The organism is Actinotignum timonense, from assembly GCF_900155575.1.
GTDB classification, from domain to species: Bacteria; Actinomycetota; Actinomycetes; order Actinomycetales; family Actinomycetaceae; genus Actinotignum; species Actinotignum timonense.
In genome coordinates this window covers 1,533,798-1,591,468 of sequence record NZ_LT706966.1, presented here as the reverse complement: position 1 = coordinate 1,591,468, position 57,671 = coordinate 1,533,798, and the positions used below count along the sequence as shown (strand labels likewise).

Below are 57,671 nucleotides of genomic sequence, written 5' to 3'. Positions count from 1 at the left end.
TCCCGAAGATGAAGAGGAGCTGCGGGCTCCGGCCACCATCGTTTCCCTGCCCTCGCGCGAGGGGCAGCTGCCCGGCCAGCGGGCGTTGCTGGAACCCGAGGAGCTGGCACCGGCCCCGGTGCTTCGCCCGGCTTCCGGTTCGGATGCGGGTGCTGGTTCTGACGCGGGTGCTGGGGCGGTCTCCGGTGCGGGCGCGGAACCGAGCGGTACGGATGCGGCTAGTGGTACAGCAATAGAGAGTCCGGCTCCCGCGCCGGCACCCACGGCGGCCTCCACACCGGCGCCCGATAAAACGGCCCCGGCTAGCGCACCGGAGAAAGCCACTCCGGCAGCTACCGAGGCGCGGCGCGGGCGCAAGCGCACGGATCGGCCCACTATGCCGTCCTGGGATGAGATCGTCTTCGGTAAAAAGGACTAGTTCAGGCGCGCTACGTGAGCTCCAGGAGCAGGGGAATCAGCATTTCCGTGGGGGTAAGCGAACCGTGGACCCCACGCATAAAGGTGGCGCCCGGCTGCATCTGCCCGGTGTGAACCACGCTGAGGGGGCCGCGCTGGAAAGCGAGCACATCGCCCATAGCTTCGCGTGCCTGCGCGGTGACCGGCCCGAACATACCGGTGGCGATGGCTTCCTTTTTTGTGTAGATCCAGGAGCGCTCCCCCAGGTAGTCCCGCCAGCGTGCCGCGACCGCTTCCGGTTCCCGGGTGTAGAGATGCACCGCGCGTTCTTCCCCGGAATACAGGTCCACGCCTTCGCTCAGTGCCGGCGTGGTGGCTACATCGATGCGCTCGCTCGGATCGACCATGCCGTGATCAGCGGTGAGGACCAGCAGGGTATCCGGGGGAAGCAGCCGGGTGAGCAGGCGGATTCCGGCGTCCAGATCTTCGAGCGCCATGGTCCATTCTTCGCTGGTGGCTCCCCAGCGGTGCCCGCGGTGATCAACTTCCCCCCAGTACAGGTAGGCGAAACGCCCGCCCTCCCGCAGGAAGCGCGCGGCTAGGTGCACCCGGTCATCAAGGGCCGGGCCCCCGATCGCGGTAAAGCCGCGCCAGGCGGCCCGGGTTAGCCCCGAACCGATATGGTCCGGATCCTGGATGGCCCCTAGCTGCTTGGCTATGCCGGGCCGGGCGGCTTCCAGGCGCTGCGCCCAGGTGGGGAACGGCTGCCATTCTTCCGGATTGAGCCCGCTATCCTCCCAGCTAATTAGGGAGAAATTGCGGCCGGTGCGCGGGGAGCGCAGGGAGTAGGACAGCATCGCGGTGCGCCCGGGGAGTTCCCCGGTACCCAGCGTGGTGAGGGCGGCCGCGGTGGTGGATGGCGCGGTGGAGGTGAGCGGTTCGCGCGCGGTGAGAGCGCGCAGAGTGGGCGCGTGGCCAATGCGCGCCGCCAGATTTTCCGCCCCTAACCCATCCACGAGGACGAGGCAGACCCGGCTGGCACGCGGCAAGTCCAGCACGCCAGCCCGCTCCGTTTCCGCCGCCGCGGATTCCATTTCGGGCAGCACCCCGCAGGCGGCTAAACATTCACCCAGGACGGCGCGCAGCGAGCGCGCGGCGGGCAGCACAGGAAGCTCAGTCATGCCTCTCAGTCTACTTTCCGCCTCGACACTCCTGCGCCGCCGCCCCGCGCGCGGCCAAAAAGCGGGATAATTGAGCAATGCCCAAGAATACGAGTCCCGCGGAACATATCGTCGATATTAACGTGTCGGAGGAGATGCGCACCTCCTTCCTCGAGTACTCCTACTCGGTGATTTACGCGCGTGCCCTCCCCGATGCTCGCGACGGTCTCAAGCCGGTGCAGCGCCGTATTCTCTTCCAGATGGGGCAGATGGGCCTGCGCCCCGACCGCGCTCACGTGAAGTCTTCGCGCGTGGTGGGTGATGTGATGGGGCGCCTCCACCCGCACGGTGATACCGCTATTTATGACGCGATGGTGCGCCTCGCCCAGCCTTTTACCATGCGCTTGCCGCTGGTGGACGGGCACGGTAATTTCGGTTCGCTCGACGACGGGCCAGCTGCCTCGCGCTATACCGAGGCACGCCTGGCGGCCCCGGCCATGGCGATGATTTCTTCGCTGGACGAGGACGTCGTCGATATGGTCCCCAATTACGACAACACCCTCCAGCAACCCGAGGTGCTCCCGGCCGCCATCCCGAATCTGCTGGTCAATGGTTCCTCCGGCATCGCGGTGGGAATGGCGACGAATATTCCGCCGCATAATCTTATTGAGGTTATTAACGGGGCGAAGCACCTGCTGCGCCACCCGGATGCGAGCCTCGAAGATATTATGCGTTTTATCCCCGGCCCGGACCTGCCCGAAGGCGGCAAAATTATTGGTTTGGAGGGCATCCGGGAGGCGTACGAAACCGGGCGCGGTATTTTCCGTACCAGGGCGACGGCGCGCATCGAAAAAATCAGCGCCCGTAAGCGCGGCATTGTTATTACAGAATTGCCCTATCTTGTGGGTCCGGAAAAGATCATTGACAAGCTCAAGGATGCCGTTAACGCCAAGAAAATTCAGGGGGTCTCCGGGGTCCAAAACCTGACCGACCGGCACCATGGCATGCGGCTCGTCGTCGAAGTAAAAAATGGGTTCCACCCCGAGGCGGTGCTCGCCCAGCTCTACCAGCACACTCCGCTCGAGGATTCTTTCGGGATTAATAATGTGGCTTTGGTTGATGGTCAGCCGCAAACCCTGGGGCTGCTGGAACTGCTGCGGGTGTGGATTAAGCATCGCATCACGGTGACGCGCCGGCGCAGTGAGCACCGTTTACGGGCAGCGCAATATGATTTGCACCTGGTGGAAGGCTTACTCATCGCCGTCCTCAATATTGATGAGGTAATCGCGGTTATTCGTTCTTCGGAGGATACCGCGGCGGCCCGCGAGCGGCTCATCGCTGTTTTTGATCTGTCCGAGGCACAGGCCGATTATATTTTGGAGCTGCGGCTGCGCCGCCTCACCAAGTACTCCCAGATTGAGCTGGAAGGGCGCCGCGAAGAGCTCGAGCGCACCATCGCGGAACTGGAAGAAATCCTCGGTTCGCCCGAGCGGCTGCGGGAGGTTGTGGCTTCCGAGATGACGGAGGTGGCCCAGCAGTTCGGGACCCCGCGGCGCACCGTGCTGTTGGAATCGGATGGGGCGGCCAGCGCGGCGGCACCGGCTGCTCTCCCCCTGGAAGTTTCCGATGATCCGACCTGGGTGCTGCTCTCGGGAACGGGGCTGGTGGCGCGCACCGCGGGCGGCGATGCTCCCGAGCGCAGCGGCCCGCGCCCGTCCCTTTTACACAACTNGCGGGCATATCGGGGTGGTGACCAGCCACGGGCGCATGATCGACCTGGATGTGCTCACCGTCCCGGCGCTTCCCGATACCGCGGGGGCTCCCTCGCTGGCCGGGGGCACCCCGATAGTGGATCTGATTTCTCTGGATTCCGGGGAGCGCGTGATCGGGCTGGCCCCGCTTACCGCCGCTGAGGGCGATCCGGTTCTCACCCTGGCCACCGCGCACGGGCGGATTAAACGGGTGAACGGCGCGTACCCGAATAAGGAAAGCTGGGAGGTTATAACCCTGGCCGAGGGCGATAGCGTGGTGGGCTGCGCCCTTGCCGGCGATACCGATCAGGTGGTGCTCATGACGAGCGATGCGCAATTATTGCGCTTTGAGGCATCACTGGTGCGCCCGCAGGGCCGGGCAGGGCAGGGTATTGCCGGGATTCGCTGCGCGGAAGGCGCCCAGGTGATTGCCCTCGGGGTGGTGCCCGGTGATGATCTTGCAGGTTCCCTGGTGGCCACGATTGCCTCGAATGCGCAGGCGCTCCCGGGTACCGAACCTGGCAGCGCGAAGGTGACGCCGCTGGATCGTTTCCCGGCGAAGGGCCGGGGTACGGGCGGGGTGCGCGCTCAGCGTTTCCTGCGCGGGGAAAATATGTTGGCGGTGGCCGCTATCGGCCCGGAGCCGCTGCGCGCCATCACGGCCTCCGGCCAGCCCGTTGAGCTGCCCGAGGTTGAAGAAAAGCGGGATGCTTCGGGCAGCGCCCTGACGGTCCCGGTGGCGGCTATCGGAAGCTAGCCGCGCGCCGGAAGATCCGGAAGCGGGTGGTGCACCACCCGGGTGCGTTCAGTAACCTCGAAACCGAAGCTTTCATACAGGCTCAGGCGCGCCGCGCTTTCGGGAGTCAGGCGGCTGCCGTCCGGCTCGTAGTGGACGGTGAGATCCAGCGTGGTGGCATCCATGCCGCTATGCGCCTGGGCGGCAATACTGGCGGCCAGCAGGCGGGCATTGACCCCGTCCGGACTTTCGGCCCGCACCGCGAGCTCATCAACATAACCCTCCCGGAATCCCAGGCCGGGCCAGTCCTGTTCATAGGCGGCGGTCATAATGCACCCGAGTACCCGGGGCCGATCCCCGCGGGTATCCACCGCCAGGAAACTCCATTCCCGGCGCATAAAAGCACATTCGATGCGCCACTGCTCCCGGGTGTAAATCGGGTAATTCAATTTATCTGCGTAAAAGGAATTGTGGGCGAGAAGCGCGGCGTCGTCCCGATCCGGGGTGAGGGGAACCAGCTCCACACCGCTATTATCCGTATGCGCGGAAGCGGGCAGGGGCAGCGGCCCGCGCGTGAGCGGGCGGCGCATTTGCAGGTAGGAGAGCCGGTCGGTGAAACCGGCGGCCGCCAGGGCCCGGCCCCGTTCCGGATCCCAACTTTCCACATTCGCCACGGCCACCGGGTGGAGGGTGCCGGCCGCCAGGGCCGGGGCGCGGCGTAATTGTTCGTCAAGCACCTCGCGGGCGGCCTGTTCACACACTTCCGGGCTGAGCTCGGGGTGCACGCTGGCCGAGAGCGTGACCGTGGGATGCGCGGTGCGCGCATCGTAAAGGCGCACAATACCGAAGGCGAGGAGGCGCTGGCCCGGTGCTGCGTCGTCGTACCACCCGAAAACGCTATGCGGAACCGAGGGCTCAAACATGAGGTCGATTTCTTCGCGCGAGGTGCGGAAACTGGAGTTCACGGCGCTTTGGTGGGTGTCCAGCAGCGTGAAAATCGCGCGGGCATCCGCCGCCGTGAGATCGCTCCACCGTATCGCGCCGTTACCCATGAGCCCTCCTTTACGGGTATGACTCTCAAGTGTAGCGAAGCGCGGGCCGGGTAACTTAGGCATCGATCTTGTCGTAGGAAATATGCTCGGCGCCTTCGACAATAAATTCGCGGCGCGGAGCCACCTCGTTACCCATGAGCACCTCAAAAACGGACTCGGCTTCCCGCAGCGCGGCTTCGTCCTCGATCCGGATGCGCCGCAGGGTGCGGTGGGCCGGATCCATGGTGGTTTCCGCGAGCTGGTGCGCGTCCATCTCCCCCAGGCCCTTGTAGCGCTGGATGGGTTCCTTATAGGTTTTCCCGGCGCGTTCGAGCTTCTTGAGTTCCCGATGCAATTCCTCTTCGGAATAGGTATAAATATACGATCCCTTTTTCCCGCCGCGGCCGGCCACTTCGATGCGGTGCAGCGGCGGCACCGCGGCGAAAACCCGCCCGGCTTCCACGAGGGGACGCATATAGCGGAAGAACAGGGTGAGCAGGAGGGTGCGGATATGGGCGCCGTCCACGTCCGCGTCCGTCATCATAATAATTTTCCCGTAGCGCGCTGCCGCGAGGTCAAACGTGCGCCCGGAGCCGGCCCCCACCACCTGAATAATGGAAGAAACTTCCTGGTTGCGCAGAATATCCGCGGGCGAGGCGCGCTGCACATTAAGAATCTTGCCGCGGATGGGTAGCAGCGCCTGGAATTCCGAAGAACGCGCCAGTTTCGCGGTGCCCAGCGCCGAATCCCCCTCGACGATAAAAAGTTCGGTGTGCTCAATATCATCGCTGCGGCAATCGGCGAGCTTGGCGGGCAGGGTCGAATTTTCGAGCGCGTTTTTGCGCCGCGAGATTTCCTTATGGACACGCGCAGCCACCCGAGCCCGCATTTCCGCCACGATTTTTTCGAGGAGCCGCGAGGTTTCGGTTTTTTGGTCGCGTTTCGTGGACGCCAGGATACTGTGGAGTTGTGCGGCGACGACGCGCGCCACGATGGGGCGCACTGCCGCCGTCCCCAGGATCTCCTTCGTTTGCCCCTCGAATTGGGGTTCGGCTAGCCGGACCGTGACAACCGCGGTCATCCCGGCCAAAATATCGTCTTTTTCGATTTTGGCATCTTTGGCGGTGAGCTTGAGGCGCCGCGAATTGGTGTCGATCAGGGCGCGCAGGGTTTTCACCACGCCCTGTTCGAAGCCGCTCTGATGCGCCCCTCCCCCGGGGGTGCGAATAATATTAACGAAGGATTCCGTGGTGGTGTCATATCCGGTCCCCCAGCGTAGGGCCACATCCACTTCGCAGGTGCGTTCAACTTCCTGGGCGCGCAAATGCCCGCTTTCCGGGTCGAGCACCTGCACGTTTTCGGTGAACGTTTCGCTACCCGTGAGGTGCATGGTGGCGGTGAGTGCCGGATCGGTAGCCAGGTAGTCCGCAAAATCGACAACGCCGCCCTCGTAGTGGAACACTTCCTCATGGGGACCGTTCTCCCCCGGAGTGCCCGCCAAGCCGCGCTCATCACGAATGGTGATGGTCAGGCCGGGCACCAGGAACGCGGATTGGCGTACCCGTTCGGTAAGCAGGTCATAGGAGAATTCTGCTTCGGCCAGGAAAATCTGGGGGTCAGCCCAGTAACGCACGGATGTTCCGGTGTTTTTCTTCGCGACTTTTCCGACTATGTCAAGTTCGCTGCCGTGGGTGAAAGCTTCGAAAGGTGCTTCCGGGGAGGGCTGGGCACCATCCTGGAAACGCCCGGGTTCCCCGCGCTTGAATTGCATCTGGTAAATCTTGCCGCCGCGCCGAACTTTCACGTCCATACGGGCGGAAAGGGCATTGACCACCGAAGCACCCACTCCGTGGAGGCCGCCGGAAGCGGAATAGGATCCCCCGCCGAATTTCCCGCCGGCGTGCAGGCGGGTGTACACAACTTCCACGCCGGAAAGTCCCACCCCGGGGACGGTATCCACGGGGACGCCGCGGCCGTCGTCGGTTACCTCAACCGAACCGTCAGCGTAGAGGGTGACGGTGATATGGGTGGCGAATCCTTCCAGGGCTTCGTCAATGCCGTTGTCGATGATTTCCCAGAGGCAGTGCATGAGTCCGCGTGAATCCGTGGAGCCGATGTACATGCCGGGGCGTTTGCGCACGGCTTCCAGGCCTTCGAGGACTTGGAGGTGACGAGCTGAGTATTCTTCGGAAGTTGACACACCGGTAGTTTACGCGAACGGCTGTTCGCGAGCCTGCGCGGCGCGCGTGAATGTATGTGAAAGTGCGTGAAAGTGCGTGAGAGTGTGTGAATCCCACGGTTCACACCAATCCCAGCGGGGCACATTAACTCAAAAGCGGCCCGGGTGGGCCGCTGGTGGTGAGATCGAAGCGAAGCTAGGCGATATTTTCGCGTTCGTCTTGAATCTCAAGGGCATCTTCACGCAGCTTATCGAGGTGCTGGGAAGCATGATGGCCGCAGAAGAAAAGTTCTCCATAAGGCAGGCGTACCCGAACGTAAGCCTGGGCTCCGCAGGCATCGCAACGATCCTGCGCGGTCAAGGGAGCTAATTCAGTCAATGTAGTACTCACATACCTATCAAAGCATAAAAGGGCGCGCTTATTCCTGAGGAGAAGATCACCCCGGGCCTGTGCTCTCGGTAAGCTGAACACATGGGTGTTTCTCAGGCGCACGGTATTTCTTCTGGCTACGCTGCCCTCGATCTGGAAACCACCGGTTTAGATGCTCGCACTGACCGGATTGTGGAGATCGGGGTGGTGCTTCTGGATGAGCAGGGCAACCCGGAGCGCGAATGGGACAGCCTGGTGAACCCGCTGCGGCCCATGGGAGCTACGGAGATTCACGGAGTACACGGTGCGGAAGTGGCACAGGCGCCGTCGTTCTCACAACTGCTCCCCCACGTGGAACGGTTGCTGCACGGGCGTATCCTCGTGGCGCATAATGCCCGCTTTGACCTGGGTTTTCTCAACGAGGCTTTTCGCCGGGCCGGAAGCCCGCTACGTATCCCGCTCAGCGCCGCCGTGTGCACGATGGACCTCTCGCGCATTTACGTTCCGGAGGGGCGCCATTCCCTCATGGCCGTGGCGCGCCGAGCCGGCATTGAGATAGAAGAACACCACCACGCCATCACGGATGCGCGCATGTGCGGGCGGCTCCTGGCGGAATATCTGCGCCGGGAGGCGCGCGGGGAGCGCTACGCCACCAGCGCGCACAGCCGAGACGGGCGGGAAATAACAGCAGCGGCGTGGGACGATGCTCGCCGCCACGCCGCTGAGATTATTTGGCCCACCCCGCTATTCGAGGTGGAGTTTCCCGGTGTGCGCCGCGCGCGCCGGGAACCTACCACGCCTGGTTTTACTCCAGGTAGTCACGCAGCACCTGCGAACGGCTCGGGTGGCGCAGCTTAGACATGGTCTTGGATTCGATCTGGCGAATGCGTTCGCGGGTGACCCCGTAGACCTTGCCGATTTCGTCCAGGGTTTTCGGCTGGCCGTCGGTGAGGCCAAAGCGCATGGAAACCACCCCGGCTTCGCGTTCGGACAGGGTATCGAGAACGCGATGGAGCTGCTCTTGGAGCAGAGTGAAGCCGACGGCGTCCGCCGGAACCACCGCTTCGGAATCCTCAATGAGGTCACCGAATTCGGAATCGCCATCTTCACCGAGCGGGGTGTGCAGGGAAATGGGTTCCCGGCCGTACTTTTGAACTTCGACGACCTTTTCTTCGGTCATATCCAGTTCTTTCGCCAGTTCCTCGGTGGTTGGTTCCCGCCCGAGTTCCTGGAGCATCTGGCGCTGGACCCGCGCGAGCTTGTTGATGACTTCGACCATATGCACCGGGATGCGGATGGTACGAGCCTGGTCCGCCATCGCGCGGGTAATGGCCTGGCGAATCCACCAGGTGGCGTAGGTGGAGAACTTGTAGCCCTTGGCGTAGTCAAACTTTTCGACGGCGCGCACCAGCCCCAAATTCCCTTCCTGAATGAGATCAAGGAAGAGCATGCCGCGGCCCGTGTAGCGCTTAGCCAAAGAAACTACCAGGCGAAGATTCGCTTCGAGCAGGTGGTTCTTGGCGTGCTTGCCATCGCGGGAAATAATCCGCAATTCACGGATATAGGCGTGGTCTTTCTCCTTATCGAGATTACCCTGGTCCAGCAGGTGCTGAGCGTAGAGCCCGGCCTCGATTCGCTTGGCGAGTTCCACTTCTTCCGCGGCGTTGAGCAGGGGCACTTTACCGATCTGCTTGAGGTAGTCCTTGACCGGATCCGCGGTAGCACCGGCAACGTGAACACGCACCGCCGGTTCATCCGAATCATCGGAATCCTTGACGGTGAAACCGCCCCGGGAATTACGCCCAGTTGTTTCCGTTTTGGCGGCGCTATCCGTTTCCTTATCGGCTTCGTCCTCTTCTTCCTCGGGCTCCTCTTCGGAGTCCTCAGAATCGTCTTCGTCGTCCTCGAGATCGTCATCTAGATCCTCGGCATCAACATCCTCAGCATCGACGTCGAAATCTTCATCCTCGAGATCCTCATGTTCTTCAGGTTCTTCCGGTTCTTCCTGCTTAGCGGTAGCACGCTTCGAGGTGGCCTTCTTCGAGGTAGAAGCCGCCTTGGATTCAGCTGCCTTGGACGTGGTCTTCTTCGCGGCAGTCTTGCGGGTAGCCGGCTTTTTAGCGGCCGGCTTCTCCTCCTTGGATTCCGCGGTGGATGCGGAAGCCTCCGTGGCAGCCGCAGCAGTTTCCTGAGCTTCGGCTTCAGCGGCTGCCTTCTTAGTGGAGGTCTTCTTCGCCGCGGTGGACTTCGCGGTGGTGGACTTCGTAGCAGTTGACTTAGTAGCGGCTGACTTCGCGGTGGTGGCCTTCTTCGCGGAAGAAGCCGAAGAAGCCGCCTTGGATTCGGCCGCTTTAGATTCAGCTGCCTTGGATTCGCTTGCCTTGGAGGTGGTCTTCTTGGTGGCAGTCTTCTTGGTAGTGGTGGCCTTGGCTGCACTGGCCTTCTTAGCGGCCGGCTTCTTCGCAGCCGTTGTGCTTTCGGAAGCAGTAGCTGCCGAGGTGGCCGATGCCGTGCGACTGGAGGAGCGAGAGGCCGCCTTCTTCTTCGTACCCGAAGCGGATGCGGAGACCGCGGTGTCCTTTTCCACGGCAGCGGTTTCTTGTGCACTGGCAGACTTTGTGGCCACGTGAGACCTTTCCCTAGTGTTATCAACGAATGCCGAGAACCGGCACGGGGTATCCACCCCAAAGAGCTACTTAGCGGAACGCGCCCGACCCGCTTTTTGTTCCCCGGCCTCCCCAACGTGCCAATCCTCACATAACATTCTTATCCCCGGCGACTATAGTTCTCCCACTTCCGCGAGCGCGAACTTTCCTGCCGGCGCGAACCTCCGCAGCGCGAACTTTCCTGCCGGCGCGAACCTCCGCCGCCACGAACTTCCCCGCCAGCGCACATACCACATTCACCCACGCAGCTACTTAGGCAGCTTGCCTGCCGGGTCCGTAGCGGTCCATAGTTTCCGGTTGTTGGTCCACAGCTTTCGGTTCAATATCCACCGAACCGCACGGTGTGGCCGCGTCACCAAGGCCGCCGCTATCCGCGGCCCCTTCACCGCCACTACGAGCTTTGGTGCGCGAGCACCTCCCACTCCCGTTCGGGCCTAGCAGCCAAGGCGGCAGCGCGTTCCATTCGGCAGCGTCTTTGAGCATGCGCGCCAGGCGCGAGCCGGGATTGATTTCCAGCGCTTCTTGAGCGCGTAGCGCTGTCATGGAGTTTTGACCCACCCACCAGGCTAAATACGCCGAGCAGGCATAGGGAACTTCCACTCCTTCCGGAGCCAGCCGAGCTAATTCATCCAGCAGTGCCATCATCCCCAAAGCCCGCACAATATTGGGGCGCTCCCCCACCCCGGTGGCAAAGCCCACCGCGGGATCAACGGATGACATCGGTAGCAGTGGATCGTGTTCAAGGGACACCTGCAAGATTTTGTCCCGAATAGGAATATGCGTGAGCCCGGCCAGCGCCCGCCCCGCTTCGCGGGTGGTGATACGCGGCGGGCCGGCTTGGCGGCGGCGCACCACCCGGGCGAGGAGCATATCCCAATGCTCTTCCAGCGCGGTGACCTCCTCCCCGCGTGCTTCTTCCAGTGCCACGGCGGTATTACGCATCCGGGTGGGACTGGCTTTGACGATATTCCGGCTCGGTTCTTGTTCCAGCGGAGCCGAACCCTTATATACAAGAGCAGCCGCTGCCTCGGTAGATTCCAGTTCTTCCCAAGGGCAAAATGTTTCTTCTCCCATATCCATAAACCCTTCATTATCAGCAATGAAAAAATCACAACTCCACGCATCGCGAGTGCCCGGGTCGCCATCCCAGAGCCGGGAAAGAGCAGCGCAGAGCAGCTCCAGGAGGGCCAGCACCGAGGCGAATTCGCGGGTGTGCGCGAAGCGAACAAAACTTGGGCAGTACACCACCGCCACGCAGCTGAACATGCGGCAGGCAGCTACCGCGTCAGTGATCTGCCGGGCAACATAGGGTGAGATAGGCCCGGCACGCAGATCCACCCGAATGAGCGGCGTTTCACCCCCGGCCACGGCAACATCCGGTCGCTGCGAAGATTCCAGGGAACCGAACCATTGCGGTAATTCCTCACCCTCCGGGCCCACGGCCCGGTGTATTTCCGGGCTTCCCCCGAAGAGTACGAAGTGGTGGCGCGGGTAATAGCCCAGCAGATGGGGAATAACAGCGAGGGCATCGCGCGGATGATGAAGTGTGATTGTGTCCATAGCGCTAGATAACCAGCTTCGGCAAGCGCGTGCTCGCGAGTGCCGGTACCCTGTGGATGGGGCGCGCACCTCACGAATCTGTGGATAAAAGAAGCGGAGTACGAGCAATGCAGTGGAGCACTCGCGATTTCACCAACGGGGTTGATAGCCGTATTGAGGCGCGTTTGGATTCGTTGCGCCGCTGGAATCAGCCCGAGGTGGAGGATTTCATCGATACGGTTACCGCGCTGGCATCCGGCGGTAAGCGGACCCGGGCGCGGCTGGTGCGGGCCGGGATGCTCGCTACTCTCCCGGATCCTACCTGCCCGGATATGGTGGCGGCAGTGCGTTTGGGCGCGGCCGTGGAGCTTTTCCAGCTCGCGGCTCTTATTCACGACGATATTATTGACGCTTCTGCCACGCGCCGCGGGGTCCCCACCGTGCATGCCGAGCTGGCGAATTATCACCGCGCATCGGGCTGGGATGGTTCCCCGGAACGCTACGGTTTCCGTTCCGGTTTGATTGTGGGTGATGCCGTGCTGGCGCTGGCGTCTCAAGAAGCGGTGAGCGCCGGGCGCACCGCACCCCTCGAGCCGTTCTTCACCATGTGTGAGGACGTTGGTATCGGCCAGTTTCTTGATATCCGTTGCGAATACACCCGCGCGGCTACCCGGGAAGATATCCACGCGATTATCACCCATAAAACGGTCTCGTATTCCGCGCTCTTCCCCCTGCTTATCGGGGCGGCGCTCGCCGAACAACCCGCCCCGGAAACAATCGCAGATTTGCGGGCTTTCGCCATGCCTTTCGGTGAGGCCTTCCAATTGCGCGACGATATCCTAGGGATTTTTGGCGATCCGGCCGTCACCGGCAAACCCGCCGGCGATGACCTCACGGAAGGGAAAAACACTTTCCTCTTCCTCGAAACATTGGAGCGGGTCAGCGAGGTGGATGCCCGGTGGCTGCGGTCCTTGCGTGGGAAGCGTCTGGAGGGCGACGACGTCGTTCGCGCTCGGGCCCTCATGGAGGACTCTGGAGCGCGGGCTCACGTGGAAAAGATGATTCGCCAACGTGAAGATAGTGCGCGGGCTATCTTGCCGCGCCTGAATGAGGCCGCCCGCGAGAGCTTAGGGGAACTCCTCCAGCGCCTGCGTTCACGCACCCACTAGAAAGCCAGGCCGGCGATGACGCGCCGGACCGCATGAGTATGCCCGCCAATGAGGGCGCCCAATGGGGTGTCGCGTAGTTCCGGTTCGAAGCGGCGTAGCCATTCCTGGGCTTCGTCGTCGTTATATCCGGCATCGCGCAGGGAAATAATGGTGCCGCGCAGCGAGGGCAGGGGCACGCGTTGCCCCTCTTTCACCACGAATTGCCCCGCATCGGCATAGAGGGCGTTATTTTCCCCGCGCCGTACCGCCAGGAAACGGGCATCGCGCAACTGGGAGCGCACCGTACGCAGATCGGTTTCGAGGTAATCGGCCAGCTCCGGAAGGCTCAACCACGTCACAGTTGTATTCTCTTTTTCCACGCTTCCCATCTTAATGCCGCGGCCGTTCAGGCGCGCAGGTGGGCAAGGGCGCGGCGTCGTCGCCATTACAAAATCGTCACAATCTGGTGACATTTTCACAACAGTGCACTATTGTCACAAGTGGAACAGCGGCCGGGGCGCAATCGAGATGTCCCCCGCACCGGCCAGGAAGTGAGAAACGGTGGGATCGAAGGCGAATCTGGCGCGTTTGCGGGCGCAGGCACCGGCCCCGCGCTACGAGCTTTCGCACGCGGAAATCGCGGCGCGTTTGAATGCGATTATCGCCCCGAGCCGGGCGGAAACGCAGAAGATGGTGCGTGATACGGCGGCGCTTATGGGCGTCAACCCTCGGCTTGCAATGGCGCATGCCTATATCGAATCCGGTTTTAATTCCCGGGCGCTTTCCCCCAGCGGGGCGGCGGGTGTGATGCAGCTGATTCCCGCGGCTTCGCGGTGGGCGGGGCGGATGGTCGGCCGGGATCTGGACTGGCTCATTCCCGCGGATAATATCACCGCAGGTATTGCGATTATTCGCTATTTGCAGCGCCATACCGCCAGTACTCACGAGGCGATTGCCGCCTACTACCAGGGCCTGGCGCGGCTGCGGGAGGCGGGGCCGTATCCCTCTACCCAAAAGTATGTGCTGCGGGTATTGCGCGCGGCCAAGAGTTTCTAAACGCGGCGTTGCGAAGCGGCGCGCTACCCTAGGTGTGTGACTATTCCTTCCCTGCCGGCCGGGTGGCTTGAGGGCCGCTACCGTCTCGACGCCCCGGTGGCGCGCGGCGGGATGGCCACGGTGTACCGCGGCTACGATACGAAGCTGGATCGCGCGGTAGCGATCAAAATTATGCACCCCGATTTGGCCGCCCTCGATGATTTCACGCGGCTTTTTCAGCGGGAAGCGCGGGCGGTTGCCGCGCTGAGCAGCCCGCATATCGTCACTATTTATGACCGCGGGGTATGGAACGACGGCGCAGCTGAGCGCGCGTACCTCGTTATGGAATACGTGCCCGGCCCCACGCTGCGCCACGAGCTGGAGCGCCTGGGTTCCTTCCAGCTCGGCACCGCACTTGATATCTGCGACCAGGTGCTCCAGGGCCTGGCCGCTGCCCACCGTGCCGGCATTATCCACCGGGATATCAAACCGGAAAATATTTTATTCGACGACGCCTGCCCGCCGCCCTCCCCCGTCCGCCTTCCACAGCTCGCGGTGACAGTGACCGATTTCGGCTTGGCCCACGCGGTAAGTGCTTCCTCGGGGGCGCTGCCGCGCTGGGGAACTCTTGCCTATACCGCTCCGGAAATTTTAGAGCAGCGGGCGGCGAGCCCGGCCTGCGATATTTATGCCACCGGCCTGGTGCTTTTTGAGCTACTCGCCGGGCGCCTGCCCTGGGCCGGGTATTCAGCCGCGCAGCTCGCGGCGGCCCAGGCCCGGGATGATCTGCCGCGCCTGGCCAGGGATAATCCGTGGCTGCCGGCGCAGGTGGATTCTTTTATCGGGGTGCTCACCGCGAAGAATCCGGCGGATCGCCCGGCGAGCGCCGTGGAGGCCCGTGAGTTGCTGCGGGGGCTGCGGGCTGGCGTCGCTGATGATGCCGCGCTGCGGCGTATTCCGGTCACGCCGCGCCGCCCGCAGCCGGTGCACCGTGAGGATGTGGCGGGGGGGCGNCTCGCCGCACGGTGCGGGAACACCGCGGCAGCGCGGCGCTGGGCGGCGGCGCGCCCGCGTGTGGCGGATTGCTGCCTGGGTGTGCGCAATTGCGCTGCTATCTGGGGCAGCCGGTGCCACCTGGGCGCTCACGGCCGGCCCGTGGGCGCGGGTAACGGTGCCTGAGCTTGCTACCGGTCTCACCCAGGCACGCAGCCAGATGGAGGCGCTCGGGCTCACGGTGGAGACGGAGGTGCGCGGCGGGAACGGCGCGGCACCGGGCACCGTACTGGGTAGCGATCCGGAGGCGGGGAGCCGAGTACGCCCGGGAAGCACCGTTGAGCTTCTCGTTGCTGGCGCGGCCCCTGATTCAACCGTTCCCGATGTGGCGGATATGGCGGAGGCAGAGGCGCGCGCCGTGCTCGAAAAAGCGGGCTTCCAGGTGCAGGTACGCTACCGGGAAACCCGGGCTGCCGCGCCGGGCACCGTGCTGCGCCAGGATCCTGGCCCCGGGGTGAGCGCCGCACCCGGGCAGAAGGTCACCCTTATTATTGCGGCGCGGTAGCCAGGTCGCGTTAGCCCGGTCCAAGCTTCGCCCCGGCACCCAGCCGCGAACGCACCCAAGCAGAGCCGTGGCAGCGCCAGGTCGCGCTCGCCCCGCCCTCGTTTTACAGGTGCACGTCACGCAGCATTTCGGCCAGCTGGTAAGCCAGCTCGAGGGACTGCTGGTGGTTCAGGCGCGGATCGACCAGCGATTCGTAGCGTTCGGTGAGGGTCTCCTCGAAGATCTCTTCGGAGCCGCCCAGCACCTCCGTCACATCATCCCCGGTCAGTTCCACGTGGATACCGCCCGGGTGGCTACCGAGCGCTTCATGAACCGCGAAGAACCCGCGGATTTCCGCCATAATATCGCTTAGACGGCGGGTCTTAATTCCATTGGAAGCCTTGATGGTGTTTCCGTGCATGGGATCCGAAACCCAGGTAACCGGGCGGCCATCACGCTGCACCGCTTCCACCAGGGGCGGCAGGGCTTCTTCTACCCGCCCGGCACCCATGCGGGTAATGAAGGTGAGTCGGCCCGGTTCACCTTCCGGATTGAGCTTATCGATAAGGGCGAGAGCGGTATCTGGCGTCGTCGTCGGACCTAATTTCACCCCGATCGGGTTACGTGCGTGGGAGAACATTTCCACGTGAGCGCCATTGACATCGCGGGTGCGTTCCCCGATCCACAGGAAGTGGGCGGAGGTGAGGTAGGGCTCGTGGGTGCGCGAGTCGATGCGCATCATAATTTCCTCGAAGGGCAGCACCAGGCCCTCGTGGGAGGAATACAGTTGTGTTTCTGCCAGCTGGGCGCCGTCGACCCCGGCCGCGGTCACAAAACGCATGGCGCGATCAATTTCGCTCGCGGTTTTTTCGTACCGCACGTAGGCCGGGTTGGCAATAAAACCGCGGTTCCAATCGTGCACGGAACGCAGGTCGGCGAAACCGCCGCGCGTGAAAGCCCGCATGAGGTTAAGAGTGGCCACCGAGTACAGGTAGGCCTCCTCTAAACGGTGCGGATCGTGGCGGCGCGCCGCGGCCGTGAATTCGTGCCCGTTAATGGAATCGCCCAGGTAGGAGGGCAAGGTAGTATCCCCAATAGTTTCGGTGGCCTGGGAGCGCGGCTTGGAGTACTGGCCGGCCATCCGCCCGATTTTCACCACCGGCACCGACGCCCCGTAGGTCAAAATAACTGACATTTGCAGGAGGGTACGCACCTTGGCGCGGATGCGATCCGCGGTGATTTGCTCGAAAGATTCGGCGCAATCCCCACCCATGAGGACGAAAGCTTCGCCGCGTTGCGCGGCCGCGATACTTTCGCGGAGCCGATCGCATTCACCCGCAAAAACCAGGGGCGGCATTTTCGCCAAGCGCTGCATAACCGCAGCGAGCTCTGCTTCATCCTCGTAATGAGGTTGGTGCAGAGCGGGCTTCTCGCGCCAGGTGTGGGCTAGCGCGGCAATTTTATGAGTATCGTCCTCAAACATAAACGAAATCTTAGCCCGGAACGGGTGCGCGGGCGGAATCGCGTCGGAGCAATGAGACGCGACCGGCACGAAAACCACCCGGCACCATCCGCGCGCGGCGCCGCAAAACGCAGACCGCACCATCCACGCGCGGCACCGCAAAACGCGAACCGCACCACCGCGGGCTCCGCACAAAAAACTCGCCCCGCACCAGGTCAACCGGTACGGGGCGAGCAATCACGTGTGGATACGGTTCAGCCGGACCACCCAGGCCCACGGCGCAGCCGCATTAGGCGTGCGGGCGGACCTCCTGGCCGATGGCCTTCATGGTCTCCATGAACCAATCCTGGGTGATATCGAAAGCCTTGTGGCCCTTCACCCGCGGGAAAGCAATATTGGTGAGGACGTTACCGTTTTCCTCATCGTGGCCGATGAGGCCGGGCTTGCCTTCCAGGGCGCACTGCACGGCCAGATCCACCATGCCCTTGATGAGGCGCAGGTCCTCAGCGTTGGCGTGCCAGGCGCGCGAGAAGTACCCGGACTTTTGTACCATGACCTTTTCCGCGCCGAGCTTCTGCGCGAATTGCTCCGCGAACCAGCGGCCCGGATTGACCTTATCGAGCTGAACGTGCCCGAAGGGATCGCGCGGCACTTCCTGGCCGGCGGCTTCCATTTCGGCCACGATTTCATCCACGCCCGCACCTTCGGAAAGGAAGATATTGACGTTGCCGATCTCATCCATGATCTTCTTGAGGCGCTCGGCTTCGCCGTTGATGTCCAGCGCCATTTCGGGCAGGAACACGGCATGTACATCCCAGCGTTCCTTGGTCAGGCCCAGCGCCGGAGCCCATTCCTGCTCCTGAACCCAATCGTGGTAGTACTTGGAGGCCTGCGCGGTGAGGTAGCCGCAATTGCGCCCCATAACTTCGTGCACGATGAGCATGCGCGGGTTGGAACGATGCTCACCAATAATATGCTGGGCGTAAAGCGAGGCTTCTTCCGCGGCGGTCCAGGCACCCAGAGACTGGCGCACCGGAATAATGTCATTATCGATGGTCTTAGGTAGGCCCACCACCACGAGGTGATGCCCGTTTTCTTCCAGGTAGGCGGCCAGATCCGCGGCGGTGGTATTCGTATCATCACCGCCGATGGTGTGGAGCACATCCACGCCATCTTCCACGAGGCGCTGGGCGGCGAATTCCAGCGGGTTCACGCCTTCTTCCACGAGGCCACGCTTGACCAGATCCTCGGTATTGGTCAGCTTGACGCGAGAGTTACCGATGGGCGAACCGCCGAAACGGTGCAGGATATGGGCCTGTTCGCGCCCTTCCTTATCGATGGTGATGTAATTCCCGGTGAGCAGCCCGTGGTAGCCATGCTGGTAGGCAATAATTTCCACATCGGGCGCAATTTCCGTATAGCGCTCAATGAGGCCACCCACGGCCGAGGACAAACACGGGGCGAAACCTCCGGCGGTCAAGAGCGCAACGCGGCGGACAGTCATCGTTAACCTTCCGTTTCTGATTGGGGGATTATTCCGCTGTTGATTATACCCGCCGCTATAGTGTCTTTCATGGGAGAAGGACCTACAGGCGAGCGCCCCGAAAATAGCTTCGATGCGCAGTGGGACAAGATCGCGCGCGAACTGGAAGCCGAAGGCGTGGGAGCGAATATCGATAGCGCCCGCGAAGGCGGCGGCGCGCTGCCTCCGGTGGATACTTCCCCGCGTTACACCGATGCCGCGTGGGCGCTGGGTGGCGGGCGCGCGGCCGGCCCGCGCGATTGGTCCCCGGCCCCGGAAGATTCAGATTTTTCCGACGACGACGCCACTTTCGACCCGGCCTCTCGCGAAGAATATTATGTTCCCCAAGCCCCTGCGCACCGCTACGCCAGTCTCGCTTGGGTGGCCACCGGGGTGCTGGTTCTCATCAGTGCACTCATGTTTATCGGCCTGCTGCCCGCTCCGCGCCTGACCGCGTGGATCCTGGCCGGCGGGGCACTGGTGGGCGTGGTGGTCGCCATTATTTTGACGGCACCCGCCCGCGAAGATACCGATCCGTACGACGACGGCGCCCGCCTCTAGCGCGCCACTTCCGCTCGAATTTGTGTCGTAGCTCCGCGCTAGGCTAAAAATCATGACAGCACGGCATATTCCGCCGCCCGGCGGCCGGATCGATACCGAACCTATTGAGGTGTATCGATCCGGCCGCCCGTTGCTGCCCCGCCAGCTGGAATTCGCGGACCTCGGTACTCCCCTGGAGGAAGTGACTTTCGTGGTGGTGGACGTGGAAACCACCGGAGGGCGGCCCGGGGCGCATTCACTTACCGAAATTGGGGCGGTGAAGGTGTGCGGCGGTGAGGTGGTGCAGGAGTTTTCCTCACTCGTTAATCCCGGGGTTCCCATCCCTGCCCAGATCACCGTGCTCACCGGAATCACCACCGCGATGACGGTGAGCGCTCCCCCGCTCAGCGAGGTCCTCCCTGCTTTTCTCAATTTTCTCGAGGCGGATGTCCCAGCGCTTGACGGTGGAGCTCCTGTTTCCGGCGGTGGGACTCCCGTTCCAAGCAGTAGAGTGCCTGCCCGAAACCGGGCGGCGGAGCCACCGGTGCTCGTGGCTCATAATGCCCACTTTGATATGTCCCATTTGCGCGGAGCTTGCGAAGCGATAGATGTGGCGTGGCCGCGGCTGCGCGTTCTCGATACCCTCGGGCTGGCGCGCCGTATTTTTACCCGCGATGAAGTCCCCAATCACAAATTGAGCACCCTGGCTGGCTACTGCCGGGCAGCGGTGCAGCCAAGCCACCGTGCCCTCGATGATGCGCGGGCCACCGTGGATGTGCTCCACGCAATGATCGGGCGGCTCGGCCCGCTCGGTGTCACCCATATTGAGGACCTGCTCACCGCATCCAATCCGGTTCCGGCCCGCCGGCGCCGCCGCGCCGTGCTCGCCGATCACGTGCCACACGGCCCGGGTAGCTACCGTTTTATCGGCCCGAATAGCGAGGTGCTCTACGTGGGCAGCTCCGGGAATATGTACCGGAGGGTGCGCCAGTATTTCACCGCCGCGGAAAAACGCCGCCGCATGGCAGAAATGGTAGAACTGGCCACCCGGGTAGAAACCACCCCCACCGCCACTCTGCTAGAAGCGCGGGTGGGGGGGCTGCGCGATATCACCCGCTTCGACCCGCCCTATAATCGCCGCTCGCGCCGCCCGCAAACCCGCACCTGGATCAGCCTGGACACCACGCCCGTGGCGCGCCTGAAAATTACGCGCAGCTGTTCGGCAACGGAAGTCGCGAACTCCCTGGGGCCTTTTGGCTCCCGCAGCGCTGCCCGGCGCGCCGCTGAACTCATCGGCGATGAAGCCGGGCTCAACCCCGCCGGCCTCAACGTGCCACGCAAAGCGGATCTGAGCGATTGCCCGTGCCGTTTCGCCTCCCACGCGCCCTGCTATCTTGCCCCGCGGGGCACCGTGAATACCGCCGCAGTGGCCATCTCCCGCGCCCGCCGGCTGTTGGCCGGCTCCCTTGCCGAAGTATGGGATCACCAGATGGCCCGCATTGCCCGCCTGGCCGGTGCGGAGCGTTTCGAAGAAGCCGGAGTGGAACGCGACCGGCTTTCGGCACTCCTCACCGCAGCCCAGCGGCGGGAATTGTTGGTTCCGCTGTGGCAAGCAAGCTGCGTCGTCGCCGCATCTAAACGAGGGGACCACTGGGAAATCATCCTCGCGAGTTACGGCAGACTCCTTGCTACCGCGACAGTCAGCGAAGCCCGCGATGTTCCCGAACATGCCGCAGCGCTCCGCAGTGCAACTCCCCTGCCTGAGGCTCCCGCCCGCGCGGCCGAGCACGCCCACCCGGAGGAAACCCAGCTTCTGGCCGCGTGGCTAGCTGATCCGCGTTCGCGAGTGCTCGCTATTGAGGGCGAGGTTCCCCTCGCGGTCCCCCTCGCCTCCGCCCACCGCTTCGCCGCTTCCTTCCCGGGCGCCGAAGAATCGCCCGACTTGGCTGAGCGCTAAACCTCCCCCATTCTCGCCACCTATGTGCCGGACACCACATATACTGATGACGTTCGCATTCAATTACTGTTCGGAGATTCCGAACATATCTCAACAGGGCGGCACCGCGATGCCGCCCAGAATTGGAGTATGAGAATGGCAACCTACACCCTCCCCGATCTTCCCTACGATTACGCGGCACTCGAACCGCATATTTCCGGAAAGATCATGGAGCTCCACCACGATAAACACCACAAGACCTATGCGGACGGTGCCAATAAAGCCCTGGAGAACCTTAGCGAGGCTCGCGAGAAGGGCGATTTCGCGGCAGTGAACCAGTACACGAAGGATTTTTCCTTCAATCTGGGCGGTCATATTAACCACTCGATTTTCTGGACCCTGCTCTCCCCCAACGGCGGTGGGCAGCCGGAAGGCGAACTTGCCGAAGCGATCAAGGATTCCTTCGGCGATTTCGCCACCTTCCAGAAGCAGTTCACGGCCGTGGCCACCGGCATTCAAGGCTCGGGCTGGGCGGTGCTCGGCTACGATTCCGTGGCCGGCAAACTGGTGATCTACCAAATGTACGACCAGGCCAATAATGTGCCCGCCGGGGTGCTGCCCGTTTTCCAGCTCGATATGTGGGAGCACGCCTTCTATCTTGACTACCTCAACGTCAAGGCCGATTACGTCAAGGCGATCTGGAATATTGTCAATTGGGAAGAAGCCGGGCGGCGTTTGACCACCGCCCAGGAGCAGGCTGCCGGCCTCCTCATTCGCAAATAAGTCACGCGCACACCGCGCCGGCGCTATTCATAGGCACGCGCGGTCTCCTTCCTAGATAGCACGAAGGGCGAGGCCACCTCTATTGAGGTACCTCGCCCTTACGCTATCCGGGGCCATTTTCAGCCCTATCCGAAACCGCCGGTAGCTACCCGGTAACTATCCGGCAACTATCCGGCAATTACCTGGTGGCGACCCAGTAACTACCTGGCAACTACACCGCGGAGAGAATATCGACCACCACGGCAATGGCCTGGGCCGGATTGTCCTTACTGGGCACGCTCAGCAGAACCCGCGAACCCACCGGCACCCCGGCCAGGGGCGCAAAAATCTGCTGGGTAGACGGAACCGAACGCGGCCCGGCCGGATAGTTCGCCGTTGTGGGCGCCCAGGTATTTTCCGCGTGGGCGTTATCCCATTGCGCGGCCGCGAATTGGAGCACATAGGTGCCCTTCTCCGGGAGGGGAGCCCCGCTGCCGCGGGCAATAACCGTGGCCTTGAGCTCCGCGGGAGCTTCCGCGCCCTCTTTCACCCGGATCTCGGTAATGGGCTGGCCCAAGTCCCCTTTGTATTCCACCGGGAGCGCATCCGCGGCAGTTTCCACCGTGGCACCGGCCTCACCCGCACTCTTCGCGTTCCAGGCATCCAGAATTTCCACGTAGAACGCGATGGTATCCGTAGCCCCGATGGAACCATCCTGGGTACCGCCCGAAGGCCCGTAGCCCCACTTCGCCGGGATGGACAAAATCAGCTTGTCCCCCACGTGGGCCTTGGCCAGAGTGTGGCTCCAGCCCGGGATCACCTGGGCGAGCGGGAATGTGGCCGGAGCGTTACGCGAATAGGAAGAATCGAAAGGCTCGTTCTTCCCCCACACTTGGCCCACGTAATTGACCTTGGCCACCGCATCGGCGCCCAATTCCGCGCCGCTGCCCTGTTCGAGCACCCGCACCCGTACATCCGCGGGAGCATCCCCCTTCGGGAACTCCAGCAGCGGTGCCTGCGCCGTGCCGCCCAGGGACGGCATGCCCTCCTCCGAGTACACGATCTCGGGGACTTCCCCGGGGGCGGGGCTTTCCACCGCGCCGCTTGCCTCAGCGCTCGCGGATTCCGAAGCAGCCGGTGTTGAGCTAGCTGCGCCGTCGTTCCCACCCGAACATGCCGCGAGGCTGCACGCAAGCAAGGCCGCCGTGCAGCCCGCAAGAATTTTCTTTCCCATCAATGTCACTTTCTTCGTCCCGTTCGCGCCGCGCGAGTACGCCGCGGCCTTCGCGTATCCGCGTTTTAGCGGCTTTCGCCCGCGCCTAGTTTCTCCAGGAGCAGCGCCTCCGCCAGAATAGCGTTACGCCAATCGCCCAGGTGCAGGGATTCGTTATGAGCGTGAGCGCGTGCATCCGGATCTTCCACGCCGGTCACCAAAATCTCCGCCTCCGGGAAGACTTCCGCGAGGTCGGAAATGAAGGGAATGGACCCGCCGGTGCCGATGTCCACCGATTCGTGGCCGAAGGCTTCACTGAGGGCTTCGCGGGCCAGATGCATGATGGGGGTATCCTCCCCGGCCTTGAAACCGGACCCCGCTTCCGCGACTTCGGTAACCACGGTGGCACCGAACGGCGCCTGCGCTTCGATGTATTCGGCCAGCAGTTCGCCGGCGCGCTGGGGATCCTGACCGGGAGCCACCCGCATGGAGAGGAAGGCCCGCGCGGAGGGAATCACGGTATTGGAGGCTTCCGCGGTGGAGGTCACGTCCATGCCGATCACGGCGATGGAGGGTTTCGTCCACATGCGCGAATTGAAGGAGCCGGTGCCCAGGAGCTGCATGCCGGGCAGAATCGCGGCATCGCGGCGCAGGTGCTCTTCTTCGTAATCGACGTCGGCATCATCCCAGGCGTCCAAGCCGGGAACCGCAACGTCGCCGTTCTCGTCGTGCAAGGTGGCGATAATCCGCGCGAGGGCGGTGACCGCATCGAGGGTGGGCCCGCCGTACTGGCCCGAATGCACGCCGTGGGTGAGAGTGGACACTTCCACACCCAAACGCACGACGCCGCGAAGCGAAGTGGTCAGGGAGGGCACCCCCACCTTCCAGTTACCCGAATCAGCCACCACGATGGCATCGGCCTCGAGGCGATCCCGGTAGGTTTCCAGGAAAGCATGGAAGGTAGGCGAACCGATTTCTTCTTCACCTTCGATGAAGAGGGTGACGTTCACGGCCAAGTCATCGCCGAGGGCCGAGATCGCGGCCATGTGGACGAGCACGCCCGCCTTATCATCGGCGGTGCCGCGCCCGTAGAGGCGCCCGTTCTTTTCCACCGGCTCGAAAGGATCGGATTCCCAACCGTCCAGGGTGCCCTGCGGCTGCACATCGTGATGCGCGTAAAGAAGAATGGTGGGCTTATCATCGCCGACGTGCTTATGGGCGAGAATCGCCGGACGGCCCTTCCCCTGGGGCGTTTCCAATTCAATAATATCGACGTCGAAACCGCGTTCGCGGGCCATGCGCGCCACGAATTCCGCGGATTCACGCACCTTCGCCTGGTCAAAGGCATCGGCGGAAACGGAAGGAATACGGACAAGGTCCTCAAGCAAAGCGCGATGGACGGGCAGGGCCTCATCCACGCGCGCAACAAGATCACTACTCATACGTCCTAGGGTACCGGGTTCGCGCCCGCGGGCGCGGCGGGTGCTGAACAACGACGGCGCAGGCCGTGGGTGGCCGGCTTTACGTGAACGGCTGCGGTAGTGTGCGCGGGCGGTAAAGGGAACGGCTACGGTAGTGTGCGCGGGTAATGGACAGGGCGGCCGCGCGCGAACGGTTAGACTATTCTCGTTCAAGGCATAGTTGGCGACGACGCAGGAGTTGAGATGGCATTCGGCCGCAAGAAAGAGGCAGTAGAAAAGGCGCAAGAACAGGCAGCCCCCGCCCCCACTCATCCCAAGGGATATACCCCGGGCAAGGGAGCCCCTACCCCGAAGCGTAAAGACGTGGAAGCGCGCCACCGCCGGCCGATTATTTCTGATAAATCCTCCATGACCCGCGAGGAAAAGAAGGCCCGCAAGGCCGAGGAACGCGCCCGTTCTTCCGAGCGCTGGGAACGCGAACAAACCGCGATGAAAACGGGGGATATTCGGAATATGCCCCTCGCTCACGCGGGCGTGCAGCGGGCTTTCGCGCGCGATGCTCTTGATTCGCGCTTTCAGTTCTCCTCGCTCATGCTGTGGCTCGCCGTCATTATGATCGCCGGTGTTTTCACTCTCACCCGCTTCCCGCTGGTCTTCAATGTGTTCGTTATTACCTGCTACGCGATCCTCGTGCTCATGGCCCTCGAATCGTGGTGGCGGGCCCGCCAGGTGCGCACCCTGGTCGAATACAAATACGGGGAGGATAAGACTCCGGATCGCCTGGTCGGGCAGATGATGTCACGCGGGTTTACCCCGCGGCGCTGGCGCATGCCACGCCCCATGGTGAAATTCGGTGAGTACCCCGAGGGTGGCACTCCCGCGGATCTCAAAAAGGCGCGGGAAGCGAAGAAAGAAATGAAGCGGGCCGCGAAGTAAAGCGAAAGGCTAAAGAAAACTAAAGATTACGCTGGGCGATGCTGGCTGGCCGGGACCACATAATCCAGGCCAGCCCGGCAATGGCCCCGAGGGTGGGAAGGTAATAATAGGTGGCACCGGCCTGATACCAGGGGCTCACCTGATGGAAAAGATCAGGGATGACCACGCCCACCACGGCCATCACAATATTGGCGCTCCAGCAGGTGGTGGCCACCCACCGCATCCGCCGCCCGTTATGGAGCGAGCCGGCGCAAGCCAGCACCCACACAAGCGCCGCCACCAGGGTGGTGGTCATGCGCCCGGGATAACCCAGCTGAAAATCTTCGGTGCCCGCAACAATGGCTCGCCACACGAAAATGGCGGCCCCCAGGCTCAGCGCAATGAGGAGGAAGAGAGGCCAGCCCACGGCGGTGCGCCTCTCGTCTCGGATCATTTCACTATTCACCTGGCTCCTCCCAGAATCCTGCACTGGCTGTGCGCCTCCTTCGCGGAGCTGACCGCGGAGACGACGTACCATCATAAACCTTTAAGCGCGCCGGTGCTCCGCGTTCCAACGGCGCACCGACTCGGGATAGCCGGTGCGATTAATTTCGTAGAAAGGTATGCCCAGTTCACGGGCAAGTTGCGCTCCGGCTGCCAGATCAGGCACCCGCCGGCGGGTCCACTCCCCGGTGCGAGCAACGAGGAGAAGAGCTGCCGGCTCACGCGGAGTTTCCACCTCAAAATAGGCTTCCACCCCCGCGCGAGTCTCGATGAAATCGGCGAAGTGTTTCGCCGTCGCCGAACGGCGAGCACCGCCGTGAGCAGCACGGGAACGGGAGCGACGCGAAAAAAGACCCATACGGTGATTTTAGCGACCCTCGCTGGGAGCGTGATGCGTCCCAGATAACACCTCGGCATGGCAGAATATAGGTATAGCGGCTCTTGTACCGCATTCCAAAATGTTGTATTGCGAAGGGAAATCCTGTGGCAGAAACGAAAGAGTACGACGTCGTCATCCTCGGTGGCGGCAGCGGCGGCTACGCGGCCGCGCTTCGTGCCGGTCAGCTCGGCCTGACCGTTGCTCTCATTGAGGCTGACAAGCTCGGCGGTACCTGTTTGCACCGCGGGTGCATCCCCACCAAAGCATTGCTGCACGCCGCTGATGTTGCCGATGAAATGCGCGAAGGCCCGTCCATTGGTGTAAAAGGTTCCTTTGAGGGCATTGATATGCCCACCTTGCAGGCCTACAAGAACGGCGTGATCGAGAAGATGTTCAAGGGCCTGACCGGCCTGGTCTCCTCGCGCGGTGTGGAGATTGTGCAAGGCTGGGGCAAGCTCGTCGCGAAGGACACCATCGAAGCTAATGGCGTGCACTACCGCGGCAAGCACGTTGTGCTGGCCTCCGGTTCCTATTCGAAGACCATCGGCCAGGAGATCACGGGCCGCGTCCTCACCTCCACCGAAGCGCTGGAGCTGGGTGAGGCCCCCGGATCCGTGATCGTGCTGGGTGGCGGGGTTATCGGGGTGGAATTCGCCTCCGCGTGGCGCTCCTACGGTGCGGAAGTCCAGATTATTGAGGGCCTGCCGCGCCTGGTTCCCAATGAGGATGCGGAAGTGTCCAAGAATCTGGAACGCCAGTTCCGCAAGCGCGGCATTAAATTCGCTACCGGAACCATGTTTGATCACCTCGAACAAACCGATCATTCCGTCAAGGTTTTCACCCAGGACGGCAAGGAATTCGAGGCGGATTACCTGCTCATCGCTATCGGGCGCGGCCCGGCCACCGCGAACCTCGGCTACGAAGAAGTCGGGGTGAAGATGGATCGTGGTTTCGTGCTCACCGATGAGCGCCTGCGCACTAACGTTGATGGAATCTACGCGGTGGGCGATATTGTGCCCGGCCTCCAGCTGGCTCACCGCGGTTTCCTCCAGGGTATTTTCGTTGCCGAAGATATTGCGGGCCTCAACCCCAAGGTGATTGACGAAACGAAGATCCCGCGCGTCACTTTCTGCACCCCGGAAATCGCCTCCGTGGGTCTCAACCAGGATAAGGCCGAGGAAGAATACGGCAAGGAAAATATCACCACTGCCACCTTCAACCTCACCGGGAACGGCAAGTCCCAGATGCTGGGCGCGGCCGGTTTCGTCAAGCTGGTTGCGGTCAAGGATGGTCCCATCGTGGGCTTCCACGCCATCGGGGCGCGCATGTCCGAACAGATTGGCGAAGGCGAACTCATGGTGGCCTGGGAAGCCTACGCGCAGGACTTCGATGGTCTTATCCACGCCCACCCCACCCAGAACGAAGCAATCGGCGAAGCGGCATTGGTCCTCGCGGGCAAGCCGCTCCACAACCACTAAATCGAGGGAGATAACTCTATGTCTGAACCGTTGAAGATGCCCGCCCTGGGCGAATCCGTCACCACCGGTACCGTGACCGCCTGGCTCAAGCAGGTGGGCGATACTGTTTCGCTCGACGAGCCGATTGTGGAAGTCTCCACAGACAAGGTCGATTCGGAAGTCCCCTCCCCCGCGGAAGGCGTGATCGAACAGATCCTCGTCCAGGAAGATGAAGAAGTTGAAGTGGGTGCCATCCTCGCCTATATCGGTGATGGCTCCGGCGTGGCTGCTTCGGCAGCTCCCGCCAGCAATGCAGCCCACGCGNATTTCGGCGCAGCTGACCACCGTGATCAAGGTGGATGTCACGAAGATCGTCAAGCTCCGGGAAGCCAATAAGGCTGCTTTCGCCGAACGTGAAGGCACCAAGCTGACCTACCTGCCCTTCTTCGTCAAGGCCGCCATCGATACCCTGAAGAACCACCCGAAGCTCAACGCCACCATCAAGGACAATGAGGTGGAGTACTTCGACTACGAGAACATCGGGATCGCGGTGGATACCCCGAAGGGCCTGTTCGTTCCGGTTATCAAGAACGCGGGCGATCTCAATATCGCCGGCCTGGCCCGCGCCATTAATACCGGCGCGGCCAAGGTACGCAATGGCGAAGCAGCGGTCGATGATCTCACCGGCGGTACCTTCACCATTACGAATACCGGCTCGAACGGCGTCATGTTTGACACCCCGGTCATCAACCAGCCCGAGGTGGCCATCCTGGGTATCGGCGCGATTATGCGCGAACCCGGCATCGTCAAGGACGCGGACGGCAACGAATCCATTGGCATTCGTTCCTACCTCTACCCGGCGATCACCTACGATCACCGTTTGGTGGACGGCGCAGATGCCGGCCGGTTCCTCAAGGAATTCAAGGCCCGCCTGGAAGAAGCCGATTTCGAGGGTGCGTTCTAAGGAACTTAACAACTAGGATCCTCGGTTCCTCTGGGTTACGCAGTGCATCTCAGGTGCTACGTAACTCAGTAACGCAACCTCAACCGCGCGCGTGATCACGCGCGCGGGAAGCTCCCCGGTTCCGGTAGTGCTATCTGGCATTCCGGATACCGGGGAGTTTTCGGTTGATAGGCAGTCCGCAGCCCCACTACTCACGCACCCCACTCAGCTGGCCTCTCCATACCGCTATGCGATAGCCTTCAAGGGCACGGGTGAAAGCCCAGCGCAACCAAAACTGCACGCCCTCGCCGGCGGCCGCGTTCACGAGCACGGGTGGGTGGCCACCACGCGCCACGGCTGCGGGCTCAGCTGCCAGCGCGCACACCGCTCCGGCTGCGGCCCAATAGTTTCCCCGCTGGCGAGAACGAGGCGGCGCTGCACCGTGACGACTTCAAGAAGGTTCTCCCCCACCCAGGAAGCTTCCCGCACCTCAGTTTCCACCTGCGCTACCGGAGTGCTCTCCAGCACCCTACGCAACTTCGCATCGGCCGCCGCCGCTTCACCATCCGGCATGTTCAAGGCGTTCAGCGCTGCTATATCACCCGCGCCAATAGCGGCATCGCGGGCCGCCACTAACTGGCGGGCCACCGCCAGAGCATCCGGCTCCGGCTCGGTATTCGCACCAGAGCCACGTGCCCGGCCCTTGCCAGACGCCACGCCATCGCCATACTCCGGCTTTTCTCCACGTACCGGCTCCGTGGGTGCCTTTTTCACCGTGGGCACTAGCGCGCCCAGCGCCATTCCTGCCAGCACGCCCGCCACTATCCCGAGGACGCATAGACGCACCAACATAGCCACCCGCCCATCGCTAGCTCCGCCTACCCCGCCTCCGTCACGTGCCCTGCTTGCCTCGCGCCGCTTCACCACTGTGCCTGCCATAGGCCTACTTCACCACCGCCGGCCTATTCCGTCCAGAAGCCATCCACAGGCAGGCCCGCCACTGCGTCGTTATCCACAAGCCGCTCACGCTTCACGCCTGACGCTTCACGCCTCATCTCACACCTCACACAGACCCATCGTGCACATCACCACGCTTGCCCTCGATGCCACGGTCACCGCGGAATCCACATCCCCACCCCCGAACAACTGTCCGCCAGCGTGAGATTGGGCCAGGCGCTCAACAAAGCCGGCGCTATCGTCTAGAATCGACGGGGACTATCGAGAAGGATCTAAAAGGAATCAGATGGCACAGGATAAGAACAAGGGCGCGAAGAAGAAGCCGGGCTTTTTCAAGACTCTGCGTGACGCATTCACCATCGCGAAGCGCACCTACAAGCATCTGGGCTGGTGGCTTGCCCTGGCCGGGCTCGCGGGCCTGGGAATCGGTATTCTCCTCGGTTTCCTCACCAAGAGCTGGATCGCCTGGACCGTGTTCGGGATCCTCCTCATGCTCCTGCTTCCCATGCTGCTTCTCACCCGGGCGGTGCGCTCGGCTAGCTACGCGCAGCTGGATGGCATGCCGGGAGCCACCTCCGCGATTCTCGATTCGCTGCGCGGCTCGTGGGTCAAGCAAACCGAACCGGTGCGTTTCAACGCCCGCCACCAGGATTTCGTTTTCCGCCTCATCGGGCGCCCCGGTGTGGTTCTGGTTGCCGAAGGCCCCATCTCGCGTACCCGTAAGCTCGTTGATGATGAGCGCCGCGCCATCCGCCGGGTAGCCCCGAATGCCCCGGTGCACGCCATTTTCATGGGCAATGGCGAAGGGCAGGTCCCGTTGGCCAAGATCGAAAAGGCTATTAAGAAGCTCAAGAAGGAAATTTCCGCCCAAGAAGTTTCTGCCCTGGCCCAGCGCCTCGAAGCTTTGGGGAATAAGGCACTCAATATCCCCAAGGGAATTGATCCCACTAATATTCGCGCTAATCGGCGGGCCCTGCGCGGCCAGTAGGCCGCGCCGTCGTCGTATATATTTCGTATCCGCCCGGGGAATTCCGCGTGAGTTCTCCGGGCGGAGGCACGCCCGGAGGTTTTTTGAGCCGGGGGCAGCACGCTAAACTACATGGGGTAACCGCACCGCTAGCCGCGCCGCGCGCCGGGAGGAGTCCGCATGTTCACAAGTGTCGCCGAAGCTGCCGAGTTTATCGCGGCAAACGAGATCGAATTTCTTGATATTCGCTTCTGTGACCTGCCCGGCGTGATGCAGCATTTCACGGTGCCCGCCACCCAGGCAACCGCCGAAAAAATGAACGAGGGCTATATGTTCGATGGCTCCTCGATCCGCGGTTTCACCTCGATTCATGAATCGGATATGAAACTGCTTCCGGATGTGTCCACCGCCTTTGTGGATCCGTTCCGCGCGGAACCCACCCTCGTCATGAATTTCAATGTGGTGGATCCGTACACGGATGAGCCTTTCGCGCGCGATCCGCGCAATGTTGCCGAACGCGCCGAGGCGTACCTGCGTTCCACGGGTATTGCGGACACGATTTCGGTGGGTGCAGAAGCCGAGTTTTATTTATTCGACGACGTGCGCTATGACACCACGGTCAATCACTCCATGTACGTGATTGATTCCAATGAGGGCTCGTGGAATTCGAGCCGGTTGGAGCCGGGCGGGAATACCGGCTACAAGATTCCCCACCAGCAGGGTTATTTCCCGGTGGCGCCGGTGGACGCAAACGAGGATGTGCGTGACCTCATGTGCCAGTATTTGGCGCAGGTGGGCTTGGATGTGGAACGTGCCCATCACGAAGTAGGCTCGGGCGGCCAGCAAGAAATCAACTATCGCTTCAATTCTTTGCGTGCCGCGGCGGACGACCTCATGAAATTCAAGTACGTCATTCGCCGGGCCGCCGATGTGTGCGGGAAAACTGCCACCTTTATGCCCAAGCCGCTTTTCGATTCGGCCGGCTCGGGGATGCACTGCCATATGTCGCTGTGGAAAGATGGCCAGCCGCTTTTCCACGATCCGCGCGGCTACGGGCAGCTATCGGACCTCGCGCGCTGGTACGTGGGTGGTTTGCTGGCCCACGGGAAGGCGCTCGCGGCTTTCACTAATCCGTCCGTGAATTCCTACCGCCGCCTGGTTCCCGGCTTTGAAGCGCCCATCAATTTGGTGTATTCGGCGCGTAACCGTTCGGCGGCGATCCGGATTCCGCTGAGCGGGAATTCCCCGGCGGCCAAGCGTATTGAATTCCGGGTTCCCGACCCGACCGCCAATCCCTATCTGGCTTTCTCCGCGGAGCTCATGGCGGGCCTGGACGGTATCCGCAACCGGATTGAGCCGCCGGCGCCCATCGATAAGGATATTTACGAGCTGCCGCCGGAAGAATACGCGGATATTGAGACGATTCCGGCCTCCCTCGATGCGGCTTTGGCCGAGCTGGAAGCCGATCACGATTTCCTCCTCGAGGGCGATGTGTTCACCGAGGACTTCATCGCCACCTGGATTAAATACAAGATGGATGCGGAGGTCACCCCGCTGCGGGCCCGCCCCCACCCGTACGAATTCGAGCTGTACTACACGCTCTAAACGGGCGCTGCCGAAGCGGCCCGCGGCGACCTGGCCGCGGTGCGCGGGCTAGCCTCGCCCGTAAAATACGTGTTCCACGGCGGCGCGGGCATGCCGCGCGGCCCGGGCGCGCCGGTCGAGGATATCGCTGGCGTGCTCAACGCCCAGGATCGCGGCCATGCGTTCGCGCTCGCGCGGATCACGCGGAATAACCTGAGCAGCGCTCCCGGTGCGGCCCGTCGCCACAAAAGCGGCCTGGCGCAGGGCGCTGGCCGCCTGCCAGCCCTCCACGAGGGCGTGTTCCTCATTCGCGGTGATCAACCCGGCAGCGCCGGCCGCCCGCAGCGCCTCCCCCGTTCCGGTCACCCGGAGTTGCGGGTAGGCCGCGGCGTACTCGAGCTGGAGGAGCTGCGCGGTCCACTCGACATCCGCGCTTCCGCCCGGCCCAAGTTTGAGGTGGGAGGCCGGGGCCACTCCCCCGGGAATCCGTTCTTTTTCCACCCGGATTTTCATGAGCCGGATGGCGGTGCGCCGCGACTCATCCCAATGCGCCGGGTAGCGCAGCGGGGCGATGAGCTCGAGGAAACGTTCCCCGAGTTCGCGATCCCCACCCACCGCGCGGGCCCGCAGCAGCGCCTGAAATTCCCAGGGCTCAGCCCAGTTGCGGTAATACTCCCCGTAGGAATCCAAGCTGCGCGCGAGCACCCCGCTGCGGCCCTCGGGGCGCATATCCGCATCCACGGCCAGCGGCGGCGCCCCGCCCACCTCCTGCTCCAGGCGCATAAAAGCACGCGCCAGCGCATCGGCATCCCCGGCGGCCTCCTCCGGCCCATCCCACACGAACATCACATCGGCATCGGAGGTGTAGCCGCATTCGCGCCCGCCCAGGCTCCCCAGCCCGATCACCGCAAAAGAAAAATCGGGATGCGGGCCATCCGCCTCGTTTTTTTCGGCGACGACGGCGCACCTGGCGGCGCGTACCCCCGCTTCCACCGCGCATTCCACGGCGTTACTTACCGCGCCCGCCACTTCTTCGGGCCCGAGCAGCCCGAGAGCCTGGGCCATGGCGGTGCGCAGCACTTCCCGCCAGCGCAACCACCGGCCCGCCCCGGCGATCTCCCCTGGCTGGCTGCGCCGCTCGAGCAGCGCGTCCAGCTCCCCGCGCAGCGCCGCCGCGCTGCGCGGGGCCAGCTCGGCGTCGTCGCCCAACCAAGCAATGGATTCGGGTAGTTCGGGGATATCGCGGGCCAGGAAACGCGAGCGGGAAAGAATGAGGGCGAGGCGGTGAGCGACGGGTCCGCCGTCACGCAGGGTGCGCATATACCAGGAGGTGGCCCCCATTTTTTCGGAGAGCACCCGGAAGGCGAGCAGCCCAGCATCCGGTTCGGGGCCTTCGGCGAACCACCCGAGCATGACGGGCAGAAGCTGGCGGGCGATGGCGGCGCGCCGGCTGGTGCCTTCCGTGAGGGCGCTGATATGGCGCAGTGCGCCGGCCGGGTCGCGGTAGCCGATACTGGCCAGCCGGGTGCGGGCAGCTTCGGGGGCGAGCGAAATATCATCAGCGGCTAGCTGCGCAGCGGCGGGAAGGAGGGGCCGGTAGAAAATATCTTGGTGGAGTTCGCGCACCTCCCGGCGTACCTGCGCGAAGGTATCGGTGAGGGCCGCGGCGTCGGGTAGGCCGAGGGAGCGGGCCAGGCGGCGCAGGTCGTCTTCGCGGGTGGGAAGCACGGCGGCCCGGCGCAGCCGCACCAGTTGGGCGCGGTGTTCCAGGCAGCGCAGCCAGCGGTAGTGGTGGTCGAGGCGGGCGGCATCGGGGCGGGAAATATATCCGCCTTCGGAGAGGCGCGCGAGCGCCGTGGTGGTGGTGGCCGAGCGGATGGTGGTGTCCACGCGCCCGTGCACGAGCTGGAGGAGTTGGACGGTGAATTCCACGTCGCGCAGGCCGCCCGCCCCTAATTTGATATGGCGGTCGCGTTGGGCGGTGGGGATATGGGCTTCCACGCGGGCGCGCATGGCTCGGGCGTCGGTGACGAAGTTGTCCCGGGAGGCGGCGTTCCAAACGAGCGGGGCGGTGGCGCGCAGGTAGTTGTTACCGAGTTCGCGGTTGCCGGCGGCCACGCGGGCTTTGAGGAGGGCTTGGAATTCCCAGCTTTGGGCCCAGGTGGCGTAGTAGTCGAGGTGGGAGGCGAGGGTGCGCACCAGGGGGCCGGTTCCACCTTCGGGGCGCAGCGCGGTGTCAATGGTCCACAGGGCGCTTTCGGGGCCGGGTGCGCTGATGTATCCGGCGAGGGTGGTCGCCAGGGCGGTGCCGATCTCCAGGGCTCGTGCTTCGCTGACTCCCGGGCGTGGTTCGGTGATATAGACGACGTCCACATCGGAGGCGTAATTGAGTTCCCCTCCCCCGGTTTTCCCGAGCGCGATAATCGTGAAATCGACGGCGTTGGCATCGGGTACCCGGGTGCGGGCGAGGTGGAGGGCGCCTTCCAGGGTGGCGCAGGCCAGGTTGGAGAGGGTGACGGCCACCTCGGGCAGGCGAGCAGCGGGATCGGGCAGGGTGAGGTCCCAGCCGGCCAGGGTGAGGATGCGGGTGTAGTAGTGGGCCCGCAGCGCGGCAATAGCATCCTGGAGGTCACTGCGGTTCTCGCGCGAATCGCTCCCGGCCTCCGGCCCTGCACCGGTCACAGGACTCGTCCCGGCGCCGGTCACAGTTCCCGTCCCGGTACCTTCCACGGCGCCCGCGAGCCAGGGTGCCAGGGCGGCGCGCATGGCCGCGCGTTCATCCGCCTCGCTCAGCAGGGCGCGTGCTTCGGCTTCTTCGGCGGTCCCGCCTAGTTCCTGGGCGGCTTGGGGGTGGCGGACCAGGTGATCGGCCAGCGCGGTGGAGAGCCCGAGCACGGCGAGCAGGCGTGGCCGGGCCGCGTCGTCGTTCCCTACGCCCTCCCGCCGGTTTAAGCCGAGCCGCGCGCAGGCCGCAAGCGCCCGGTCCGGATCCGCTGCCTGCGCGAAATCCTCCGGCTGCCAGGCACCGGCCTCCAGCTCCGCGGCGGCGCGTTCGGGGGCTGTGAATCCGCAGCGCCGGGCCCGCTGGGCGAGGGTGAGACGTCGCATACCCGCTCCCCGCGGCCCTAGCGATCCGCCCGGAAACGCGCGCGTTCCAGCGGGGTGACCTGGGCGCGGTATTCGGCCCACTCGGCGCGTTTATCACGCAGGAAGTAATCGAAAGCGTCCTCGCCCAGAATCTCCGCAACCAAATCAGAACTTTCCATGAGTTTAAGCGCGCTATCCAGGCTCCCGGGCAGGGATTCGATACCGAGCACGGAGCGTTCCATATCGGTGAGGAGGAGGACATCCGTATCGGCCGGGTCAGAAAGATCGTATTTTCCTTCGATTCCGGCCAGGCCCGCGCCCAGCACGGCCGCAAAAGCCAGGTAGGGATTGGCGGCCGTGTCCAAGGCGCGGTATTCCAGACGCGCGGATTGCGGTTTGGTGGGCTTGTATTCGGGCACCCGCACGAGGGCCGATTGGTTACGCGGCCCCCAGCACACGTAGGGCGGGGCTTCTCCGCCACCCCACAGCCGCTTATAGGAATTAACATGCTGGTTGGTGACGGCGGTGATTTCGCGGGCGTGGCGCATGAGCCCGGCCAGGAAACGCCGCGCCGTGACCGACATCCCGAATTGGCCGCGCGGGTCGTGGAAGGCATTTGTTTCGCCTTCGAAAAGTGAGAAGTGGGTGTGCATGGCCGAGCCGGGCCAGTGCGCCAGGGGTTTGGGCATAAAGGATGCTTCCACCCCGTGGCGCAGTGCCACTTCTTTAATAATGACGCGGGCGGCCATAATGCTATCGGCCATCGTGAGGCAGTCGGCGTAGCGCAGATCCACTTCCTGCTGGCCCGGGCCAATTTCGTGGTGGGAAAATTCCACGCTGATCCCCACATCTTCCAGGGAGAGGATCACATCGCGCCGGAAATTATGGGCCACCGAGCGGGTGACGTAATCGAAATAGGAGGCCGAATCAATCGGGGTGGGTTCTTCATCATCGCTGGCGCCCGGCTGGAAGAGGTAAAACTCCACTTCCGGGTGGGCGTAGGCGGTGAAGCCCAGATCCTCGCAGCGGCGCAGGGTGCGCTGGAGGATAGCCCGCGGGTCGGAGCGGGCCGGTTCGCCTTCGCGGGTGAGGATATCGCAGAACATGAAGGCGGCGTCGTCGCTCCCATCCACGCCACGCAAGACCGCAAAGGTCGAGGCATCCGGGCGCGCAATCATATCCGATTCGTAGACGCGCGTGAGGCCTTGGATGGCCGAGCCGTCGAAGCCAACGCCCTCCGCAAAAGCGTTATCGAGCTCCACGGGAGCTACCGCCACGGATTTGAGGGTGCCGACGATATCGGTGAACCACAGCCGCACGTAGCGGATACCGCGGTCGCTTATGGTGCGAAGGACGTGTTCTTGCTGGTCATCCATGGCGCTTCATCTTTCCGTATTTTTCGGGGAGGGTCCGTTAGTTTCGGCGATTTCGGTTATGCGTTCGGGCGCGGTCCGCTAGTTCCGGGCAATGCCCGTTATGTGTGCGTGCGAGTGGAAACGGGGAGTAATCCGCGCACGAAACGCCGCAGGTGGCGCCGCCGCGCGTGCGGAAGATCGTGGGCGAGCGGGTGGGAACGGAACCGGGTTTCCAGAACGCTCAAGGCTTCGCGCAGCTGGTACCAGTTCGTGATATCTTCTCCGGCCAGGTGCAGCCACGGGAGAGCAGCGCCGACGTCGCGCATATCCCGCGAGTTAATTCTCTCGAGAGAACGAACCCATTCATCGGCACATTCCAGGCCGTAGGCCCAGCCCACATAGGAGGCGAGGACCTCCGCGCTCACCCCGGCGAAACGGGGCGCCGCGGTGAGGAAGCGCCGGAAGCCTTCCACCTGATCGGAGGCCACCACCCCGTTCGGGGTGAGGGAAGAAAAGTTGAGGAGGCCGACGAATCCGCAGAACACCAGCCAGCCGCCCACGATGAGCCAGTACCAGGACAGCTGGAAAGCCAGGGCCCCGATAAAAGCCAAGCCCGTGAGCGCGATGCCCCCGAAGAAAAGCACGGCGGCCAGCGAGCCCACCAATTCGCGCCCGTGGTGGTACCAGCCGCGCCGGGAGACCACTTCCGCTTTGCTATCGCGCGCGATGGCGAGGGCGAGGCGGGTGGAGAATCCCTGTACCCGCAGCACCGGGCGGGAGGCGGCCGGCAGCCCGGCGTTTTCCATCGCGGTGCGATACGAGCGGTCATCAAAGGGTTCGGATTCCCGGAATGCTGCCGATTCGGCGCTTTCCGGGGAGGCCAGGGCGGCCAGGAAGCGTGCCTCAAAAGGTTCGAGGGTGGAGGTATCGGCTTCGGTGAGGGAGATGGTGATCATCTGGCCGCGCAGGGCCGGATCCCGGAAGAAGTCAATGGTGAGGAATCCGCGGGCGGCCAGGTCGAGGAGGGTGGTGATGGCGGCATCGTCCGCGGCGTAGTGGCGGTGCATAAAAGCCCCGAGGGCGGCGGGCATCTCCGGCGGAATAGTGCGTACCGGCGGGCGGGTATGCGGGCGGCGCCGCCGGTAATTATGGCCGGTCACCCCGGCCGGTTCGCGCGGATATACCCCGCGCGGCAGATCGGCATATTCCCGACTGGGGATGAGCGCCAAGCACATAATGACCAGGGCAGTCACCCCGATCCCTAAGGCCAACCAGAATTCCAGTGCGTTCATGGACACCAGCTCAAGCAAGGGTTCCACAGTCACCTCCTCGCACCTAGCGTACCGTGCCAACAGGCCCGCGGTACGTGCGAAGTGCGCGGGGACTCGCACGCGGCACGGTGCGTAACACCGCGCAGCGTCCGCGTTCCATCGCGGGCGCGATGATGCACCGGCGCGCGTGACCTAGTACTCTAAGCCATAGATATCGGGAGGTAATCATGACGGAGTTCTCACCGGCACGAATTCGGGTACAGCACCTGAACGAGATGGTCGCTAACGGAGAGGTGCTCACGGCACTCACCTGCTATGACGCTCTAACAGCGCGGATCTTGGACGCGGCCGGAATCGATATTTTGGTGGTGGGTGATTCCATTGGCAATACCGCCCTGGGATTCTCCTCTACTATCCAGGTCACCCTGGAAGATATTGAACGAGCCACCAGCGCCGTCATGCGCGGCACCACCCGGGCTTTTATTATTGCCGATATGCCCATGGGCACCTACGAAGAAAGCCCCACGCAGGCTATCCGCACCGCTATCCGCCTGGTGCGGGCTGGGGCGGACGCGGTGAAACTGGAAGGCGGGGAAGCTTTCGCCCCCACCGTCGAAGCCCTCACCAAGGCCGGGATTAACGTGGTGGCCCACGTCGGTTACCGCCCCCACGCCGATGCCGCCCTGGGTGGCCCGCGGGTCCAGGGCCGGGATGAAGAAGAAAGCGAGGCCATTATTGATGACGCGGTCTCGCTGGAGAAGGCCGGAGCTATTGCCGTCGTCGTCGAAATGGTACCCGGGAAACTCGGAGCAAAAATTACCGAGATTCTTTCGGTTCCCACCCTCGGAATCGGGGCCGGGTATCGCACCTCCGGGCAGCTGCTGGTCTGGCCGGATATGGCCGGGATGACCGAATGGCAACCCTCCTACGCCAAGCGTTTCGGCGAGGTGGGTGCGGCGCTGAGCAATGCGGTCACCGCTTTCCGCACGGCCGTCAAGGGCCGGGAATTCCCCGATAAGGAGCACAGTTTCTAAGCCACTACAATGGTGGCTATGAGTCTTGCAGCACGTGCGCCGCTCGGTACGGCGCGTCCCGGAAAGATTTCGCCGCGCCGTAAAGTTCCGGCTTCCATTGAACGCCCTGAATATATGTTCCATGACGGGCCGGAAGTGATCACCGCCTCGGACGTGAAAACCGAGGAGACGATTGAGCGGATTCGGGTGGCGGGAACCATTGCCGCGGATGCCATGTACGAGGCCGCCAAAGCGATCCGCCCGGGCGTGAGCACCGATGAGCTGGACCGCATCGCGCACGAATACATGATCGATAACGGGGCCTACCCCTCCTGCCTGGGCTATATGGGTTTCCCCAAGTCGATCTGTACCTCCGTGAACGAGGTTATCTGCCACGGCATCCCCGATGACCAGGTACTACGCGAGGGCGACATTATTAATCTGGATGTCACGGCCTATAAGGACGGCGTGCACGGGGATACCAATGCCACCTTCGGCGTGGGCGAGATCGACGAAGAATCCCGCCTCCTCATCGAACGCACCGCTACAGCCACCCTGCGCGGCATTAAAGCGGCACGCCCCGGGCGCCAGGTCAATGTGATCGGGCGGGTCATCGAGTCTTACACCAAGCGTTTCGATTACGGGGATGTCCGGGATTTCACCGGGCACGGTGTAGGCGAAGCTTTCCATTCCGGCCTTATTATTCCTCATTACGACGCCGCACCTTTGCACGGGGAAACTATCGAAGAGAATATGGTCTTTACGGTCGAGCCCATGGTGACCCTGGGAACTATCGACTATGAGATCTGGGATGATGACTGGACCGTTGTGACCAAGGATCGCGGGCGCACCGCCCAATTCGAGCACACCATCGTGGTGCGGGAAAGCGGACCGGAAATCCTCACGCTGCCCTCCGATCCGAATCTTGGGCTGCGGCTCTAGGCGGGTATACGCTGCGCGGGCCGCGGGGCTGGCTACGGCGCGAGCTGATATACGCGTGGGGGCGGATCCGAAAATCCGCCCCCACTGTCATCTTGGCCTATACGCCGGGTTCTGTACCGCTTGCGCGGCGGCGACCATCCATCTACGTGCGCCATTGCTGACGCACTCTAGCAATCCACCCGTGCCCTAGACGAGGAGCCTGGCGGGGCACTGTCTGATCTTGCTCCCGGTGGGGCTTGCCGTGCCATGCCGGTCACCCGGCACGCGGTGGTCTCTTACACCACCCTTTCACCCTTACCTTGCGGCGGTTTACTTTCTGTTGCGCTTTCCCGCGGGTCACCCCGGGTGGGCGTTACCCACCACCGTCCTCTACGGAGCCCGGACGTTCCTCGAGGCGCATACGCGCCGCGCGGCCGCCCGGCCAACATGACCCGTTTATGCTACCAGCCTGACGGGCGCGCGGGCGCCGCCCTACGGACACGTGGTAGCGGGCCTACGGATGCGCGCGCATCCCTACAGTGAGCGGCGGGCACCCCGGGGTTCCGACCGGGATTCCGACCAGGGTTCTGACCAGGGTTCTGATCGGAGTTCCGGCAGCATCTAAGAATGCCGTTTCTGAATGTATCTCCCCCATCGATTACCACGAGTAATTATGCAATATTGTTTCCTTGCTCACATGCAAAAGTCCGAATACGCGGGAAAGTAAGGCAAGCCGTTCCCACCGCCACAGCAGCGATTGTTAAGTCTTTGAGGATCCCTTGCCCGTAAATATTAAACCTGCTTAGAATCCAGACAACAGGCAAAACAGCGATGTTTCGCGCGTTTTCTCTGTTAGTAGGTAATGGCTGCGGGGGCCGACTTTGCGTGAGGGTCGGCTCCCGCACCTCTCTCCGTAGCACCGTGAACATGCGCCACGGGCTGCGCAACCCCGCGAATACGTGTCACACACCACCGATATCCACCACCGTAGACGCTCACCACATTTATCCAAAGGTCATGTACGAATATACGGCCTGGCTCGTAGACCTTAGCTGTTTTATAAACGCTCAAAAGTTGCAGATTAGCCGCTCCGGGTAGTACTGCACGTCTTCGCGAAGGATCCCCATGACACAGCGCATCTCCCGACTCGCCAGTACTCTTACCGTGACCACCCTCGCCCTCAGCATGGCGGGCACCGTGGCCGCCCATGCCCAACCGACCGCCGGCTCCCCCGCCCCGGGGGCTTCCTTTACCTCCTGCACGGATTCCCCCAAGGCGAAGGCCGCGGTGGATGAAGCAAAGGCCGAACGTGAGGCACTGCTCAAGAAAACGGAAACGGCGCAGCAGGAGCTCGCCGCCGCTCAGGAAGCGGCAACTGCGGCGCAGGCCGCCAAGGATGCGGCCGCCGCGAAGCTGAGTGAGGCGGAGAAGGCCGCCCAGGCCGCCGCGGAGGCACGCGACGGTGCCAAGGCCGCCCTCGATGCTTTCCAGGCGGAAGGCCAGGCCGCGAAAGATGCGCTTCCCGCGGCCCGCACCGCCCTCGAGGAGGCGGAAGGCCGGGTAGGCGCGGCGTCGTCGCAAAAAGACAAGGACAGCGCAGCGGTAACGGAAGCCCAGCGCGTTCTTGAGGAAAAGAACGCGGATCTCGCCGCAAAGAAGCAGGCGGAGAAGGATGCGCGCGCGAAGTTGGAGGCGGCGCAGGCGGCCGAGGCCGCGGGCAATGCCGAACGCGAGAAGCTCGCCGCGCAGCTGCGTGAGGTGACCGAGAAGAAGGAGCAGGCGGATGCGGACCTGGCCGCGGCACAGGCGAAGGAACGCGCGGCGCAGGATACTCGTTTTGAGGTGGTTGCGCGGGAAGCAGAAAAGGTCGCCGCCGCGCAGCGCGGGTACGACGACGCTGTTGCCGCCCTTCCCGCCGCTCAGGCCGCGAAGGAGGAAGCCCAGCAGGCGGCCACCGCAGCCGCTAACGATGTGACCGTCAAGCGTGGGGAGGACGAAGCTGCCCAGGCGAAGGCCCAGGATTCGGAAGCGAAGCTGGCGCAGGCCACGCAGAAACTCGGCGATCTTGAGAACGCCGTGACCGACCTGAAGAACCGCCAGGCCGAGGTGGAAGCCGCGCTGCCCGGGCTCGAGCAGGCGAAGAATGACGCTGAGGCTGCCTACAACGAAGCCCAGGCGGCCGAGGATGAAGCCAGGGATTGGTACGAGGCGGCTGCCGGAGATAAAAAGAATTTCACCAAGGAGGAGGTAGAGCAGTACCGGCAGGAATGGGAGGCAAAGAAGGCCGAAACCGCCCCGAAGAAGGCGGCTTTCACGCAAGCCAATGATGCCTACACCGCCAAGGCCGCGGAAAAGGATCAGCTGGCCACCCAGCTCCCGGCAAAGGAAGCGGAGCGCGATGCCGCGCAGACCGAGAAGACCGGGCTGGAGACGGCTCACGCCGCGAATCAGCAGGCCGCGCAGGACAGCGCTGCGAAGCTGGCCGCAGCGGTGGAGACTGAGGCTGCGAAGCGCGCGGCTCTCACGGAGAAGGACGCGGCGCTTACCGCGGCCCAGCAGCAGGTAGAAACGACGAAGGCTGCCCTCGCCGCGGCTGAAGCGGCGGCCGCAGAAGCGACCCGCCCGGTGGATGAGGCCCTGGCCGCGGCCCAGCGGGAAACCGCCGCGGCGCAGGAGAAAGCCACGCAGCTAGCCGCCGAGCACGCCGCACTTTCCGAGCAGATCATGACCGTGCACGTACCCAAGTGGAATGATCTGCGCCTCAAGCGTGAAGACGCACAGCAGGAGCAGACTCAAGCGGCCGGTGCGCTCGCGGAGGCAGAGGCTGCGAAGGGCGCCGCGGATCAGGAGCTTGAGAAGGCGAAGGCCGCGGCGGAGAAGAGCGCTGCGGCGGTTACGTCCGCTGAAGCTGAGCGTGACGCGGCGAGCCAGAAGGTGAAGGAACTGGAGGCGGCCGGAGCGAAGCTGGACGGTTTGCAGGCCGAATATGACACGTTGGCCGCAGCTGGGGCGCTCGCGGAGGCGGATGCTGCTGCGGCTCGTGAGCAGGATGCGGCCGCTGGCACGGCACTTGCGGACGCGACGGCGAAGGCCGCGGAGGCCGATGCTGCGGTCAAGCGTTCCGCGGATGATCTTGCCGCGCTTGATACGCGTATCGCGGCGCTGCGGACTTTCCTGGACAAGTGCGCCGCTGAGGAAGCGGAGCGGCCGGGCGCGGGCGAACAGCCCGGAGCCCCGGGCGCTCCTGAAACTCCGGCACAACCGGAACAACCGGCTAATCCAGAGCAGCCCGGAACCGGGACCGCGGCACCGAGCACGCCGGCACCGGGAGCTTCGGCGCAGAATCCTTCAGTGCAGGGCGGCAAGCATGCCGATCCTTCTGCACCGGTCGCCCGCGGTCAGCAGTCGGTTGGCAAGCACGCTGCACCCGCGGCGCAGCTGCCGAGCACCGGCGCGGAGAGCAGCGGTATCGCGGGTTCGGCTCTGCTGCTGATGCTCACCGGAGCGGGCGCGGTGGCTTACGCCTCCCGTAAGCGCGCCACGCGCTAAAAATCCGCACAACATAGAGTGCGCATAAGAACACCGTTTTCAGCTGATTTCGTGTTTCTTATGCGCACTCTGTAGCTCTGATGGTTTCGAATGCGCACTTCCTACGTCCCCGCCTGGCGATTGCTCTGGCGGGGACGGGTTGTTTTTCCGAGCTGTACTGCAGCTGTCGTACGTGCGAAGTACAGGCGTGAAAAAGAAAGCCTTCCTAGGCTTCGTCGTAATCAACCGGCACGATAATGCAGTCGTAATCCTCAGAAAGATAAATCTCATCTTCCGCGGTGGCCTTGATTTGCGCCACTTCCACCGGGGAAAGTGTGATTCCCGCCCCGGTAGCACCGTTAGGCGTCATGGTCATAACCGCGTAGCCGCCGGTGGCAACCGAGTGTTCGTACACTTTTTTGAGAGATTCTGCCAGCGGTGCATAGAGTTCCTCACGCTGGGCGCGGATTTTTTCTTGGGAAGCGGTGATGTCCGCGACCACGTCCTCCAGTTCGGAGCGCTGGGCCAGTACTTTTTCTTGGAGTGAATCGATAGCTGCACCCAATTCCCGCACTCGCTCTTCGCCACCTTCAACAGCTTCGAGCGCAGCGAATTCCTTTTCCGACGTTTCTTCCAGGGTGGTGCGCAGCGCCGCCATTTCGTCTTCCAGCACGAGCAGATCGCGGGAGGTCAGTCCGGTGCCGGCATTATATTTTTCTTCTTTGTCCGCTACCTGGCGAGCCAAATCCGCGCTGGTCTTCTCCACACTCGCTAACTCCGCCCGCGCCTGCTCCAACTGCGTCTCCGCCGCGGTTTTTTCCCGCCCGCGCGCGGCAATCGCGTTGAGGAGTTTACCCAAAGAAGCTCGCAGCGGATGCTGGGTATTTTCCCGCTCGAGGCGGTTGAGCTGCGCGTCCAAGTCGGCAACCTGAAGCAGAATAAGTTGATCGGCACGGGGTGCTTTCATCGGGTGGATCTCCTTCGACTCGCACGAAAGGCGCACGGCGCGCCTTCCCCTATTCTATGTGGGAGAACCGGCCCCGCGCAGCGAGCTCACCCACGCAGCGCAATATTCCAAGCATCCGTGGGAATCTCGGAAATATACGTATCCAGCTGCGGGAAGCGTTCGCGCAAACGCTGCTCCATCTCGCCCAGCACCGGCCATTCGCTAGCCCAGTGGGTGGCGCAGATGAGTGCGCAGCCGCCGTCCCAAATATGGTCGGTGGCCGGGTGGTGGCGCAGATCCGCGGTGAGATACGCATCCGCGCCCGCGGCTTTCGCGGCCGCTAATAGCGAATCCCCCGAACCGGAGCAGATGGCTAGCCGCCGCACCACCCGATCCGGATCGCCCGCTCCGAGAACCCCGGCCGGAGTATGCGGCAACACCTCCGCGACCCGCTCGACCAGCTGCCCGAAAGACACGGCCGCGATGCTGCCCACCCCGCCTATTCCGGATTCGGGATCCAGCGGCGCCTCAATCTCCACGTCCAGAAGCCGCGCGAGCGCGGCGGTGGAGGCCACCACGTCCGCATTGGTGTGCGCACTAAAAAGCGCGACCCGCCCGCGCACCAGCTGCGTGATCCACCTTCCCTTGGCGAACGTTCCCGCCACGGTGGAAGTCCCGCGCAAAAAGAGCGGGTGGTGAGTGATGAGGAGGTCAGCCCCGCGTTCGCAGGCTTCTTGCACGGTTGCTTCACACGGGTCGACGGCGAAAGCGACGCTGCGCACCTCGTCGCTGGGCAGGCCGGCCACCAGGCCGACCCGGTCCCAGCTTTCCGCGCATGCGGGTGGGAAGAATTCATCCATGGCCGCGGTGATATCCGCCACTGTATACGTCATGGACTCACCCTACCCTAGGACGCCGTGCGCTCCACGGTGCGCTCCCACTCCTTGTGGAAAATTTCTTCCTCGTGATCGAAAGCGGTGACCACCGATTGCACGTAGAAGTTCTTCGCGTCGCAGCGGATGCGGGTATCGGCTTCCAGGCGGACCTCCCAATCGATATCCGGGCGAGCCAGCCCGATTTTCCATTCGGCTTCGGTGCGGGCCGAAAGCGGGTCATCCCAGGAAATCCAGTAGCGTTCCACGGAATCTTCGTCGTAGTGGAGGCCGTCCGGGTAGACCCGGGTTCCTCCGTAGGCCGGATCTACCTGGATAAACGTCTCTTTCTTCACCACGTCGCGGGCGATGAGGCGTTCGGGGCGGCGCGCCCCGGCAACCCCCGCTTCCGGGTATGTCACGTCCAAACCAACGGGCTGGACCGGCCCGGCGAAACTGACCGCATCGTCGAGGGCATCGCGTTCTCCCCCGGGGCGGATCGGGCGGGCGGGTACCACCAGCGCGGAAGCCCCCAGATCCACCTCCACCCCGGCGTTTTCCCGCACCGGCCAAATCCACGGCCAGTAAGCACTGGAAAGCGCCACCCGCAACGTGTGCCCGGCCGCGAAATGGTAGCCAATACCGGTAAGCGGAATCTCCACATCCACCCACTGCCCCGCGGGCATTTCCACGATCCGCTCGCGCCCCTCGCGAGCGCTCAGATTGAGGTTCCCGCGGGTGATGAGCGTGGAGGCACCGTCCGGGGCCACATCTTCCAGGCGCACATAGATATGCCCGCGCTCCCCGCCGTTGCGCAAGCGCAACAACACCCTGGCATTACCGAGAATCTCGACCGATTCCCCCAGGTAAAAATCGCAGGTCACCGCGCGGCCATCGTCGCCGCGCTGATCGACCGGCAAATCGGCGTCGTTCCCGTACGGGAAGTACCGCCCGGCATCCGAGCCGATGTCTTGCGGCGACTTCACAAGAATCGTGCCGCCACGCACCGCACCCGGCGATACGCTCGCCTGCCCCAATTCAAAACGAAGCGGCTCAATATCCGGGGAGGGCCAGGCACGTTCCGCCACCCAGCGGCCCTCGATTTCCTCGTATACCGAGGCTGGGCGCATGGGGTCGCTGATCCAGGTGCGCAGCAGCGGCTCATCCATTGCGCCGTTATCCACGCCCTTGAGCCACCTATCCCACCAGCGCAGCGTTTCCCCGAGGAAATCAATATGCGGCCCCGGGCGCAGATCGCGATCCGGGTACTGGTGGCTCCACGGCCCGAGCAGCCCGCGCACGTTCTTCCCCAGCGCGGAAAGATTCTCCACCAGGCGCAGCACGGTATCGCGGTACGGATCGAACCAGCCGCCCACCGCGAGCACCGCCGCATCGAGTTTCGAATAATCCTCACACACCGAGCCGTGTTTCCAGTAGGCATCGCGGGTCTGGTGACTCATCCAGGTATCCACGTAGGGCTCCATATTATTGAGGCGCTCTAGCCACATGGACTTCCAGTTTTCCCCCACGGCGCGCGGGTCCGGCGGCCGGGATTCGAAAGCGAGCATGGTGGCTCCCCAGGCGTGCATATCCACCGCGAGCATCGAGCCGCCGAAATAGTGCACGTCATTGTCGTAGCGGTCGTCGGTGGAGCAGGTGGTGACGATCGCCTTGAGGGCTTCCGGCTGGTAGGAGGCGAGCTGGAGCGAATTGAAACCGCCCCAGGAAATCCCGAACATACCCACGCTGCCCGTGCACCACTCCTGCGCGGCAATCCACTCGATGACTTCCAGGCCGTCTTTGTGTTCCTGCGCATCGTATTCATCGCCCGGGACACCCTCGGAATTGCCGTGCCCGCGGATATCGACCCGGATGGAAGCGTAGCCGTGCCCGGCGTAATACGGGTGGCGTTCGTGATCGCGCGGCGCGGTCCAGTCCCCGCTGCGGTAGGGCAGATATTCGAGGATCGCCGGCACTTTTTCTTCCGTGCGCGGCATCCAGGCTTTCATCCACAGCCGGGTGCCGTCCGAGAGCGGAATCCACCCCTCGCGAATCTCAGTCTCGTAGGGAAAATCTGTGATGTACTCCATTGTTCTCCTTCCTAGGCGTCTGTGCTGTGTTGCTTCTGTGCGTGTGCTGCGGTTTTCGTGGGGCGCGTTGAGGAACGACGACGCCGCCAGCTCTACGCGACGACTTTCATACGTGAGCGCATCCACGGAGTAAGCGCCATGAGCAGCACGCCGTAACCGATAACCACCGCTCCCTGCACTCCGAAGTAGGCAGGGATGGAGGCGGCCATATTTTCGTAATCGAAGAATTTCACCACCTGGGCTTGGATTCCCTGGGCGCAGGCCATCGCCGCGAACCACAGGGCCATGGTTTGGGAGGCGAAAGCCCGCGGGGCGAGTTTCGTGGTGGCCGACATCCCCGAGGTTTGCAGCACCAGATCCCCCAGGCCGAGGAAGATATAGCATCCCACCAGCCACAGCGGCATAAGAAGAGCCCCGCGCGGGGTGAGGATGCCCGCGAGCGCCACGATGACGAAGGCGATCCCGCCGAGCACCGCGCCCAGCCCCACTTTTGCGGCCACGTGCGGTTGGCGTTTGCCCATTTTCAGCCAGATCCAGGCGAGCACCGGCCCCATGATGATTTCCACGATGGCGGTGAGGGAAATGTAATAGGAGGAGGGGTAGCTCAGGGAGCCGATGGTGTTATCGGTGGCGTTGAGGGCCACGAGGTTGAGGGTATTTCCGGTTTGGAAATAGAGCAGGTTGTAGAGGATGAGGGCGATGAGCAGCAGCGCGTAAGGGATGAGATTGCGCCGTTCTACCGGGGTGACCTTCGGGGAGCGGTACATCCACAGGAAGAAGAACACCGGCACGATCCAGGTGATCACGGAGATGCCATTGACGACGTCGCTGAGCGTGGCGGAGGAGAAGGTGGCGAAAAGCGTGGCTACCGCGACTACTCCCCCAACCAGTCCCACGAGCATCCAGAAGGAACGGTCCGCCACGAAACTGGCGCGGATGCGATGCGCTTTGGCGCGCCCGGATAGGTTTTTCCCGGTTGCCACGTAGGCGATGAGGCCGAGGATCATTCCCACCGCGGCGGAGGCGAAACCGGCGTGCCAATGCACCCGTTGGCCGAGGAACCCGGCCACCAGCGGCCCGAGGAACGCCCCGATATTAATACCGGCGTAGTAGATGGAGAAGCCGGCATCGCGGCGGCTATCCCCGGGTGCGTAGAGTTCACCCACCATGGTGGAAACGTTGGGTTTGAGGAGCCCGGTTCCCACCACGATGAGGCCCAGGCCCACCCAGGTGAAGAATTCGGTGGGGATACCCATGGCGATATGACCCGCGGCAATAACAATGCCGCCCCAGAGCACCGTGCGGTAGGTGCCGGAAATACGATCCGCAATCCAGGCGCCCGCGATGGAAAGCAGGTAGACGAGGGCACCGTAGGCGGCCACGATGGAGGATCCCACGTCCTCCGCGTAGCCGAGCCCGCCGCTGGCGATGGCATCGGTGAAGTAGAGGACCAGGATGGCCTGGAAGCCCAGGTAGGAGAAACGCTCCCAGAGTTCCAGGCCGAAAAGGGAATACAGGCCGGTGGGTTGGCCCATAAAGGAGCGGGTGGCGCGGGCGCGCCGGTCGCGGCGCAGGGCTTCCTTATGTTCCTTAATGTACTTTTTGGGATTCTCGACGTTATCGGGGACCTGCGCGGCAATCTGCGCGTGGGTGGGGAGGTCCGCGGTGGTGGTATCAGTCTGGTTGCCCTCATGGGGTAGGTCAGTCACGTTGGTACTCCTTGCTATCCGTTTTCCAGGGTAACAAGGGCCTCCGACATAACCGCTATTTGAGTACTTTTTTATCGTTTTCGCCCTACCGCCCACCCGCCGCAAGCCCTGAGCCCATAGGAAAAACTCGAATAGACATGACATCGGTCACATTGATAGGCTGTGGGGCATGACCACATGCGATATTCCCTCAATTCCCCTTGCCGATGGCGGCCAGATTCCCCTGGTTGGAATCGGCTCCCTACTGGCCAAAGGTAACGAGCTCGCCACCACGCTCGGCCAGATCATTGCCGATGGCTACCGCCTTATCGATACCGCCCAGCAGTACGCCAATGAAACGGCCGTTGGGGAAGCGGTGAAACGCTCCGGGGTACCCCGCGCGGAGGTATTCATCACCTCCAAGGTGGCCGGCGGGGAACAGGGGAAGCGCTATACCCGGCGCAGTATTGAGGATTCGCTGCGTCGCCTAGATACCGATTATCTTGACGCTCTCCTCATCCACTGGCCCAATCCTTCCCGTGGCCTGTACGTGGAAACCTGGGAGGAGATGCTCGCGGCGCAGGCGGAGGGCCTGGTGCGCCACGTGGGGGTCTCGAATTTCTTGCCCGAACATCTCACCCGCCTGCATGAGGCCACCGGGGTGTGGCCGGTGCTCAACCAGGTTCAGCTCTCGGTTGCCCTCCCGCGCACCGATCTGCGTGCTTTCCACGAGCGCCACGGTATTGTCACCCAGGCGTGGCGGCCGCTCGGCGGGCCGGAAAAGCTACTGGATCAAATTGTGGTGGCGCGCCTGGCTGCCAAGCACGGGGTGAGTGCCGGGCAGATTGTGCTGCGCTGGTGTGTCCAGCAGGGCATTGTGGCGATTCCGTCGTCGTCCCAACGCGAGCGCTGGCGGGCAAATGCCGATATCTTCAACTTCACCCTGGACGACTCGGATATGCGCGATCTGGCCGCGCTGGACACCGGCGACCTGCACGTCTGGGATGCGCGCACGCACGAGGAGTGGTAACGGAATCTCACGGCGCTCACGGCATAAAGAGTGGGCCCGACCGGATTCGAACCGATGACACCCTGGGTGTAAACCAGGTGCTCTGACCAACTGAGCTACGGGCCCGCGCGCTGCGCACTCGGATGATCCTACCCGATACGCGGCCCGCGCGCACCTTCGCGCCGAAAATACCGGCAGCGCTTCCGTTGCGACTGTCCGCCGGCGCTACCGGCCCGGCCTACCGCACGGCTCTGCGCCGAAAATACCGGCGGAACCCTCCGGCGGCTCTAGTAGCGCAGGCCCTTATTGGTGAGGCGCACGCCCGTCCAGGACTCCCCGAGGGCCACGGATGTGGTTGGTTGCATGCCCGCGGTATCGGCGGCCTCTTCAATATCGTTATGCGGCACCGCATTCGACACTCGCCCGGTGGGCACAAAGAGCCAGCAGATAGCATTTTCGTCGTCGAAATTAGCCTTGATATCCAGGAGCAAATCGGTGAGGTCATCGACGTCTCCGTCGTCCGCGCGCCACCAAGCGATGGCACCGTCCACGATATCGCGCGAATCTTCGTCCACCAGCGCGCTTCCGATAGTTTCTTCGATCTGCGCGCGGACCTGGGCGGCTACGTCGTCGTCGTAGCCAAATTCTTGGATGATGTTCCCTTTCTGGAAACCAAACGAACTCATGGCTTAAGCTCATCTGATCGCCGGCATTTTTTCAAGTTAATCTCAGCCGCGTCGCCCGTGATTTTGGTGATCATTACCGTACGACGACGCGCGCCGCCCGCTCCGCGGGCGCCGCGAAAGCCACCGGCCATGCGCCCCGTCCACCGCTCAGCTTAATTCCGCTCATGCCTGTGCGATGGCTCTCAACAACGCGGTAATATAAGAGTGCATGTGTAAGAGGTACCACAGCCGTTCTGGGACTAAAGCCGCGAACGGGTAGCCTTGACACGTCCCTATGAACTACAACCACTCAAGCAATGGAGGAGATTCCGTGGCTTCACAAGATTCTGATGATCGCATGGTGTCCGGCCAGCTCAGCCAGATCCCGGATGTTGATCCGGAAGAAACCCGCGAATGGCTCGCGTCCGTGGATGATCTGATTGAAACAAATGGTGCGGATCGGGCGCGGTTTATCCTCGCCAGCGTGGATGAGCACGCACGCTCCAAGGGAGTTTCGGTCTCCCCTGATCTCGTCACGCCCTATATCAATACGATTCCGGCGGAAGAAGAACCTCCGTACCCGGGCACCCCGGAAGAAGAGGAACTCGAACACCAATTCCGCAGCTGGACCCGGTGGAATGCGGCCGTGATGGTCACGCGTGCCCAGCGCCCCGGCGTGGGGGTGGGCGGCCATATTTCCTCCTACGCCGCCCAGGCCACCCTTTACGAAGTGGGCTTCAACCACTTCTTCCGCGGCCCTGATGCTCCCGGTGGCGGGGACCAAATCTTCTTCCAAGGCCACTCCTCCCCCGGTAATTACGCCCGCGCCTACCTAGAAGGGCGCCTGACGGAAGCGGATCTGGATTCCTTCCGCCAGGAAGCCTCCCATATTTCCGGCGGGCGCGGCCTGCCCTCCTACCCGCACCCCCACCAGATGCCGGACTTCTGGCAGTTCCCCACCGTGTCCCTCGGGCTGGGCGCCACGAACTCCATCTACCAGGCTTGGTTCAATCGCTACCTGAGCGAACGCGGCATTAAGGACACCTCGGATTCGCACGTATGGGCCTTCCTGGGCGATGGCGAAATGGACGAACCCGAATCGCGCGGTATGCTCCAGCTGGCTGCCTCCCAGAAGCTGGATAACCTCACCTGGGTGGTCAATTGCAACCTCCAGCGCCTGGACGGCCCGGTGCGCGGCAACGGCAATATCGTGCAGGAACTCGAATCCTTCTTTAAGGGCGCGGGCTGGAATGTCATCAAGGTGCTGTGGGGTTCGGGCTGGGATAAGCTCCTGGCCCAGGATAAGGACCACGCCCTCGTAGATCTCATGACCTCCACCCCGGACGGTGACTACCAGGGCTTCAAGGCGAATGACGGCTCCTACGTGCGCAATAACTTCTTCGGGCGCGATCCGCGCACGAAGGCCATGGTGGAAGATTGGTCCGATGATGAGATTTGGGCGCTGCGCCGCGGCGGCCACGATCACCACAAGATCTACGCCGCCTATCGGGCGGCCCTGGCCCATAAGGGCCAGCCCACCGTGATTCTGGCGCAAACGGTCAAGGGTTATGACCTCGGCTCGAACTTCGCCGGGCGTAATGCCACCCACCAGATGAAGAAGCTCAATAGCAACGATCTCAAGCTGCTGCGCGATACCCTGCGTATCCCCATTGATGATTCCCAGCTGGAAGATCCCTATAACGCGCCCTACTACAAGCCGGCTGAAGATCACCCGGCCATGAAGCATATGCGCGAGCGGCGCGAAGCACTCGGCGGCTACCTGCCCCAGCGCCGCACCCACCAGGGTGGGATCGCCCTGCCGGCCGATAAGCCCTTCCAGTCCATGAAGAAGGGCTCGGGCAAGCAGAAGGTGGCCACCACGATGGCTCTGGTTCGCCTGCTCAAGGACATTATGCGCGATAAGGAATTCGGCTTCCGCATGGTGCCGATCGTTCCGGACGAAGCGCGTACCTTCGGCATGGATTCCATGTTCCCCTCCGCCAAGATCTTCAATACCCAGGGCCAGCAGTACACCGCGGTGGACCACGATATGCTGCTTTCCTACAAGGAATCCACCCAGGGCCAGCTGCTCCACACCGGTATTACCGAAGCCGGTTCCCTCTCCGCTTTCGTGGCGGCCGGAACCTCCTACGCCACCCATAACACCCCGATGGTGCCCTTCTACATCTTCTACTCGATGTTCGGGTTCCAGCGCACCGGGGATCAGTTCTGGGCGGCCTACGATCAGCTGGCCCGCGGTTTCATTATTGGTGGCACCGCCGGGCGCACCACCCTCACGGGTGAAGGCTCCCAGCATATGGACGGGCACTCCCCCGTTCTCGCCTCCACCAACCCGGGCATGGTCATTTACGATGCGGCCTACGCTTATGAACTCGGCCATATCTTCAAGGATGGCCTGAAGCGTATGTACGGGGATGGCTCGGACGGGCGTGAGCAAAACGTCATGTACTACCTCACGGTCTACAACGAACCCATCCACCAGCCTGCCGAACCGGAGAATGTGGACGTGGATGGCATTATCCGCGGTATCTACAAGCTCGATGAGGCTGATGGCCTGGGCGGCCCGCGCGTCAATCTGCTCTCCTCGGGCGTGGGGGTGCGCTGGGCCCGCGAAGCCAAGCGCATGCTGCGCGATGACTGGGGCGTGGATGCCACCGTCTACTCGGTGACCTCCTGGTATGAGCTGCGTAAAGACGGCTTGGCCACCAACGAATACAACTACCTCCACCCGGAGGAAGAACCGCGCAAGGCCTACGTGACCGCGAAGCTGGAAGGCGAAGAAGGCCCCTTCATCGCCACCTCCGATTTCGAGCACCAGGTCCAGGATTCCATCCGCGAATGGATCCCCGGTGATTATGAGACGCTCGGCGCCAAGGGCATCGGTATTTCCGATACCCGCCCGGCCGCCCGGCGCTACTTCAAGATCGACGACGCCACCATGGTGGTGCGGGCCCTGTACGCGCTGGCCAAGGCCGGCAAGATCGACCGCTCGGTTGTCCGCCAGGCAATCGAGAAGTACGATCTGCATAACCCGGCAGCTGCCGAACCGGTTCCCGATAACGACCCGGAGTAAAGCGGCGCGGGCCACGCCGGCGCTCCCGGCATCACCGGGATTCCCGGCACGCCCAAGCTACGGCGCTCGGGCGCTGCACCGGCAGCGGCGCAGGCCCGGCGTCGTCGTAACTAATTGAATAGTGTTTGAGCATCCGTGCTCTCACACGTAGCATAGTGTGGCGGTCCTTTCTCACCCGTGAATAATTATCGCGAGTTGAGCTTTCGGACCGCCACACATATATGGAGGCTAGTGATTGACCGTTTATCGACTGGCGTGGAGGCATCTGCGCGACCGCAAATTCCAGCTCCTCGCGATTGCTGTGCTACAGATCGCGCAGGTGCTCCTCGGGCTCACCCTCCCCGCGCTGGGCGCTAACGTTATCGATTACGGCATTCTGGAACGCAATAGCTCCTATATTTGGTCGCGCGGGCTGCTCATGGGCCTTTTCACCCTCGCGCAGGTGCTCTGCGCTATCGGGGCGATCTATTACGGGGCGCTGGTCTCCACCCACCTGGGCCGAGAGCTGCGCCGCGAAACTTTCGCGCATGTGCAGCGTTTTTCGCCCGCGGACCAACAGCGTTTCGGGGCCTCCACCCTGGTCACCCGCACCACGAACGACGTCAATCAAATCCAAATGGTCACGCTCATGTCCCTCACCATTATGGTGACGGCCCCGATTATGGGCGTGGGCGGGGTGCTCATGGCCATCGGGCAAGACGTAGTTCTCTCCCTCACCCTCCTCGTGATTATCCCGGTGCTCACCGCAATTATTTTGGTGTGTACCGCGATGCTCGCCACACGCTACGAAACTCTCCAGCGGCGCGTGGACGCCATTAACGATGCGCTGCGCTCCCAGCTCTCCGGGGTGCGGGTAATTCGGGCCTTCCGCCGCGAAGAAGCCATGGCCGGGGAATTCGAGGTTCATAACCGCAATTTCCGTTCGATTATGCTCCAGATCGGCACGATATGGTCCGCGCTGCTACCGGCCATGAGCGCGGTCATCGGGCTAGCTTCCGCGCTGATCGTGTGGATTGGCGGGCATCGAATTGCCGGAGGCTCCATGCCGGTGGGGGCGCTCGCCGCGTTTATCACCTACCTCATGATGATTCTGGGCGCGGTCATGATGCTCGGCATGATTATTATGGTGGTTCCGCGCGGGAACGTTTCCGCCGAACGCGTCATCGAAGTCAATACCACCGTTCCTTCTATTACGGACGCGCCGGATGCGCGGGAGATGCCGCCCGGCCCGGTCACCTTCCGCTTGCGCGATATTTCCCTCACTTACGCGGATGCGGACGAGCCTGCCTTGCGCGGCATTTCTTTGTGCTTCAGGCCTGGAACGACGACGGCGATTATTGGCGCCTCGGGCTCGGGCAAATCATCGCTGGTGAAAATACTGCCGCGCCTCGTGGATGTGAGCACCGGGCGCTTCACCGTAGAAGGCGGCGCCGGGGCCGGAGCGGGTGGCGAGGCCGGCGAAACAGAATCCGGCAGTGCCGCAACGCGTGGTGCTGGAACGCGTGAGGCCGGCGCGGGCGAAGTGGATGTGCGCGATATTCGACTCGCTGATTTCCGCCGCCGGGTGGCCCTCGTGCCCCAGCGGGCTTTCCTGTTCAGCGGCACGGTGGCCAGCAATGTTGCCGGCTCCACCCGCGATATCGATCAGGAGCGGGTCATTGATGCACTGCGCTGCGCCCAGGCCTGGGATTTCGTGGAAGCCGGGGGCGGGCTGGAGATGCCGGTGGAAACCGGGGGCACCAATCTTTCCGGCGGGCAGCGCCAGCGCCTGACCATCGCGCGGGCCCTCTACCGGGCCCTACCCGATAGCTCCGGGCAGTCCGGGGCTGATCTGGTAGTTTTCGATGATTCCTTCTCCGCCCTCGATTACGCCACCGATGCCCAGCTGCGGGCCAACCTCAAGGAGCGGATCCGGGATGCGGCGGTGGTCATCATTGCCCAACGTATTTCAACGACCCGCAGCGCTGATTGCGTCGTCGTACTGGATTGCGGCGAGGTAGTAGGCTGCGGCACGCACGCCGAACTTATGGAAACAAATGACATGTACCGCTCGATTGTGCGCTCCCAGGAGCGCGGGCCGGAAGGCAGCGCGGAAGCGAACGGCGCGGAACGCGGCACGGGGGCAAGTGGGACGGAACCAAGCGATACGGAACCGAGCGGCACAGCGGCCGCAACCAGCGAGGAGGCGCGGGCATGAGAGGTGCCGGAAATATTGACGAAGCCCGCGATATCCGCGGGGCGCTTCTCACCCTTATTCGCCACTACCTGCGCCATTACGTGGGGCGGATCGTGGCGGTGCTGCTGCTTTCGCTTATCTCCACCGCGGCGGTGGTTGCCGCTCCCTTCCTACTCGGGCAGGGCACCAATGTGGTGGTGGATGGAATCCGTTCCGGCGGTGTCGATTTTCCGGGGTTGGCGCGGGTGCTGAGCCTGGCGGCCGGGTGCTATATTCTCTCGGCGCTGCTGCGTTTCTGGTTCGGTTATATTATTCGCCTTATTATTCAGGATCTCGGTTATGAGATGCGGCGGGATTGCCAGCAGAAAATTGATCGGATGCCGCTATCCGTGCTGGATAAGCAGCAGCGCGGCGATGTACTCTCGCGGGTCACGAACGACGTTGATAACGTGACCCAGTCCCTGCTGCAAACTCTTTCCGAAGTGCTCTCCGCGATCTACCAGATCATCGGGATCGTGGCGGTGATGGTCTATTTGTCCTGGTCGGTGGCGCTCGCCTCGCTGGTGGTCATCCCGGTGGGGATTATTGGGATCCTCCTGCTGCTGCGCCGCTCTCGCCCCTATTTCCGCGACCAGTGGCGCCTCACGGGTGATGTGTCCGCGGTGGTGGAGGAAAGTTTCACCGGGCTGGATGTGGTGGCCGCATACGGGCTGGAAGATGAATTCCAAGGGCAGTTTGATAGCGCGAATGCGCAGCTCTACGATGCGTCTTTCCGCGCGCAGGCAATCGCGCAAATGTCCCAGCCGCTTATGATGCTGGTGCAGAACGGTTCTTTTGCCATCGTCACGCTTCTGGGCAGTATTCAGGCGATGGCCGGCACCATGACGATTGGCGGGCTGCAGGCGATGATGCAATACACTCGCCAGCTCTCCCATCCGCTCCAGTCTCTGGCCTCCACCGCGAATCTTATTCAATCGGCGGCGGCTTCCGCGGAGCGCATTTTCGATTACCTGGCCCAGGAGGAGATGGCCCCGGATGCGAGTTCCAGCTACCGCGAGGTGGTGGCCCCCGAGGCGCGGCGAGGCACCATCGAATTCTCGCACGTGTGTTTTGCCTACGAGCCCGATACTCCGGTGATCCGCGATCTCTCGCTACGGGTAGAGCCGGGGCATTCCGTGGCGATTGTAGGGCCCACCGGTGCCGGGAAAACCACGCTCGTCAATTTACTCATGCGCTTTTATGAAGTAGACGGCGGGGCGATTACCGTGGACGGCGCGCCCATCGATTCCTTCACGAAAGAATCCCTACGGGAACATTTCGGGATGGTCCTGCAAGACACCTGGCTTTTTGACGGAACGGTCTGGGAAAACATCGCTTTCGGGAAGGACGGTGCTACGCGCGACGACGCCATTGCCGCCGCGGCCGCCCTGGGCATTGATGATCTTCTCGAGACCCTCCCCCACGGTTTTGATACCCATATTGGGGATGAGGGCGAGAATGTTTCCGCCGGGGAGAAACAGCTCATCACCATCGCGCGGGCCTACCTGGCCAATCCCGATGTGCTTATTTTGGATGAGGCCACCAGTTCGGTGGATACCCGCACCGAGGCACTTATCCAGGATGCGATGGAGCGGCTGCGCGAAGGGCGCACCTCCTTCATCATTGCGCACCGGCTCTCCACCGTCCGCAATGCCACCACGATCCTTGTTATGGAAGCCGGGGACGTGGTAGAAAGCGGCACCCATGAGGAACTGCTGGCCGCCGGCGGCGCCTACGCCCGCCTCTACGAAAGCCAGTGGGCCTGAGCTAGCGGCGGGTCGAGGCGCGTCTGGGGGGGGGGGGGGGG

At 63.0% G+C, this 57,671-nt stretch carries 42 protein-coding genes, 1 tRNA gene, 1 other RNA gene and 2 pseudogenes (1 of these 46 only partly in view); 22 read left to right on the top strand and 24 right to left on the bottom strand.

The window, feature by feature from the left end:
• Positions 1–418, top strand: partial view of a septation protein SepH gene (gene sepH / locus CZ322_RS06700; protein WP_087070687.1) — the final stretch only. 833 nt of this gene lie to the left of the window's left edge; 418 of the gene's 1,251 nt are visible here — the last part of the coding sequence; its start codon lies beyond the left edge, outside the window; it ends in the stop codon at positions 416–418.
• Between the two features lie 10 nt (positions 419–428).
• Here the strand turns inward: sepH and CZ322_RS06695 are convergent, their stop codons facing one another.
• Positions 429–1,577: an alkaline phosphatase family protein gene (locus CZ322_RS06695; protein WP_087070686.1), complete on the bottom strand. Its 1,149-nt coding sequence runs from the start codon at positions 1,575–1,577 to the stop codon at positions 429–431.
• Between the two features lie 77 nt (positions 1,578–1,654).
• Between CZ322_RS06695 and CZ322_RS06690 the strand changes: the two are divergent.
• A pseudogene (locus tag CZ322_RS06690) lies at positions 1,655–4,064 on the top strand (DNA gyrase/topoisomerase IV subunit A).
• Here the strand turns inward: CZ322_RS06690 and CZ322_RS06685 are convergent.
• The 3 genes from CZ322_RS06685 to CZ322_RS06675 all read right to left on the bottom strand — a co-directional run bounded on the left by CZ322_RS06685 (position 4,061) and on the right by CZ322_RS06675 (position 7,644).
• On the bottom strand, positions 4,061–5,095 hold the full coding sequence (locus CZ322_RS06685) for a hypothetical protein (protein ID WP_087070685.1): 1,035 nt from the start codon (positions 5,093–5,095) through the stop codon (positions 4,061–4,063). The pseudogene CZ322_RS06690 and the gene CZ322_RS06685 overlap by 4 nt on opposite strands.
• A 55-nt stretch (positions 5,096–5,150) precedes the next feature.
• Positions 5,151–7,274, bottom strand: coding sequence for a DNA gyrase/topoisomerase IV subunit B (locus CZ322_RS06680; protein ID WP_087070684.1), 2,124 nt, complete (start codon positions 7,272–7,274; stop codon positions 5,151–5,153).
• 175 nt (positions 7,275–7,449) lie between these two features.
• Positions 7,450–7,644, bottom strand: a complete 195-nt coding sequence (locus tag CZ322_RS06675) for a DUF7455 domain-containing protein (RefSeq protein WP_026428827.1) — start codon at positions 7,642–7,644, stop codon at positions 7,450–7,452.
• A gap of 81 nt (positions 7,645–7,725) precedes the next feature.
• Here CZ322_RS06675 and CZ322_RS06670 point away from each other — a divergent pair, with 81 nt between their 5' ends.
• Positions 7,726–8,481 (top strand): 3'-5' exonuclease, encoded by a 756-nt coding sequence (locus CZ322_RS06670; RefSeq protein WP_087070683.1) that lies wholly within the window; start codon positions 7,726–7,728, stop codon positions 8,479–8,481.
• Here the strand turns inward: CZ322_RS06670 and CZ322_RS06665 are convergent.
• On the bottom strand, positions 8,429–10,249 hold the full coding sequence (locus CZ322_RS06665; RefSeq protein WP_200807182.1) for an RNA polymerase sigma factor: 1,821 nt from the start codon (positions 10,247–10,249) through the stop codon (positions 8,429–8,431). The two genes, CZ322_RS06670 and CZ322_RS06665, sit on opposite strands and share 53 nt — an antisense overlap.
• Before the next feature lie 292 nt (positions 10,250–10,541).
• Positions 10,542–11,849, bottom strand: a complete 1,308-nt coding sequence (locus CZ322_RS06660; protein ID WP_087070681.1) for a DUF4192 family protein — start codon at positions 11,847–11,849, stop codon at positions 10,542–10,544.
• A 107-nt stretch (positions 11,850–11,956) separates the two neighbouring features.
• Here CZ322_RS06660 and CZ322_RS06655 point away from each other — a divergent pair, with 107 nt between their 5' ends.
• Positions 11,957–12,997: a polyprenyl synthetase family protein gene (locus CZ322_RS06655; protein WP_159455013.1), complete on the top strand. Its 1,041-nt coding sequence runs from the start codon at positions 11,957–11,959 to the stop codon at positions 12,995–12,997.
• On the opposite strand, the gene CZ322_RS06650 is transcribed toward CZ322_RS06655, so the two are convergent.
• Positions 12,994–13,365 carry an Rv2175c family DNA-binding protein gene (locus tag CZ322_RS06650; RefSeq protein WP_234984552.1) on the bottom strand — a complete coding sequence of 124 codons (372 nt, stop codon included), beginning with the start codon at positions 13,363–13,365 and terminating at the stop codon, positions 12,994–12,996. The two genes, CZ322_RS06655 and CZ322_RS06650, sit on opposite strands and share 4 nt — an antisense overlap.
• 172 nt (positions 13,366–13,537) lie before the next feature.
• Between CZ322_RS06650 and CZ322_RS06645 the strand changes: the two genes are divergently transcribed.
• The 3 genes from CZ322_RS06645 to CZ322_RS10020 all read left to right on the top strand — a co-directional run bounded on the left by CZ322_RS06645 (position 13,538) and on the right by CZ322_RS10020 (position 15,569).
• Entirely contained in the window at positions 13,538–14,032 is a 495-nt protein-coding gene (locus tag CZ322_RS06645; protein ID WP_087070678.1) for a lytic transglycosylase domain-containing protein, read from the top strand.
• Between the two features lie 36 nt (positions 14,033–14,068).
• A complete protein-coding gene (locus CZ322_RS06640; protein WP_087070677.1) occupies positions 14,069–15,190 on the top strand; it encodes a serine/threonine-protein kinase in 1,122 nt (373 codons plus the stop codon).
• Complete coding sequence (locus CZ322_RS10020) at positions 15,183–15,569, top strand: PASTA domain-containing protein (protein ID WP_159455012.1); 387 nt, start codon at positions 15,183–15,185, stop codon at positions 15,567–15,569. Before CZ322_RS06640 ends, CZ322_RS10020 begins: the two co-directional genes overlap by 8 nt.
• Positions 15,570–15,672: 103 nt before the next feature.
• Here the strand turns inward: CZ322_RS10020 and CZ322_RS06625 are convergent, their stop codons facing one another.
• Together CZ322_RS06625 and CZ322_RS06615 are read right to left on the bottom strand one after the other, a co-directional pair.
• A complete protein-coding gene (locus CZ322_RS06625; protein ID WP_026428820.1) occupies positions 15,673–17,031 on the bottom strand; it encodes a class II 3-deoxy-7-phosphoheptulonate synthase in 1,359 nt (452 codons plus the stop codon).
• A 268-nt stretch (positions 17,032–17,299) separates the two neighbouring features.
• Positions 17,300–18,514, bottom strand: coding sequence for a pyrophosphate--fructose-6-phosphate 1-phosphotransferase (locus tag CZ322_RS06615; RefSeq protein WP_087070675.1), 1,215 nt, complete (start codon positions 18,512–18,514; stop codon positions 17,300–17,302).
• Between the two features lie 69 nt (positions 18,515–18,583).
• On the opposite strand from CZ322_RS06615, the gene CZ322_RS06610 reads away from it, so the two are divergent.
• From CZ322_RS06610 to CZ322_RS06600, 3 genes are all read left to right on the top strand, one after another.
• Complete coding sequence (locus CZ322_RS06610) at positions 18,584–19,093, top strand: SdpI family protein (protein ID WP_101657650.1); 510 nt, start codon at positions 18,584–18,586, stop codon at positions 19,091–19,093.
• A gap of 52 nt (positions 19,094–19,145) precedes the next feature.
• The gene (locus tag CZ322_RS06605) at positions 19,146–21,029 is read left to right on the top strand and encodes a DEDD exonuclease domain-containing protein (RefSeq protein WP_087070673.1); all 1,884 of its coding nucleotides are present in this window, start codon (positions 19,146–19,148) and stop codon (positions 21,027–21,029) included.
• 135 nt (positions 21,030–21,164) lie between these two features.
• Positions 21,165–21,791, top strand: coding sequence for a superoxide dismutase (locus CZ322_RS06600; RefSeq protein WP_087070672.1), 627 nt, complete (start codon positions 21,165–21,167; stop codon positions 21,789–21,791).
• A 211-nt stretch (positions 21,792–22,002) separates the two neighbouring features.
• Here CZ322_RS06600 and CZ322_RS06595 read toward each other — a convergent pair whose 3' ends face one another.
• Positions 22,003–23,004 carry an FKBP-type peptidyl-prolyl cis-trans isomerase gene (locus CZ322_RS06595; RefSeq protein WP_026428815.1) on the bottom strand — a complete coding sequence of 334 codons (1,002 nt, stop codon included), beginning with the start codon at positions 23,002–23,004 and terminating at the stop codon, positions 22,003–22,005.
• 65 nt (positions 23,005–23,069) lie between these two features.
• Positions 23,070–24,425 (bottom strand): dipeptidase, encoded by a 1,356-nt coding sequence (locus CZ322_RS06590; RefSeq protein WP_026428814.1) that lies wholly within the window; start codon positions 24,423–24,425, stop codon positions 23,070–23,072.
• 222 nt (positions 24,426–24,647) lie between these two features.
• On the opposite strand from CZ322_RS06590, the gene CZ322_RS06585 reads away from it, so the two are divergent.
• Positions 24,648–25,340, top strand: coding sequence for a DUF3043 domain-containing protein (locus CZ322_RS06585; RefSeq protein WP_087070671.1), 693 nt, complete (start codon positions 24,648–24,650; stop codon positions 25,338–25,340).
• Between the two features lie 19 nt (positions 25,341–25,359).
• Here the strand turns inward: CZ322_RS06585 and CZ322_RS06580 are convergent, their stop codons facing one another.
• Positions 25,360–25,773 carry a hypothetical protein gene (locus CZ322_RS06580; protein WP_234984493.1) on the bottom strand — a complete coding sequence of 138 codons (414 nt, stop codon included), beginning with the start codon at positions 25,771–25,773 and terminating at the stop codon, positions 25,360–25,362.
• Positions 25,774–25,866: 93 nt separating this feature from the next.
• Positions 25,867–26,181, bottom strand: a complete 315-nt coding sequence (locus tag CZ322_RS06575; RefSeq protein ID WP_026428811.1) for a P-loop NTPase family protein — start codon at positions 26,179–26,181, stop codon at positions 25,867–25,869.
• A gap of 125 nt (positions 26,182–26,306) precedes the next feature.
• Between CZ322_RS06575 and lpdA the strand changes: the two genes are divergently transcribed.
• Positions 26,307–27,680, top strand: a complete 1,374-nt coding sequence (lpdA, locus tag CZ322_RS06570) for a dihydrolipoyl dehydrogenase (RefSeq protein ID WP_087070670.1) — start codon at positions 26,307–26,309, stop codon at positions 27,678–27,680.
• Positions 27,681–27,698: 18 nt separating this feature from the next.
• A pseudogene (locus tag CZ322_RS06565) lies at positions 27,699–28,623 on the top strand (2-oxo acid dehydrogenase subunit E2).
• A 300-nt stretch (positions 28,624–28,923) separates the two neighbouring features.
• On the opposite strand, the gene CZ322_RS06560 reads toward CZ322_RS06565, so the two are convergent.
• A complete protein-coding gene (locus CZ322_RS06560; RefSeq protein ID WP_143231872.1) occupies positions 28,924–29,541 on the bottom strand; it encodes a hypothetical protein in 618 nt (205 codons plus the stop codon).
• Positions 29,542–29,845: 304 nt separating this feature from the next.
• Here CZ322_RS06560 and CZ322_RS06555 point away from each other — a divergent pair, with 304 nt between their 5' ends.
• A complete protein-coding gene (locus tag CZ322_RS06555) occupies positions 29,846–30,547 on the top strand; it encodes a DUF4191 domain-containing protein (RefSeq protein WP_087070668.1) in 702 nt (233 codons plus the stop codon).
• A 159-nt stretch (positions 30,548–30,706) separates the two neighbouring features.
• Entirely contained in the window at positions 30,707–32,131 is a 1,425-nt protein-coding gene (glnA, locus tag CZ322_RS06550) for a type I glutamate--ammonia ligase (protein WP_087070667.1), read from the top strand.
• Between the two features lie 48 nt (positions 32,132–32,179).
• Here glnA and CZ322_RS06545 read toward each other — a convergent pair whose 3' ends face one another.
• From CZ322_RS06545 to CZ322_RS06535, 3 genes are all read right to left on the bottom strand, one after another.
• Positions 32,180–35,218: a bifunctional [glutamine synthetase] adenylyltransferase/[glutamine synthetase]-adenylyl-L-tyrosine phosphorylase gene (locus CZ322_RS06545; RefSeq protein WP_087070666.1), complete on the bottom strand. Its 3,039-nt coding sequence runs from the start codon at positions 35,216–35,218 to the stop codon at positions 32,180–32,182.
• A gap of 17 nt (positions 35,219–35,235) precedes the next feature.
• Positions 35,236–36,573: a glutamine synthetase family protein gene (locus CZ322_RS06540; protein WP_087070665.1), complete on the bottom strand. Its 1,338-nt coding sequence runs from the start codon at positions 36,571–36,573 to the stop codon at positions 35,236–35,238.
• A 98-nt stretch (positions 36,574–36,671) separates the two neighbouring features.
• The gene (locus CZ322_RS06535) at positions 36,672–37,871 is read right to left on the bottom strand and encodes a DUF2207 family protein (RefSeq protein WP_026428803.1); all 1,200 of its coding nucleotides are present in this window, start codon (positions 37,869–37,871) and stop codon (positions 36,672–36,674) included.
• A 179-nt stretch (positions 37,872–38,050) separates the two neighbouring features.
• Here CZ322_RS06535 and panB point away from each other — a divergent pair, with 179 nt between their 5' ends.
• Positions 38,051–38,857: a 3-methyl-2-oxobutanoate hydroxymethyltransferase gene (gene panB, locus CZ322_RS06530; RefSeq protein WP_087070664.1), complete on the top strand. Its 807-nt coding sequence runs from the start codon at positions 38,051–38,053 to the stop codon at positions 38,855–38,857.
• A 9-nt stretch (positions 38,858–38,866) separates the two neighbouring features.
• Positions 38,867–39,778, top strand: coding sequence for a type I methionyl aminopeptidase (gene map / locus CZ322_RS06525; protein ID WP_087070663.1), 912 nt, complete (start codon positions 38,867–38,869; stop codon positions 39,776–39,778).
• 84 nt (positions 39,779–39,862) lie between these two features.
• Here the strand turns inward: map and rnpB are convergent.
• An RNA gene (gene rnpB, locus CZ322_RS06520) (RNase P RNA component class A) lies at positions 39,863–40,207 on the bottom strand.
• 675 nt (positions 40,208–40,882) lie between these two features.
• Here rnpB and CZ322_RS06515 point away from each other — a divergent pair.
• A complete protein-coding gene (locus tag CZ322_RS06515; RefSeq protein ID WP_087070662.1) occupies positions 40,883–43,306 on the top strand; it encodes a hypothetical protein in 2,424 nt (807 codons plus the stop codon).
• Between the two features lie 205 nt (positions 43,307–43,511).
• On the opposite strand, the gene CZ322_RS06510 is transcribed toward CZ322_RS06515, so the two are convergent.
• From CZ322_RS06510 to CZ322_RS06495, 4 genes are all read right to left on the bottom strand, one after another.
• Positions 43,512–44,252, bottom strand: coding sequence for a zinc ribbon domain-containing protein (locus tag CZ322_RS06510; protein ID WP_087070661.1), 741 nt, complete (start codon positions 44,250–44,252; stop codon positions 43,512–43,514).
• An 86-nt stretch (positions 44,253–44,338) separates the two neighbouring features.
• A complete protein-coding gene (locus CZ322_RS06505; RefSeq protein ID WP_087070660.1) occupies positions 44,339–45,124 on the bottom strand; it encodes a Nif3-like dinuclear metal center hexameric protein in 786 nt (261 codons plus the stop codon).
• A 14-nt stretch (positions 45,125–45,138) separates the two neighbouring features.
• Positions 45,139–47,193: a CocE/NonD family hydrolase gene (locus tag CZ322_RS06500; protein WP_087070659.1), complete on the bottom strand. Its 2,055-nt coding sequence runs from the start codon at positions 47,191–47,193 to the stop codon at positions 45,139–45,141.
• A 92-nt stretch (positions 47,194–47,285) separates the two neighbouring features.
• Positions 47,286–48,902 carry a peptide MFS transporter gene (locus tag CZ322_RS06495; RefSeq protein WP_234984492.1) on the bottom strand — a complete coding sequence of 539 codons (1,617 nt, stop codon included), beginning with the start codon at positions 48,900–48,902 and terminating at the stop codon, positions 47,286–47,288.
• Between the two features lie 169 nt (positions 48,903–49,071).
• On the opposite strand from CZ322_RS06495, the gene CZ322_RS06490 reads away from it, so the two are divergent.
• Positions 49,072–49,911 carry an aldo/keto reductase gene (locus CZ322_RS06490; RefSeq protein ID WP_087070658.1) on the top strand — a complete coding sequence of 280 codons (840 nt, stop codon included), beginning with the start codon at positions 49,072–49,074 and terminating at the stop codon, positions 49,909–49,911.
• Positions 49,912–49,942: 31 nt separating this feature from the next.
• On the opposite strand, the gene CZ322_RS06485 is transcribed toward CZ322_RS06490, so the two are convergent.
• Both CZ322_RS06485 and CZ322_RS06480 read right to left on the bottom strand, forming a co-directional pair.
• A tRNA-Val gene (locus tag CZ322_RS06485) sits at positions 49,943–50,016 on the bottom strand.
• A gap of 161 nt (positions 50,017–50,177) precedes the next feature.
• Positions 50,178–50,576 carry a DUF3052 family protein gene (locus CZ322_RS06480; RefSeq protein WP_026428793.1) on the bottom strand — a complete coding sequence of 133 codons (399 nt, stop codon included), beginning with the start codon at positions 50,574–50,576 and terminating at the stop codon, positions 50,178–50,180.
• 337 nt (positions 50,577–50,913) lie between these two features.
• On the opposite strand from CZ322_RS06480, the gene aceE reads away from it, so the two are divergent.
• The 3 genes from aceE to CZ322_RS06465 all read left to right on the top strand — a co-directional run bounded on the left by aceE (position 50,914) and on the right by CZ322_RS06465 (position 57,630).
• The gene (gene aceE / locus CZ322_RS06475; RefSeq protein ID WP_087071189.1) at positions 50,914–53,649 is read left to right on the top strand and encodes a pyruvate dehydrogenase (acetyl-transferring), homodimeric type; all 2,736 of its coding nucleotides are present in this window, start codon (positions 50,914–50,916) and stop codon (positions 53,647–53,649) included.
• A 235-nt stretch (positions 53,650–53,884) separates the two neighbouring features.
• On the top strand, positions 53,885–55,846 hold the full coding sequence (locus CZ322_RS06470) for an ABC transporter ATP-binding protein (protein WP_087070657.1): 1,962 nt from the start codon (positions 53,885–53,887) through the stop codon (positions 55,844–55,846).
• Entirely contained in the window at positions 55,843–57,630 is a 1,788-nt protein-coding gene (locus tag CZ322_RS06465) for an ABC transporter ATP-binding protein (protein ID WP_087070656.1), read from the top strand. Before CZ322_RS06470 ends, CZ322_RS06465 begins: the two co-directional genes overlap by 4 nt.
• Positions 57,631–57,671: the final 41 nt, after the last annotated feature.

Excerpts from the sequence above, each read along its gene's own strand:
- CZ322_RS06655 (WP_159455013.1), top strand. The coding sequence starts at position 11,957 with ATGCAGTGGAGCACTCGCGATTTCACCAACGGGGTTGATAGCCGTATT.
- CZ322_RS06695 (WP_087070686.1), bottom strand. The coding sequence starts at position 1,577 with ATGACTGAGCTTCCTGTGCTGCCCGCCGCGCGCTCGCTGCGCGCCGTC.
- CZ322_RS06610 (WP_101657650.1), top strand. The coding sequence starts at position 18,584 with ATGGGAGAAGGACCTACAGGCGAGCGCCCCGAAAATAGCTTCGATGCG.
- aceE (WP_087071189.1), top strand. The coding sequence starts at position 50,914 with ATGGTGTCCGGCCAGCTCAGCCAGATCCCGGATGTTGATCCGGAAGAA.
- CZ322_RS06480 (WP_026428793.1), bottom strand. The coding sequence starts at position 50,576 with ATGAGTTCGTTTGGTTTCCAGAAAGGGAACATCATCCAAGAATTTGGC.
- panB (WP_087070664.1), top strand. The coding sequence starts at position 38,051 with ATGACGGAGTTCTCACCGGCACGAATTCGGGTACAGCACCTGAACGAG.
- CZ322_RS06670 (WP_087070683.1), top strand. The coding sequence starts at position 7,726 with ATGGGTGTTTCTCAGGCGCACGGTATTTCTTCTGGCTACGCTGCCCTC.
- CZ322_RS06540 (WP_087070665.1), bottom strand. The coding sequence starts at position 36,573 with ATGGATGACCAGCAAGAACACGTCCTTCGCACCATAAGCGACCGCGGT.
- CZ322_RS06585 (WP_087070671.1), top strand. The coding sequence starts at position 24,648 with ATGGCATTCGGCCGCAAGAAAGAGGCAGTAGAAAAGGCGCAAGAACAG.
- CZ322_RS06660 (WP_087070681.1), bottom strand. The coding sequence starts at position 11,849 with ATGGACACAATCACACTTCATCATCCGCGCGATGCCCTCGCTGTTATT.
- CZ322_RS06590 (WP_026428814.1), bottom strand. The coding sequence starts at position 24,425 with ATGAGTAGTGATCTTGTTGCGCGCGTGGATGAGGCCCTGCCCGTCCAT.
- CZ322_RS06465 (WP_087070656.1), top strand. The coding sequence starts at position 55,843 with ATGAGAGGTGCCGGAAATATTGACGAAGCCCGCGATATCCGCGGGGCG.
- CZ322_RS06575 (WP_026428811.1), bottom strand. The coding sequence starts at position 26,181 with ATGGGTCTTTTTTCGCGTCGCTCCCGTTCCCGTGCTGCTCACGGCGGT.
- CZ322_RS06580 (WP_234984493.1), bottom strand. The coding sequence starts at position 25,773 with ATGATCCGAGACGAGAGGCGCACCGCCGTGGGCTGGCCTCTCTTCCTC.
- CZ322_RS06605 (WP_087070673.1), top strand. The coding sequence starts at position 19,146 with ATGACAGCACGGCATATTCCGCCGCCCGGCGGCCGGATCGATACCGAA.
- CZ322_RS06615 (WP_087070675.1), bottom strand. The coding sequence starts at position 18,514 with ATGACTGTCCGCCGCGTTGCGCTCTTGACCGCCGGAGGTTTCGCCCCG.
- CZ322_RS06500 (WP_087070659.1), bottom strand. The coding sequence starts at position 47,193 with ATGGAGTACATCACAGATTTTCCCTACGAGACTGAGATTCGCGAGGGG.
- glnA (WP_087070667.1), top strand. The coding sequence starts at position 30,707 with ATGTTCACAAGTGTCGCCGAAGCTGCCGAGTTTATCGCGGCAAACGAG.
- CZ322_RS06510 (WP_087070661.1), bottom strand. The coding sequence starts at position 44,252 with ATGAAAGCACCCCGTGCCGATCAACTTATTCTGCTTCAGGTTGCCGAC.
- CZ322_RS06545 (WP_087070666.1), bottom strand. The coding sequence starts at position 35,218 with ATGCGACGTCTCACCCTCGCCCAGCGGGCCCGGCGCTGCGGATTCACA.
- CZ322_RS06560 (WP_143231872.1), bottom strand. The coding sequence starts at position 29,541 with ATGGCAGGCACAGTGGTGAAGCGGCGCGAGGCAAGCAGGGCACGTGAC.
- CZ322_RS06685 (WP_087070685.1), bottom strand. The coding sequence starts at position 5,095 with ATGGGTAACGGCGCGATACGGTGGAGCGATCTCACGGCGGCGGATGCC.
- map (WP_087070663.1), top strand. The coding sequence starts at position 38,867 with ATGGTGGCTATGAGTCTTGCAGCACGTGCGCCGCTCGGTACGGCGCGT.
- CZ322_RS06490 (WP_087070658.1), top strand. The coding sequence starts at position 49,072 with ATGACCACATGCGATATTCCCTCAATTCCCCTTGCCGATGGCGGCCAG.
- CZ322_RS06625 (WP_026428820.1), bottom strand. The coding sequence starts at position 17,031 with ATGTTTGAGGACGATACTCATAAAATTGCCGCGCTAGCCCACACCTGG.
- CZ322_RS06650 (WP_234984552.1), bottom strand. The coding sequence starts at position 13,365 with ATGGGAAGCGTGGAAAAAGAGAATACAACTGTGACGTGGTTGAGCCTT.
- CZ322_RS06515 (WP_087070662.1), top strand. The coding sequence starts at position 40,883 with ATGACACAGCGCATCTCCCGACTCGCCAGTACTCTTACCGTGACCACC.
- CZ322_RS06555 (WP_087070668.1), top strand. The coding sequence starts at position 29,846 with ATGGCACAGGATAAGAACAAGGGCGCGAAGAAGAAGCCGGGCTTTTTC.
- CZ322_RS06595 (WP_026428815.1), bottom strand. The coding sequence starts at position 23,004 with ATGGGAAAGAAAATTCTTGCGGGCTGCACGGCGGCCTTGCTTGCGTGC.
- CZ322_RS06600 (WP_087070672.1), top strand. The coding sequence starts at position 21,165 with ATGGCAACCTACACCCTCCCCGATCTTCCCTACGATTACGCGGCACTC.
- CZ322_RS06505 (WP_087070660.1), bottom strand. The coding sequence starts at position 45,124 with ATGACGTATACAGTGGCGGATATCACCGCGGCCATGGATGAATTCTTC.